The sequence below is a fragment of the Hydrogenophaga sp. PML113 genome (genome assembly GCF_001777155.1).
GTDB classification, from domain to species: Bacteria; Pseudomonadota; Gammaproteobacteria; order Burkholderiales; family Burkholderiaceae_C; genus Hydrogenophaga; species Hydrogenophaga borbori.
The window spans coordinates 1-57,065 of record NZ_MIYM01000004.1; the positions used below are offsets into that span (position 1 = coordinate 1).

46 protein-coding genes (1 of these 46 running past the window's edge) are annotated in these 57,065 nt (G+C 70.3%); 24 read left to right on the plus strand and 22 right to left on the minus strand.

The genetic code is table 11. The features are described from left to right. Window positions 1-745, minus strand: a 745-nt coding sequence (locus tag BHU06_RS08525; RefSeq protein ID WP_070398760.1) for an electron transfer flavoprotein subunit beta/FixA family protein, incomplete at its 3' end; no start/stop codon positions are given. A gap of 333 nt (window positions 746-1,078) precedes the next feature. Here BHU06_RS08525 and BHU06_RS08530 point away from each other — a divergent pair. From BHU06_RS08530 to BHU06_RS08540, 3 genes are all read left to right on the plus strand, one after another. Beyond that, window positions 1,079-2,083, plus strand: a complete 1,005-nt coding sequence (locus BHU06_RS08530; RefSeq protein WP_070398761.1) for a TRAP transporter substrate-binding protein — start codon at window positions 1,079-1,081, stop codon at window positions 2,081-2,083. An 81-nt stretch (window positions 2,084-2,164) separates the two neighbouring features. Continuing rightward, window positions 2,165-2,674, plus strand: coding sequence for a TRAP transporter small permease (locus BHU06_RS08535; protein ID WP_070398762.1), 510 nt, complete (start codon window positions 2,165-2,167; stop codon window positions 2,672-2,674). After that, entirely contained in the window at window positions 2,671-3,966 is a 1,296-nt protein-coding gene (locus tag BHU06_RS08540) for a TRAP transporter large permease (RefSeq protein WP_070398763.1), read from the plus strand. The genes BHU06_RS08535 and BHU06_RS08540 overlap by 4 nt, the downstream gene beginning before the upstream one ends. Here the strand turns inward: BHU06_RS08540 and BHU06_RS08545 are convergent. Continuing rightward, window positions 3,953-5,266: a mechanosensitive ion channel family protein gene (locus BHU06_RS08545; RefSeq protein ID WP_070398764.1), complete on the minus strand. Its 1,314-nt coding sequence runs from the start codon at window positions 5,264-5,266 to the stop codon at window positions 3,953-3,955. The genes BHU06_RS08540 and BHU06_RS08545 overlap by 14 nt on opposite strands. Window positions 5,267-5,302: 36 nt before the next feature. After that, a complete protein-coding gene (locus BHU06_RS08550) occupies window positions 5,303-6,256 on the minus strand; it encodes a histone deacetylase family protein (protein ID WP_070398765.1) in 954 nt (317 codons plus the stop codon). Window positions 6,257-6,286: 30 nt separating this feature from the next. Between BHU06_RS08550 and BHU06_RS08555 the strand changes: the two genes are divergently transcribed. From BHU06_RS08555 to BHU06_RS08580, 6 genes are all read left to right on the plus strand, one after another. Then, window positions 6,287-7,219 (plus strand): MoxR family ATPase, encoded by a 933-nt coding sequence (locus BHU06_RS08555; protein WP_175442826.1) that lies wholly within the window; start codon window positions 6,287-6,289, stop codon window positions 7,217-7,219. Then, window positions 7,219-8,289 (plus strand): DUF58 domain-containing protein, encoded by a 1,071-nt coding sequence (locus BHU06_RS08560; RefSeq protein ID WP_083293127.1) that lies wholly within the window; start codon window positions 7,219-7,221, stop codon window positions 8,287-8,289. The genes BHU06_RS08555 and BHU06_RS08560 overlap by 1 nt, the downstream gene beginning before the upstream one ends. After that, on the plus strand, window positions 8,283-10,340 hold the full coding sequence (locus BHU06_RS08565) for a DUF3488 and transglutaminase-like domain-containing protein (protein WP_070398767.1): 2,058 nt from the start codon (window positions 8,283-8,285) through the stop codon (window positions 10,338-10,340). Before BHU06_RS08560 ends, BHU06_RS08565 begins: the two co-directional genes overlap by 7 nt. Window positions 10,341-10,516: 176 nt before the next feature. After that, window positions 10,517-11,449: a lytic murein transglycosylase B gene (mltB, locus tag BHU06_RS08570; protein ID WP_254668152.1), complete on the plus strand. Its 933-nt coding sequence runs from the start codon at window positions 10,517-10,519 to the stop codon at window positions 11,447-11,449. Window positions 11,450-11,890: 441 nt separating this feature from the next. Continuing rightward, on the plus strand, window positions 11,891-12,304 hold the full coding sequence (locus BHU06_RS08575) for a type III secretion system chaperone (RefSeq protein WP_070398769.1): 414 nt from the start codon (window positions 11,891-11,893) through the stop codon (window positions 12,302-12,304). A 73-nt stretch (window positions 12,305-12,377) separates the two neighbouring features. After that, complete coding sequence (locus BHU06_RS08580) at window positions 12,378-14,174, plus strand: hypothetical protein (protein WP_139147019.1); 1,797 nt, start codon at window positions 12,378-12,380, stop codon at window positions 14,172-14,174. 28 nt (window positions 14,175-14,202) lie between these two features. Here BHU06_RS08580 and BHU06_RS08585 read toward each other — a convergent pair whose 3' ends face one another. The 4 genes from BHU06_RS08585 to BHU06_RS08600 form a co-directional block, all read right to left on the minus strand. Beyond that, entirely contained in the window at window positions 14,203-15,162 is a 960-nt protein-coding gene (locus tag BHU06_RS08585) for an alpha-E domain-containing protein (RefSeq protein ID WP_070398771.1), read from the minus strand. Between the two features lie 123 nt (window positions 15,163-15,285). Beyond that, window positions 15,286-16,725, minus strand: a complete 1,440-nt coding sequence (locus tag BHU06_RS08590) for a circularly permuted type 2 ATP-grasp protein (protein ID WP_070398772.1) — start codon at window positions 16,723-16,725, stop codon at window positions 15,286-15,288. An 87-nt stretch (window positions 16,726-16,812) separates the two neighbouring features. Further along, a complete protein-coding gene (locus BHU06_RS08595; protein ID WP_070398773.1) occupies window positions 16,813-17,238 on the minus strand; it encodes a hypothetical protein in 426 nt (141 codons plus the stop codon). Window positions 17,239-17,370: 132 nt separating this feature from the next. Continuing rightward, the gene (locus BHU06_RS08600) at window positions 17,371-19,812 is read right to left on the minus strand and encodes a ComEC/Rec2 family competence protein (protein ID WP_254668140.1); all 2,442 of its coding nucleotides are present in this window, start codon (window positions 19,810-19,812) and stop codon (window positions 17,371-17,373) included. A gap of 86 nt (window positions 19,813-19,898) precedes the next feature. Between BHU06_RS08600 and BHU06_RS08605 the strand changes: the two genes are divergently transcribed. From BHU06_RS08605 to BHU06_RS08625, 5 genes are all read left to right on the plus strand, one after another. After that, a complete protein-coding gene (locus BHU06_RS08605; protein WP_070398774.1) occupies window positions 19,899-23,321 on the plus strand; it encodes a DUF2126 domain-containing protein in 3,423 nt (1,140 codons plus the stop codon). A gap of 46 nt (window positions 23,322-23,367) precedes the next feature. Beyond that, a complete protein-coding gene (locus BHU06_RS08610) occupies window positions 23,368-25,956 on the plus strand; it encodes a circularly permuted type 2 ATP-grasp protein (RefSeq protein ID WP_070398775.1) in 2,589 nt (862 codons plus the stop codon). A gap of 6 nt (window positions 25,957-25,962) precedes the next feature. After that, on the plus strand, window positions 25,963-26,940 hold the full coding sequence (locus tag BHU06_RS08615; RefSeq protein WP_070398776.1) for a transglutaminase family protein: 978 nt from the start codon (window positions 25,963-25,965) through the stop codon (window positions 26,938-26,940). Between the two features lie 175 nt (window positions 26,941-27,115). Continuing rightward, on the plus strand, window positions 27,116-29,029 hold the full coding sequence (locus tag BHU06_RS08620; protein ID WP_070398777.1) for an RHS repeat domain-containing protein: 1,914 nt from the start codon (window positions 27,116-27,118) through the stop codon (window positions 29,027-29,029). Between the two features lie 129 nt (window positions 29,030-29,158). Further along, a complete protein-coding gene (locus BHU06_RS08625; RefSeq protein WP_070398778.1) occupies window positions 29,159-29,626 on the plus strand; it encodes a RidA family protein in 468 nt (155 codons plus the stop codon). Between the two features lie 17 nt (window positions 29,627-29,643). Here the strand turns inward: BHU06_RS08625 and BHU06_RS08630 are convergent, their stop codons facing one another. The 4 genes from BHU06_RS08630 to BHU06_RS08645 are packed head-to-tail and all read right to left on the minus strand — an operon-like array spanning window position 29,644 to window position 35,304. After that, window positions 29,644-29,823, minus strand: a complete 180-nt coding sequence (locus BHU06_RS08630) for a hypothetical protein (protein ID WP_139147020.1) — start codon at window positions 29,821-29,823, stop codon at window positions 29,644-29,646. A gap of 4 nt (window positions 29,824-29,827) precedes the next feature. Continuing rightward, window positions 29,828-30,958: a crosslink repair DNA glycosylase YcaQ family protein gene (locus BHU06_RS08635; protein WP_070398780.1), complete on the minus strand. Its 1,131-nt coding sequence runs from the start codon at window positions 30,956-30,958 to the stop codon at window positions 29,828-29,830. A 33-nt stretch (window positions 30,959-30,991) separates the two neighbouring features. Then, on the minus strand, window positions 30,992-33,337 hold the full coding sequence (gene parC / locus BHU06_RS08640; RefSeq protein ID WP_070398781.1) for a DNA topoisomerase IV subunit A: 2,346 nt from the start codon (window positions 33,335-33,337) through the stop codon (window positions 30,992-30,994). Next, window positions 33,337-35,304, minus strand: a complete 1,968-nt coding sequence (locus BHU06_RS08645; RefSeq protein ID WP_070398782.1) for a DNA topoisomerase IV subunit B — start codon at window positions 35,302-35,304, stop codon at window positions 33,337-33,339. Before BHU06_RS08645 ends, parC begins: the two co-directional genes overlap by 1 nt. 168 nt (window positions 35,305-35,472) lie before the next feature. On the opposite strand from BHU06_RS08645, the gene BHU06_RS08650 reads away from it, so the two are divergent. From BHU06_RS08650 to bamC, 5 genes are all read left to right on the plus strand, one after another. Continuing rightward, on the plus strand, window positions 35,473-36,708 hold the full coding sequence (locus BHU06_RS08650; RefSeq protein ID WP_070398783.1) for an MFS transporter: 1,236 nt from the start codon (window positions 35,473-35,475) through the stop codon (window positions 36,706-36,708). Then, window positions 36,705-36,914 (plus strand): hypothetical protein, encoded by a 210-nt coding sequence (locus BHU06_RS08655; protein WP_139147021.1) that lies wholly within the window; start codon window positions 36,705-36,707, stop codon window positions 36,912-36,914. Before BHU06_RS08650 ends, BHU06_RS08655 begins: the two co-directional genes overlap by 4 nt. Next, a complete protein-coding gene (locus BHU06_RS08660; RefSeq protein ID WP_070398785.1) occupies window positions 36,914-37,468 on the plus strand; it encodes a bifunctional 2-polyprenyl-6-hydroxyphenol methylase/3-demethylubiquinol 3-O-methyltransferase UbiG in 555 nt (184 codons plus the stop codon). The genes BHU06_RS08655 and BHU06_RS08660 overlap by 1 nt, the downstream gene beginning before the upstream one ends. Window positions 37,469-37,537: 69 nt before the next feature. Continuing rightward, window positions 37,538-38,425: a 4-hydroxy-tetrahydrodipicolinate synthase gene (gene dapA / locus BHU06_RS08665; RefSeq protein ID WP_070398786.1), complete on the plus strand. Its 888-nt coding sequence runs from the start codon at window positions 37,538-37,540 to the stop codon at window positions 38,423-38,425. A 31-nt stretch (window positions 38,426-38,456) separates the two neighbouring features. Next, window positions 38,457-39,575, plus strand: a complete 1,119-nt coding sequence (bamC, locus tag BHU06_RS08670) for an outer membrane protein assembly factor BamC (RefSeq protein ID WP_070398787.1) — start codon at window positions 38,457-38,459, stop codon at window positions 39,573-39,575. Between the two features lie 28 nt (window positions 39,576-39,603). On the opposite strand, the gene BHU06_RS08675 is transcribed toward bamC, so the two are convergent. Both BHU06_RS08675 and BHU06_RS08680 read right to left on the minus strand, forming a co-directional pair. Continuing rightward, window positions 39,604-40,128, minus strand: coding sequence for a hypothetical protein (locus BHU06_RS08675; RefSeq protein ID WP_070398788.1), 525 nt, complete (start codon window positions 40,126-40,128; stop codon window positions 39,604-39,606). A gap of 13 nt (window positions 40,129-40,141) precedes the next feature. Then, the gene (locus BHU06_RS08680; RefSeq protein WP_070398789.1) at window positions 40,142-41,290 is read right to left on the minus strand and encodes a cupin domain-containing protein; all 1,149 of its coding nucleotides are present in this window, start codon (window positions 41,288-41,290) and stop codon (window positions 40,142-40,144) included. 38 nt (window positions 41,291-41,328) lie between these two features. Between BHU06_RS08680 and BHU06_RS08685 the strand changes: the two genes are divergently transcribed. Then, a complete protein-coding gene (locus BHU06_RS08685) occupies window positions 41,329-41,868 on the plus strand; it encodes a peptidylprolyl isomerase (protein WP_070398790.1) in 540 nt (179 codons plus the stop codon). 114 nt (window positions 41,869-41,982) lie between these two features. On the opposite strand, the gene dut is transcribed toward BHU06_RS08685, so the two are convergent. The 7 genes from dut to xseB all read right to left on the minus strand — a co-directional run bounded on the left by dut (window position 41,983) and on the right by xseB (window position 49,422). Beyond that, window positions 41,983-42,432, minus strand: coding sequence for a dUTP diphosphatase (dut, locus tag BHU06_RS08690; protein ID WP_070398791.1), 450 nt, complete (start codon window positions 42,430-42,432; stop codon window positions 41,983-41,985). A gap of 10 nt (window positions 42,433-42,442) precedes the next feature. Then, on the minus strand, window positions 42,443-44,242 hold the full coding sequence (locus BHU06_RS08695) for a TRAP transporter large permease subunit (RefSeq protein ID WP_070399200.1): 1,800 nt from the start codon (window positions 44,240-44,242) through the stop codon (window positions 42,443-42,445). Window positions 44,243-44,253: 11 nt separating this feature from the next. Then, on the minus strand, window positions 44,254-44,850 hold the full coding sequence (locus BHU06_RS08700) for a TRAP transporter small permease subunit (protein ID WP_070398792.1): 597 nt from the start codon (window positions 44,848-44,850) through the stop codon (window positions 44,254-44,256). 149 nt (window positions 44,851-44,999) lie between these two features. Next, complete coding sequence (locus BHU06_RS08705; protein ID WP_070398793.1) at window positions 45,000-46,079, minus strand: TRAP transporter substrate-binding protein; 1,080 nt, start codon at window positions 46,077-46,079, stop codon at window positions 45,000-45,002. 170 nt (window positions 46,080-46,249) lie between these two features. After that, window positions 46,250-48,157: a 1-deoxy-D-xylulose-5-phosphate synthase gene (dxs, locus tag BHU06_RS08710; RefSeq protein WP_070398794.1), complete on the minus strand. Its 1,908-nt coding sequence runs from the start codon at window positions 48,155-48,157 to the stop codon at window positions 46,250-46,252. Between the two features lie 33 nt (window positions 48,158-48,190). Then, a complete protein-coding gene (locus BHU06_RS08715; RefSeq protein ID WP_239478268.1) occupies window positions 48,191-49,174 on the minus strand; it encodes a polyprenyl synthetase family protein in 984 nt (327 codons plus the stop codon). Beyond that, window positions 49,171-49,422, minus strand: a complete 252-nt coding sequence (gene xseB / locus BHU06_RS08720; RefSeq protein WP_070398796.1) for an exodeoxyribonuclease VII small subunit — start codon at window positions 49,420-49,422, stop codon at window positions 49,171-49,173. The genes BHU06_RS08715 and xseB overlap by 4 nt, the downstream gene beginning before the upstream one ends. A gap of 242 nt (window positions 49,423-49,664) precedes the next feature. Here xseB and BHU06_RS08725 point away from each other — a divergent pair, with 242 nt between their 5' ends. From BHU06_RS08725 to BHU06_RS08740, 4 genes are all read left to right on the plus strand, one after another. Beyond that, window positions 49,665-50,825, plus strand: a complete 1,161-nt coding sequence (locus tag BHU06_RS08725; RefSeq protein ID WP_070398797.1) for an aromatic ring-hydroxylating dioxygenase subunit alpha — start codon at window positions 49,665-49,667, stop codon at window positions 50,823-50,825. A gap of 106 nt (window positions 50,826-50,931) precedes the next feature. Next, a complete protein-coding gene (locus BHU06_RS08730) occupies window positions 50,932-51,822 on the plus strand; it encodes a DMT family transporter (RefSeq protein WP_070398798.1) in 891 nt (296 codons plus the stop codon). A gap of 45 nt (window positions 51,823-51,867) precedes the next feature. Next, window positions 51,868-52,719 (plus strand): sulfurtransferase, encoded by an 852-nt coding sequence (locus BHU06_RS08735; RefSeq protein WP_070398799.1) that lies wholly within the window; start codon window positions 51,868-51,870, stop codon window positions 52,717-52,719. Continuing rightward, window positions 52,719-55,316, plus strand: coding sequence for a PAS domain S-box protein (locus BHU06_RS08740; protein ID WP_070398800.1), 2,598 nt, complete (start codon window positions 52,719-52,721; stop codon window positions 55,314-55,316). The genes BHU06_RS08735 and BHU06_RS08740 overlap by 1 nt, the downstream gene beginning before the upstream one ends. A gap of 22 nt (window positions 55,317-55,338) precedes the next feature. Here BHU06_RS08740 and BHU06_RS08745 read toward each other — a convergent pair whose 3' ends face one another. Together BHU06_RS08745 and BHU06_RS08750 are read right to left on the minus strand one after the other, a co-directional pair. After that, window positions 55,339-56,148, minus strand: a complete 810-nt coding sequence (locus BHU06_RS08745; RefSeq protein ID WP_070398801.1) for a ZIP family metal transporter — start codon at window positions 56,146-56,148, stop codon at window positions 55,339-55,341. 140 nt (window positions 56,149-56,288) lie between these two features. Further along, window positions 56,289-57,065, minus strand: the 3' portion of a protein-coding gene (locus tag BHU06_RS08750; RefSeq protein WP_070398802.1) for a dienelactone hydrolase family protein. 123 nt of this gene lie beyond the right edge of the window; only the last 777 of its 900 coding nucleotides appear in the window; its start codon lies beyond the right edge, outside the window; its stop codon occupies window positions 56,289-56,291.

Genomic DNA, 57,065 nt, shown 5'->3' on the forward strand with positions numbered 1-57,065 from the left:
TCACCTTGGCTTCGGTCTTGAGCTTGGCCACCAGCGTGGCCACGTCGGGCACCTTCACCCCGGCACCGCGCTTGGGCGGCTCGCTCACCTTCAGCGTCTTGATGCGCGGCGTCACGTCCACGCCCAGGTCCTCGGGCTTGACCGTCTCCAGCGGCTTCTTCTTGGCCTTCATGATGTTGGGCAGCGTCACGTAGCGCGGCTCGTTCAGCCGCAGGTCCGTGGTGATGACGGCGGGCGTGCTGATCGACAGGGTTTCAAGACCACCGTCCACTTCACGGGTGACCTTGGCCTTGTCACCGTCGATCTCGACCTTCGAAGCAAACGTGGCCTGCGGCAGGCCGGCCAGCGCGGCCAGCATCTGGCCGGTCTGGTTGCAGTCGTCATCGATCGCCTGCTTGCCCAGGATCACGAGACCGGGCTGTTCCTTGTCCACCAGGGCCTTCAAGAGCTTGGCCACCGCCAGGGGTTGCAGTTCCTCAGACGTCTCCACCAGGATCGCGCGGTCCGCGCCAATGGCCATGGCCGTGCGCAGCGTCTCCTGGCACTGGCTCACGCCGCAGGAAACCACCACCACCTCCGTGGCCGCGCCTTTCTCCTTCAGGCGCACCGCCTCTTCCACCGCGATCTCGTCGAACGGGTTCATCGACATCTTCACGTTGGCAATGTCGACGCCGCTGCCATCGCTTTTCACGCGGACCTTGACGTTGTAGTCGACCACGCGCTTGACGGGGACGAGAACCTTCATGCTGAGCTGCTCCTGTGGTTTGGGGTTCGGGGTGCAATTGACGTGCACGTCAATTGGGCATTGTAGGTGGGCGCTGGGAGCGACCAAAGCGATGGCCAGAAAATCGAACGACCGTGCTTTTTTCGAATTATATCGATCGCCACGCGGGTGCCACGATGCCCGCGACGCACGGCGGGATGTCGTTGGGGCGTCATTTCGCCGACCGCTTGGTCGGCGAACTCGGGTAAGTCTGGAGGGCGTCGCGCAATGCGTTCACCTATAGTGAATTTGCGCCCTTTACTTATGTTGAGTAACGATGGCGCGCCCCTTCACCCCGTCGTTGGAGCACCCCGCATGAAGCTGATTCCCCTCCTGGCCACCGCCGCCCTGCTGAGCGCCGGCGCGGCCTCGGCGCAGACCGTGTTCACCGCCTCATCGTGGGTCCCCCCCACGCACACGTTGAGCATGGCGCAGAAATCGTGGTGCGATCTGCTGGAGAAGGAAAGCGCGGGTCGCATGAAGTGCAACATCCTGCCCAAGTCCGTGGCGGCGGCGCCCGGCACCTTCGACGCCGTGCGCGACGGCCTGGCCGACATTTCCTACACGGTGGACGGCTACACGCCGGGGCGCTTCGTCTTCACGCAGCTGGCCGAGTTCCCCTTCCTGGGCGACAGCGCGCTGGCCACCTCGGTGGCCTACCAGCACCTCTACGCCAAGCACTTCGCGCCGCTGGGCGAGCACCGCGGCGTGAAGGTGCTGGCCGTGTTCACGCACGGGCCCGGCATCATCTTCAACAGCAAGCAGCCAGTGAAGACACTGGACGACGCCACCAAGCTCAAGTTCCGCATCGGCGGTGGCAACATCAACGAGCTGTCCAAGCTCATGGGCTTCAACACCACGCTCAAGCCCGCGCCCGACTCCTTCGAGCTGCTGTCCACCGGCGTCATGGACGGCACCTTCTTCCCCGACGAGTCGATCGCCTCGTTCAAGCTGAACATGATCAAGCACGCCACCACCTTCCCTGGTGGCCTCTACAACACCAGCTTCGTGTTCATGATGAACCCGGCCAAGTACAACGCCCTGTCCGCGCAGGACAAGGCCGTGGTCGACAAGATCTCGGGCGAGGTCGCCACGCGCATCTTCGGCGAAGGCTGGGACAAGGTCGACGCCGCCAGCCGCGAGCTGCAGAAGGCCCAAGGCGTGGCGCGCATCCAGGCCGACGACTCCTTCATCAAGGCCGTCGCCGCCAAGCAGGCCGAGCTGGAGGACAAATGGGCCGCCGCCGCCGCGGCCAAGGGCCTGAAGGACCCCAAGGCCGTGCTGGCCGAGTTCCGCGCCGAGATCAAGAAGGTCAAGTAAGGCATCGAGCCGCCACCCACCCCGCACGGCGGGCAGTCGCCAACCCGGCTGCCCGCCGTTGCTTTTGAACGCTCCCCCGACATGCTCACCGTCCTGGATCGCGCGCTGCGCTGGTCGACCGGCCTCATGGCCGCGATGGCCTTGTTCTCCATCATGCTGCTCACGCTCGTCGACGTGACGGGCCGCAAGTTCTTCAGCCACTCGGTGCCCGGCGGGCTCGAGGTCACCGAGATCCTGATGGTGATCGTGATCTTCGGCGCGCTGCCCTTGGTCTCCTGGCGCGGCGAGCACGTGGTCTTCGACTCGCTGGACGCCTTCATTCCCAGTGGCCTGCGGCGCATCCAGCAGCGCGTGGTGCACCTGTTCTGCGCCATTGCCTTCGCCTGGATGGCGCGCCTGATGCTGCTGCGCGCCGACCGCTTTCTCGACTACGGCGACATCACGGTCCACCTGCAGCTGCCCATGGCGCCGGTGGCCTGGATGATGGCGCTCTTCCTGTTCGTGACCGCTCTGGTGCACCTGGTCTTCGTCTTCTTCCGTCCTCCCGAGCCCGCTTTCCACGGCGCGGCCCAGCCGGGAGACGCCGCATGACCGCCGCGCTGCTGGGTTTTCTGGGCGTCTTCGCCATGGCCTTCCTGCGCGTGCCGCTGGCCGTGTCCATGGCCACCGCGGGCTTTGTGGGCATGGGTGTGCTGCGGGGCTGGCAGCCGGCCCTGGCCAGCACCAGCCAGGTGATCTTCGAAACCGGTTTCGCCTATGTGCTGTCGGTCATCCCGCTGTTCGTGCTGATGGGCAATTTCGTCGCCCGCGCCGGCATGGCGCGCGAGTTGTTCAACGCGGCCAATGCCTTCGTGGGCCACCGCCCGGGCGGCCTGGCCATGGCCAGCATCATTGCCTCGGGCGGTTTTGGCTCCATCTGCGGCTCGTCGATCGCCACCGCGGCCACCATGACCCGCGTGGCCTTTCCGGAGATGAAGGCGCACGGCTACAAGGAGACCCTGGCCACCGGCGCCATTGCCTCGGGCGGCACGCTGGGCATCCTGATCCCGCCGTCCACCATCCTGGTGATCTACGGGATCATCACCGAGACCGACATCGGCAAGCTGTTCATCGCCGGCATCCTGCCCGGCATCGTCGCCATCACCTGCCTGTGCCTGGCCGTGGTGTTCGTCACCTGGCGCGACCCCCAGGCCGGCCCGCCCGCCGAGCGCTTCACCTGGCGCCAGCGCCTGGCCGCCATCCGCGGCATCTGGGGGGTGGCGCTGCTGTTCGCGCTGGTGATCGGCGGCATCTACGGCGGCGTGTTCACCGCCACCGAAGGCGCGGGCATGGGCGCGGCGGGCGCATTTTTCTTCGCGCTGGCGCGCCGCACGCTCACGCCGCGGCTGCTGCTGGAGGTGCTGATCGAAAGCTCGCGCACCACGGCCATGCTGTTCACCATCCTGATCGCCGCGATGATCTTCACCAATTTCATCAACTTCACGTCCATGCCGGCCGATCTGCGCGACTTCGTGCTGCAGTTCAGCCCCGAGCCGATCATGGTGGTGGTGGTGATGATGGTGATCTACCTGGCTCTGGGCATGGTGATGGAGGAACTGGCGATCGTGCTGCTCACGATCCCGGTGTTTTTCCCCGTGGTCACCGGCTTGGGCTTTGACCCCATCTGGTTCGGCATCCTCATCGTGACCATCGTGGAGATCGGCATGATCTCGCCGCCCGTGGGCCTGAACCTGTTCGTCATCAACTCGCTGCTGCCTGGGGTCAAGCTGACCACCATCTACCGCGGCGTGTGGCCCTTCGTGACGGCCGATGTGGTGCGGCTGGGCATTCTCATCGCCTTCCCGGTGATCTCGCTCTGGCTGCCCGGTTTCATGAACCGCTAGCGGCCACCGCGCCGTCTCCCTCGCGCAGCACGTGCACCACGCGCTGCGGGAAGGGGATCTCGATGCCGTTGGCGCGCAGCGAGGAGAGGATGGCCATGTTGATCGCCGAGCGCAGCGCGAGCTGCCCGTTCTCGGGATCGCCGATCCAGTAGCCGAGCGTGAACTCCAGGCCGTCGGCGCCGAAGTTGGACAGGGCCACCGAGGGCCCGGGGTTCTTGAGCACGCGGGCCTGCGCGGTGGCGGCCTCCAGCAGCAGGCGCGACACCAGGTCGACGTCGCTGTCGTAACCCACCGACACCACGGTCGACTGCCAGACATTGGGATCGGCCAGCGACAGGTTCTCCACGCGGTTGGTGATGAGCATCTCGTTGGGCACGATGGACTCGCGCCCACTGAGGTTGCGGATCAGCGTGTAGCGCGCGTTGATGTCGGTGATGCGGCCCTCGAAGTTGTCCACGCGCACGTTGTCGCCGATGCGCATGCTGCGCTCGGCCAGGATCACGAAGCCGCTGACGTAGTTGGACGCGAGCTTTTGCAGGCCCAGGCCGATGCCCACGCCCACGGCGCCGCCCAGCACCGAGAGGGCGGTCAGGTCGATGCCCACCGCCGAGAGCGCGACGATGAGGCCCACGAACAGGAGCAGGGCCCGCGTGGCGTTGCTCACCGCCTGGCGCAGCGAACGGTCCCGGCCCACGACGTTGCGCAGCAGCCGGGCCTCGATGGCCGACGAGATCCACAGCGTGATGATCAGCACCGCCGACGCGGTGACGATGCCTTCGATGAGGGTGCGCAGGCTCAGCGTGGTGGCGCCCACCTTCCAGCGGATGTCCTCGGCCTCGGCCAGCATCACCGGCAGCAGCCCGCTGACCCACAGCACCATGCCCAGCCAGGCGGCCCAGGAGATGGTGCGCTCCAGCACCTTCACCCAGGGGCTGTCGTCGAAGGCCGCCTGCAGCACCTTCACCCCCAGGCGGATCACCGCCAGCGACACCAGCACGGGGATGGCGACGTGAAAGACCGCCAGCGGCACGAAGTTCATCAACAGCCCGCGCGCCACGAAGCCCAGCACCAGCAGCACGATGGGAAACAGCGCGCCATCGACGATGCGCCGGCCGAACAGCACCGACTGGGGTTCGTTCTGCATGGACAGGGCGCGGCGCAGGCCGGCCACCAGGGACCAGGCCAGCAGGGCCACGGCCGCCAGCGCGGCCAGTTCGGCCAGCGCCGCCGGCTGCAGAAAGCTGTTGAGCCAGGCGGACAGGTCGTCCACCGGCCGCAGCGAAGCGGAGGAAGGATTCATCGTCAAAACAGGTGACAGGAAAAAAACGGCATCAGCTCAGACGCCCGCAAGCGCGCGCAGGTGCGCTTCCACGCTGCGCGCCAGCGCGTCCAGCGCGTAGCCGCCCTCCAGGCAACTCACGACGCGGCCCTGGGCGTGGCGATCGGCCACCGCCTGGATGCGCTCGCTCAGCCAGGCGTAGTCCTGCTCGACCAGGCCCAGCTGGCCCATGTCGTCCTCGCGGTGCGCGTCGAAACCCGCGCTCACGAACAGCATCTGCGGGCGGTGGTCGTCCAGGCGCGGGATCCAGCAGGTCTCGACCAGCTCGCGGATGTCCATGCCGCGCGTATAGGCCGGCACGGGCAGGTTGACCATGTTCTTCGCCGTGGAGTGCGTCCACGCCGGGTAGAACGGGTGCTGGTAGAAGCTGCACATGAGGATGCGCTCATCGCCCTCGATGATGTCCTCGGTGCCATTGCCGTGGTGCACGTCGAAGTCGATGATGGCCACGCGTTTCAGGCCGTGGCGCTCCAGCGCGTACTTGGCGGCCACCGCCACGTTGTTGACGAAGCAAAAGCCCATGGCCTGGCGGCGCGTGGCGTGGTGGCCCGGCGGTCGCACCGCGCAGAAGGCGTTGCGCAGCTCGCCGGCCAGCACGGCGTCGGTGGCGTCGATGGCCGCGCCCGCGGCCATGAGGATCGCCTCCCAGCTGTGCACGTTCATCGAGGTGTCGGGGTCGACCTGCGCGCGCTGTGGCCCGCCGGCGGCGATGTCTTCCTTGAGGGTGTCGGCCAGGCCACGCAGCGCGGCCAGGTGCAGGCGGTCGTGCGCGAGCTCCAGGTCGGCCAGGGCGGCGGGCGTGGCCTCGCGGCGCTCGAGCGCGGCGTCCAGGCCGGTCAACAGCAACCGGTCCTCGATCGCATCGAGCCGTTCGGGGCATTCGGGGTGGCCGGCGCCCATGTCGTGCTGCCAGCATGCCCGGTGCGTGAAATAACCAGTGGCGTGGGCCATCTCTGAACTGCGGTGAGAATCGCGGCCAATATGCAAGCCCAGATGCAACAAGACTCCAAGATCCAGCGCCTGCTGAGCCAGCTTAACACGGTGATCGTGGGCAAACCGCAGCAGGTCAGCGACTGCGTGGCCTGCCTGCTCGCGGGCGGCCACCTGCTGATCGAGGACGTGCCCGGCGTGGGCAAGACCACCCTGGCCCATGCCCTGGCGCGCTGCTTTGGGCTGCAGTTCGCGCGCGTGCAGTTCACCGCCGACCTCATGCCCACCGACCTGATCGGCGTCTCCATCTACGAGCGCGGGCGCGAGGCCTTCGTCTTCCACCCGGGCCCGGTGTTCGCCCAGGTGCTGCTGGCCGACGAGATCAACCGCGCCAGCCCCAAGACCCAAAGCGCGCTGCTGGAGGCCATGGAAGAGAAGCAGGTGACGGTGGAGGGCGAGACGCGCGCCCTGCCCCAGCCCTTCTTCGTCATCGCCACGCAGAACCCGCACGACCAGCTGGGCACCTACGCCCTGCCCGAATCGCAGCTCGACCGCTTCCACATGCGCCTGTCGCTGGGCTACCCCGACCGCGCCGCCGAGCGCGAGCTGCTGCGCGGCCAGGACCGGCGCGAGCTGATCGATTCGATGCCACCGGCCCTGGACGCCGACGAGCTCGCCCGCCTACAGCGCGCCGTGGCCGAGGTGCACACCGCCGAACCGGTGCTCGATTACCTGCAGGACCTGGTCAACGCCACGCGCAGCGGCCGCTGGTTCCTGCAGGGCCTGTCGCCGCGCGCCGCGCTGGCCGTGGTGCGCGCGGCCAAGGCCCAGGCCTTCCTGCAAGGCCGCGACTACGTGGCGCCCGACGACATCGCCGCCATCCTGCCGCAGACCACGGCGCACCGGCTGATCCCCGTGCGCGACGCCGGGCGCGGTCCGCTGGAGCAGGTGCGCGCGATGCTGGACGCCGTCCCCCTGCCGTAATGAGCCCCCCCAGAAGCGCCTTCGGCGCCTCCCCCCAGGGGGCGGCGCCAGCGGCCCGGCAACGCCGGTTCCGCGGCGCCCTGGGTGCAATACCCGCGGGGCTGAACCTCAGGGCGCGCGCGCGGGCCTGGTTCCACAACCGGCTCAGGCGCAGCGACACGCTCACGCTCACCCAGCGCAACGTCTACATCCTGCCCACGCGCGCCGGCTGGATGCTGGCCCTCACCCTGCTCCTGCTGCTGGTGGCCAGCATCAACTACCAGCTCAACCTGGGCTACCTGCTGACCTTCCTGCTGGCCGGCAGCGCCCTGGTGGGCATGCACGTGTGCCACAACAACCTACGGGGTCTCACGCTGCACCTGCACCCGCCCGAGCCGGTGCACGCGCACCAGGCGGTGGTGCTGGAGGTGCGTCTGTCCAGCGAGCGGCGGCGCGCGCGCCACGGCATCGGCCTCGGCGTGCTCCCCGAGGACGGCGGCGCGCCGGCCCTGGCCTGGGCCGACGTGCCCGCCCAAGGCAGCGCCGAGCTGCAGCTGGCCTGGCAACCGCCCGCGCGCGGCCTGCACAAGCTGCCGGCACTCAGCGCCATGACCCTGTTCCCGCTCGGCACCTTTCGCGTGTGGACGGTGTGGCGCCCGGCCGCCCAGGCCCTGGTCTACCCCACGCCGGAAGAGCACCCACCGCCACTGCCGCCCGGCGAACCGCTGTCGGGCGGTGCCGGCAGCGCGCGCGTGCAGGCCACGGGCGAATACGACGGCGTGCGCGCCTACCGGCGCGGCGACCCGATGAAGGCCGTGGTCTGGAAGAAAGCCGCCCAGGCCTTCGCGAGCGGGCGCGACGAGCTGGTCAGCCGCGACGCCCTGTCCAGCCAGCGCCAGCGGCTCTGGCTGGACCTGAACCAGTGCGGCGGCACGGGGCTGGAAGGACGCGTGTCGCGCCTGACCGCCTGGGTGCTGATGGCCGACCGGCTCGAACTCGACTATGGCCTGCGCCTGCCGGGCCGCGAGATCGCCCCCGACCAAGGCCCGGTGCACCGCAACCAGTGCCTGGAGGCGCTCGCGCTGTGCTGAACGCGCTTCGACCGTCCCGCGCCGCCGGTGCGCCACCCTCGCTGCCCCGCGAGACGCGCGACACCCTGTTCGTGCTCGCGGTCATCGCCTGGGTGGTGGCCCTGCAGGCCGCGCACATTCCCTGGTGGACCACGGCGCTCACCGCCGGCGTGCTGGCCTGGCGCGCCCGGCTGGCGCTGCGCGCCGCCCCCCTGCCCGGCTGGCCCTGGCGCCTGGGGCTGTTGCTGCTCACGCTGGGCACCACCTTCGCCAGCCATGGCACGCTGCTTGGCCAGGAGGCCGGCGTCACGCTGGTGGTGGTGCTGCTGGCGCTCAAGACCCTGGAACTGCGCGCGCGTCGCGACGCCTTCGTGGTGTTCTTCCTCGCCTTCTTCACCCTGCTCACGCACTTCTTCTACTCGCAGTCGCTGCTCACGGCGGCCGGCATCCTGGTCGCGCTGCTGGGCCTGCTCACGGCCCTGGTGAACGCGCACATGCCCGTGGGCCAGCCGCCGCTGTCGCAGGCCGCGCGCTACGCCGCCGGCATGGCGCTGATGGGCGCGCCCATCATGCTGGTGCTGTTCCTGCTGTTCCCGCGCCTGGCGCCCTTGTGGGGCACGCCGAACACCGACCCGAGCGGGCGCAGCGGCCTGTCGGACGAGATGCGTGTGGGCGAGATCGCCCAGCTCGCGCTGGACGACAGCATCGCGCTGCGCGTGCGCTTCGACGACCCGCGCCCACCGCCGGCCGGCCTGCTGTACTTCCGCGGCCCGGTGTTCGGCAGCTTCGACGGCCGGCAGTGGCGCCCGCTCGAATCGGGTTTCCCGCGCGAGCAGCGCCTCACGGCCCAGCTGCGCCCGCGCGGCGAGCCCGTGGGCTACGAGGTCACGCTGGAGCCCAACCGGCGCCCCTGGGTCTTCGTGCTGGAAGCCGCCACCGCCGCGCCCGAACTGCCCGGCGGCAACCGCGTGCGCATGAGCGAAGCGCTGCAATGGACCGCCCAGCGCCCCATCAACAGCCTGGTGCGTTACCGGGCGCAAAGCCACCTGGACTTCGGCCACGGCCCGCTGCAGGCACAGATCGGCCTGCAGGACTACCTGCAACTGCCGCCCGGCTTCAACCCGCGCACCCTGCAGCTGGCGCAGGAGATGCGCCGACAGCACGGCCCCGGCCCCGCCGCCGCGCCGGCGCTGGTGAACGCCGCGCTCGAACGCCTGCGCACCGGCGGCTACCGCTACACGCTGGAGCCCGGCGTTTACGGCCGGCACACCGCCGACGAGTTCTGGTTCGACCGCAAGGCGGGCTTCTGCGAGCACATCGCCAGCGGCTTCGCCGTGCTCATGCGCGCCATGGACATCCCGGCGCGCGTGGTCACGGGCTACCAGGGCGGGGAAACCAACACCGTCGACGGCTACTGGACCGTGCGCCAGCGCGACGCCCACGCCTGGACGGAGGTCTGGCTGCAGGGCCAGGGCTGGGTGCGCGTGGACCCCACGGGCGCGGTCTTCCCTGGCCGCATCGGCTCCATGCAGCGCCTGCAGGCGCCCGCCGCCGGTTTCGCGGGGGCCTTCGCCGGCGCGCTCGGCAACCTCAACCCCACGCTCACGGCGCAGCTGCGCGCCACCTGGGAGGCCGTCAACAATGCCTGGAACCAGTGGGTGCTGGACTACACGCAGGGCAGCCAGCTCGAGCTGCTGCGCGCGCTGGGTTTCGCCTCGCCGAGCTGGCAGGACCTGGCCACCGTGCTGCTGGGCGTGGTGGTCGGCGTGAGCCTGCTGGGCGCGCTCTGGGCCCTGTGGGAACGCCAGCGGCACGATCCCTGGCTGCGCCTGCTGCGGCGCGCGCGCCAGCGGCTGGAGCGCCTGGGCGTGGCCTCGGACGAGCGCACGCCCCCGCGCGAACTGGCTCAACGCATGAAAGCGCAGTTGGGCGATGGCCCGGCCGTTCAAGGTCTGGCCGACTGGCTGTTGCGCCTCGAAGCCCAACGCTACGGGCGCGACAGCGGCAGCACCCTCGCCCAGCTGAGGCGGGAATTCCGCCGGCTGGCCTGGCCGGTCCGCCGCCGCGCGTGATCCAATCGCGGGCAATGCAACGCCGATCGATCGCCCTGGCCGCCCTGGCCACCCTCTCGCTGTCCACCCTGCCGCTGCCGGTCGCCCTGGCCCAGGCCACCCCCCTCGCCAAGCAGCGCCCCACGAGCCGCCCGTCCGCGCGAGCGCCCTTCTTCTACCGCGACCACCCGGCCGCCATGGCCTTCGCCGAAGACCTGGCCGCGCGCCGCCAGCTCGACCCGGCCTGGGTGCTGGCGCAGATCGGCCAGGCGCAGCGGCTGGAGGCCGCCATCCGCGGCGTCACGCCGCCGCCGCGCGGCGTGCCCAAGAACTGGGCCGCCTACCGCGCGCGCTTCATCGAGCCCACGCGCATCGCCGCCGGGCAAGCCTTCTGGCAGGACAACCGCGAGGCCCTGGCGCGCGCCGAGGCCGAGTTCGGCGTACCGGCCTCGCTCATCGTCGGCGTCATCGGCGTGGAGACGCTCTACGGCCGCCACACCGGCACCCACAAGGTCATCGACGCGATCACCACGCTCGCCTTCGACTTCCCCGCCAGCCACCCACGCGCCGCCGCGCGCAGCGCCTTCTTCCGCGACGAGCTGGAGCAATTGCTGAGCCTGTGCCAGCGCAACGGCAGCGACCCGCAAGGCCTGCTGGGCAGCTTCGCCGGCGCCATGGGCCTGCCGCAGTTCATGCCGAGCAGCTGGGCGCGCTACGCCATCGACTTCGACGGCAACGGCAAGGTCGACCTGTTCGACAGCCCGGCCGACGTGATCGGCTCGGTGGCGAACTACTTCAAGGCCTTCGGCTGGACACCCGGCATGCCCACGCACTACCCGGTGCGCTTCGACCCGGCCACGCTGGACCTGGAGACCCTGCTCGCGCCCGACATCCTGCCCAGCTTCACGGTGGAGGCCTTCCAGGCCAAGGGCGCCGTGCTCGAGGGCGCGGCGCTGCAGCACCCTGGCCCGCTGGCGCTGGTCGAGCTGCAGAACGCGGGCGCGCCGTCCAGCTACGTGGCCGGCACGCAGAACTTCTACGTGGTGACCCGCTACAACTGGAGCAGCTACTACGCGCTGGCGGTGATCGAGCTGGGCGAGGCGGTGAAGGCGGCGCTGCCCGAGCGCTGAGCGGCTGGGGCGGCCGAGCCATCGGCCATTCGATGGGGGCGGTTCCCCGCTGGTCGGCGCCAGCACCGCCATGCGGCCGAGGCCGGCGCAGACCACGGAACCCTCACGACAGAGCGGGGCACGGATCGGGCAAGACCGGCTTCGAGGCCCCCACATGATCCGCAGCAAAGCAGTCCAACCCCGGCATCACACAGTCGCCCCGTCACCCGGCCCCAAGCGCACCTCCCGCGAGAAGCCCACCAAGGCAGGCCTTCAGCTTCTTCCACCTCAAGCCCCCCGCTTGAAGCGCCAGAGGTCCTTGCTGGAGAAAATTCAGCACCGATGGGCCAAGCTGATGGCCCCCGCTGCCGCGCGCACCCAGCGGACACAAGAGAAGGCCAGCCAGAAAACCCATGAAGCCACGCGACTGTTGCTGGCCCACCTGCTTGTCGATCTGCCGTCATGGGTGTGCCCGAACTGCGGCTGGACGAACACGGCTGCGCGCGACTGCGGGTCGACGACCGCATCGACGTCAACTTCGAGGCCAGCGGCAGCAGCCACTTGCTGCACATCTATTGCACGCTGGGCCCCGTGCCCACGAGCGATCGCGAACGCACCTTCGAGCAACTGCTCAGCGCCAACCTCTTCGGCGCCGACACCGGCGGCGCCGCGCTGGCCATCGACGTCGAGTTCAACGAGATCGTGCTGTGCTCGGACATCGGCAACCACGGCTGGACGGCCGAACTGATCATGTCGCGCCTGCAGCGCTTCATCGATGCGGCGGAGACGTGGCAGGAACGCTTCGCTGCCCTGCAGTCCACCGCGGCCAGCGCCGATCCGCGCCCCCCGGCCGCCCCCTCCTTTCTTTCAGTCTGAAGCCGGCCGCGCCGCGCCTGGCGCCCGGCGTCGACCAAACCCTCCGCGCATTCACGTTCAGCGAGAGACAACCATGCCAGTTGGAAACACCACCACCGCTCACCTGCCCCTGCCGATCAACCATGTGTTCCACGACAGCCCTGTCGGAAAGTTCCATGGGAGGTCGCGGGCTGCAACCGTGCTGCCCTCCCAAGCGAAACGCACCGGATGGAACAAGGTGGCCCATGGCATGGTGCGTGGATGGAGCCGCCTCCTCAACGCCATGACCCCTGGCGGTGTGCGGGTCGACCCCAAGTACCGTCATGCGCTGAAAGACACCAGCCGGGCCGTTGGTGATCTGCTGGGCAACCTGATCCATCCTCAGGGAAACCTCAGTTCGAAGACACTGAAGAAGGCATTCGGCACCATCGAAAACACCGCCGCGCCCGTGACGCAGCGCGGCGTGCCGCTGGATCAGCTGCTGACCCAGCGCTTCGAGGTTCACCTGGCTCAGTTCACGCCCGCCGAACTCAAGACCTTGCGCACCCAACTCCAGATCTTGTTCGCGGACGGAACCGATGCCGCGGTGGCGCTGCCTCTCAAGCGCTTGAGCCAGGCGTTGAGCGCGGAAGTCGAGCGTCGCGTCTTCGCCGATGGAAGAACCCAACTCTTGCCCAGGCTCAAGGAAGCCATCGCGGAGGCCCAGCAACAGTCGCCTCGCGCCGCTGACACGTACAACGGTCTGTCGGGCGTGGTCAAAAACATCATGGGCCAATACGGCATGAACCATGCCGCGAAATACGGGGATGAGACCCAACTGGCGCTGAGCGTGCTGGGCGCGGCCCTCAACGGGTTCCTCAGCAAGGGCGATGTCTCCGCCAGCGACATCAAGACCTTGCTGGACGCCCTGCCCAGCGAAGACCAAGCCGCGCTGCAAGCGGCCGACAGCGCCCATTGGGTCGCCAGAAGCACCGACCTGATCGACACCCTCATCGCGGACGTCGCGGTGCAACGCCAGCGACACACGCAGGAGCGCTTCCTGGCCGCCGCCCAAGGTGCGCTGTTGTCGCTCTCACCCCCCGGTCAGGTGGACCCGCAGGGTCTGCGCCGCATCATCGACGCCGCCGGACAATGGAAGGCGCTGCAGAAGCACCATGGCGCGCATGGCCTGAGCACCGACCCGCAGGTCACGCAGGCATTCGAGGCGATCGTCCATCACGTCCCTCGGCTGGTGCTCCATCAGGCGGCCCTCGATGAGCTGAGCGCGGCCGAGCTGCCCGCGCTGTCCAAGGCCCTGGCCATCTTCGGCAACACCCAGGCCGAGCCCACCCTTGCCCAGGCCATCGACGAGCGACTCGATTGGGGTGTACGGGAATGCCATGAGGCCTTGCTACCCGTACTGGACCAGTTGAACCAGGGCGACCTGCACGCGACCTTGAACGCCCTGGCGGCGACCCAGAAGGTTCTGGCCAAGGTGAAAACCCAGCAGGAGCTGCTCAAGGGCTTGCATCAGACGGGCGCCGACGATGTCCGAGACTTCGAGTACAGCGTCTATGAGCCCTTGTTCGCGAACATGGGCCCAGACCAGCTGCCAAGGCACGCCCACGCGCTCGCCAGCCCCGCCACACAGCGGCTGGTCGAGACCCTTCGAGGCATGGGCCAGGACCTGTGGAATGCCTCGGGCGGTGACGCAACCGATCCACGCTTTGCGACGGCCGAGCAGTTGCTCGGCATCAGCCAGACCCTGATGCAATTGGCCGATTCGGCGAACCGGGCCCAGGCCACCCGCACAGGGGTTGAGGCGCCGGCCGCACCGGAGTACGACCCCAGCCAGCAGGACCCGGACGTCCGCAACGCGGTGAACGGGGTGTTCCAGATCCCCGTGAACTGAGCCATCGGGGCCGCGTCCGGCCGGCGATTCAGCCCGCCGGCACCAGGAAGTCCTGGCTGATGCGCCAGCCCAGCTCGTTCACGCGGTCCAGGAACTGCGTGAGGTAGGCGTGCAGGCCGGTGGCCAGAATTTCATCGATGCGGCCGTACTGCAGCTCGGCCTTGAGCTTGCCGGCGCGGCGCAGGGTCTCGCCGCTGTGGTCGCTGGCGACCACGGCCAGGTTGTTGACCACCTCGTTCAGGCTGGCGGCCAGGCTGCGCGGCATGTCGGCGCGCAGGATCAGCAGCTCGGCCACGCGCTCGGGCGTGATCACGTCGCGGTAGACCTTGCGGTAGACCTCGAAGCCGCTGACGCTGCGCAGGATCGCGCTCCAGTGGTAGAAGTCGTATTCCTGGTCGAGCTCGCTGGCGGCGCCGAAGAAGTCGCTGTGCACCGCATGGAACTTCACGTCCAGCAGGCGCGCGGTGTTGTCGGCGCGCTCCAGAAAAGTGCCCATGCGGTAGAAATGGAAAGCCTCGTCCTGCAGCATGGTGCCGATGGCCACGCCGCGCGACAGGTGCGAGCGGAACTTCACCCACTCGAAAAACTGCCCCGGGTCGCGCTCGAAGGCCTTGCCCTGCAGCGCGCGGTTGAGTTCCAGCCAGGTCTGGTTCTGCATCTCCCACAGCTCGGTGGTGAGCGCGCCGCGCACCGCGCGCGCGTTCTCGCGCGCCGCGCGCAGGCAGGACACGATGCTCGACGGGTTGTTCTCGTCGCGCACCATGAAGTCGAGCACGTTGCGCGGCGTGATGGCCTGGCCGTACTGCGCGCGGTAGGCCGGCAGCAGCTCGCTGATGGTGAGCAGGCCCTCCCAGCCCACCTGGGCCACCGCGGCCGACTGCGGCAGCAGCGAGGTCTGGTAGTTGACGTCGAGCATGCGCGCGGTGTTTTCCGCGCGCTCGGTGTAGCGCGACATCCAGAAGAGGTGGTCGGCGGTGCGGGACAGCATGTCTAGGACTCCATCAAACCGGCATGAGGCGGCAGCACAACCCAGAGGTACCACGGAACCGGCTTTGCCGGGCCGTTGGTGCCGCCCCCTTGAGGGGGTGACGCGAAGCGGCGCGGGGGGGCATCAATCCTCCAGCACCCAGGTGTCCTTGGTGCCGCCGCCCTGCGACGAATTCACCACCAGGGAGCCTTCCTTGAGCGCCACGCGCGTGAGGCCGCCGGGCACCATCTGCACCTCCTTGCCCGAGAGCACGAAGGGCCGCAGGTCGATGTGGCGCGGCGCGACGCCGCTCTTGACGTAGGTGGGGCAGGTCGACAAGGACAGGGTGGGCTGCGCGATGTAGCCCTCGGGGTGGGCGGCCACCGCCTGGCGGAAGGCCTCGATCTCGGCCTTGGTGGACGCGGGCCCGACCAGCATGCCGTAGCCGCCCGCGCCGTGCACCTCCTTCACTACCAGGTCCTGCATGTGGGCGAGCATGTACTTGAGGTCTTCCGGGTTGCGCCCCATGAAGGTGGGCACGTTGCTCAGGATGGGCTTCTGTCCCAGGTAGAACTCGATCATCTTGGGCACATAGGGGTAGATCGACTTGTCGTCGGCCACGCCGGTGCCCACGCCGTTGCAGATGCTCACGTTGCCGCTGCGGTAGACGTCCAGCAGGCCCGCGCAGCCCAGCGTGGACGTGGGCCGGAACACCAGCGGGTCCAGGAAGTCGTCGTCGACGCGGCGGTAGATCACGTCCACCCGCTTGGGGCCGCGCGTGGTGCGCATGTAGACGAAGTTGTCCTTGACGAACAGGTCCTGGCCTTCGACCAGTTCCACGCCCATCTGTTGCGCCAGAAAGGCGTGTTCGAAGTAGGCGCTGTTGTACATGCCGGGCGTGAGCACCACCACCGTGGGCTCGGCCGTGGTGGCCGGGCTCACCGCGCGCAGGGTCTCCAGCAGCAGGTCGGGGTAGTGCGCCACCGGCGCCACGCGGTTCTCGCCGAACAGTTCGGGGAACAGCCGCATCATCATCTTGCGGTCTTCGAGCATGTAGCTCACGCCGCTGGGCACGCGCAGGTTGTCCTCCAGCACGTAGTACTCGCCCTCGCCGTCGGCGTTGGGGGCGCGCACGATGTCGATGCCGGCGATGTGCGAGTAGATCTGGTGCGGCACGTCCACGCCCATCATCTCGGGACGGAACTGCGCGTTCTGGAAGATCTGCTCGGCCGGGATGACGCCGGCCTTGATGATCTCCTGCCCGTGGTAGACGTCGTGGATGAAGCGGTTGAGCGCGGTCACGCGCTGCACCAGGCCTTCTTCCATGGTGCGCCACTCGTGCGCGGGGATGATGCGCGGGATCAGATCGAAGGGAATGAGCCGCTCGGTACCGGCGCCTTCCTCGTCCTTGGCGCCGTAGACGGCGAAGGTGATGCCGACGCGGCGAAAGATCATCTCCGCCTCTTCGCGCCGCGCCGCCATGGACTCGTCGGCTTGTTCGGCCAGCCAGCGGGCGTAGTGCCGGTAGTGCTCCCGCACAACCCCGTTCGGGGCGTGCATCTCGTCGAACATGGGTCGGCTCATGGTGCTGCTCTCCTGCCGAGGGAGCATAGCAAGGAGCGGGCCAGGGGAAACCCCTGGTGCAGCGGCCGACGCGCCGGCGCGGCCGACTTACTCGTCGGCGCTGGCGAGGACCAGATCGAGGTTCAGTTGCCGGAGCTGGCGGCCGTAGGCGATCGCAGCCGCCGGGTCGGTGGGCCGGTGCTGCACGGCCTCGCCCAGTTGGTTCGCGCGGCTGGCTGCGCTGGGGTTACCGCGGCTGCGAAACTGGCTGGCGATCGCGCCCACCAGCTTTCGGTAGCGGCTGGACGCCTTGCCCGCATCGCCGAAAGACGGCGGGTTGCGCGAGACGTAGAGGCCACCGCCCCGCACGTACAACGCGTCAACGATCTTGCCCTGCTTGCTGTAGTACCTGCGCAGCCTGGCGTCGGCCCCTGGATGGGCCTTGGGGTTCATGGCCTGCCGCTTGAGCTGGAAGCCGTCGAACTGGGTCTGCAGGCGCGCGGCGAAATAGGAGAGAGAGGAGGACTTGGACATGGTGCTCGACACGGAATGCGGGTGAGCCCCGCAACGAATGCCGGGCGAACTTGTGTGGCCGCGCGCGCGCCGAAGTTCGCCGGGTCGGCACTGAAATGGCCTAGGCCATTGGGGTCGGGCGCTCGCCCCGACTCAATCGGCCGCGGGCGGCGCCGGCGCGAGCGGGACGTCCTGGTGCCAGTACCGCCGCCCCGCCACCCGCTCGCACCGCAGTTCGTCGGGCCGGTCGCTGCGCCAGGTCGCCGCGCCGCAGCGCGGCGATTCCACCCAGGGGATGCCCCTGGCCTCGTAGCGCTCCACCACCACCCGCGCCGGGTGGCCGAAGCGGTTGCGGTAGCCCGACTGCACCACCACCCAGCGCGGCCGCAGCGTATTGAGCAGCACCGGGCTGGAGGAACTGGCGCTGCCGTGGTGCGGCGCCAGCAGCAGAGTGGCGCGCTCGCTCGGCCGCTCCAGCGCCAGGCGCACCTCCTGCGCGGCGGGCAGGTCGCCCGTGAGCCAGGCGCTGGCGCCCTGGCGGGTCGCCACGCGCAGTACACAGGACATGGCGTTGGTGGACAGGCCACGGTTGGCCCAGGCTTCGGGGCCGGGATGCAGGATCTCGAAGTCGACGCCGTCCCAGGTCCAGCGCTGGCCGGCCAGGCAGTGGTTCGCCGGCGCTTCGTCGTAGGACGACAGCCAGCGCGCCTGCGCAAACGCCGCGCGCACGGCCTTGGCGCCGCCCGAGTGGTCGCTGTCGCGGTGGCTCACCACCACGGTGTCGGGCCGCTCGCCCAGCGCCCGCAGCAAGGGCAGCACGATGCGCTCGCCCGCGTCGGCCTCGGGGCTCCAGGCCGGGCCGGTGTCGTACAGCAGCGCGTGGCGCGCGGTGCGCACCAGCACGGCACCGCCCTGCCCCACATCCAGCGCCAGCAGTTCGAACGCCCCCTCGGGCGGGCGCGGCGGCGCCCACAGCAGCACGGGCAGCACCAGCCAGGCCCCGGCCGCGCGCACGACCGCCGGCAAGCGCATGGCCAGCAACACACCGCCCGCCACGGCGGCCAAGGCCAGCGGCAAGGGCGGCACCGGCCGGTGCAGCACCGCGCCGGGCCAGGCCGCCAGCCATTGCAGCAGCGGCACCAGCGCGTCCACCGCCCCCGCCGCCGCCGTCCACAGCGGCGGGGCCAGCAGGCCCAGCAGGGCCAGCGGCGTCACCACCAGCGTGACCCAGGGAATGGCGATCAGGTTGGCGGCCAGGCCCACCAGCGACACCTGGCCGAACAGCAGCAGCGTCAGCGGAGCGAGGGCAACCGTCATCAGCGCCTGTTCGCGCAGCAGGCGCTTGAGCGCCTGGGCGCCGCGCCAGGCCAGGCCGCTGGCCGGCGCCTCGCGCGCCGGGTCGCTCGCGAACAGCAGGCCCACCGCCACGAAGCTGAGCCAGAAACCCGCCGACAGCAAGGCCCAGGGGTCCAGCGCCAGCACGGCGGCCATCGCCAGCAGCCACACCGCCGGCCAGGGCCAGCGCCGACCCGACAAGCGCAGGCCCACCACCAGCGCCAGCGTCAGCACCGTGCGCTGCGAGGGCACGCCCCAGCCGGAGAACACCGCGTAGCCGGCGGCGCAGGCCACGCCGCCCCAGCCGGCCACCCAGGGCAAGGGCCAGCGCCGGGCCACGGCCGGCCAGCGCGGCGCGGCGCGCCGCCAGGCCCAGCCGATGAGCGCCGTCGCAAGCCAGGCGAACAAGGTCACGTGCAAACCGCTGATGGCCATGAGGTGGGCCACGCCGGTGTCGCGGAACAGCGCCCAGTCCTCGCGCTCGATGGCCGACTGGTCGCCCACCGCGAGCGCCGCCAGCACGCCCGCCGCGCGCGAGTGGCCCAGGCGCTCGCCCATGGCGTCGGCCACGCGCTGGCGCGCCAGGTCCACCGGGTGCAGCCAGGTCTGTCCCAGGCGCTGGGGCACCGGGTCGCGCGGGCCGGCGCGCACGTAGCCGGTGGCCAGGATGCCGCGCTCCCACAGCCAGCGCTCGCGGTCGAAGCCGTGCGGGTTGAGGCTGCCGTGCGCGCGCTTGAGCCGCACCTCGAAAGCCCAGCGCTCGCCGGCCACCAGGCCCGGGTTGGGGTGCGCCACCGCCCAGGCCCCCGGGCGGCCGGGACGATCGCCCCCGGCGGGGGGTCCACCGGTCCAGCCCAGCAGCAGGCGCGGCGGCAGCGGCACGGGCCGGCCGTCCAGGCTGGCGCGCTCGACGATGAATTCGACGCGCTCCCCCTGCGGGTCTTTCACCGGCAGGGACGCCACGCGCCCGACCACCGCGATGTCGCGTCCCTCCAGCGCGCCCGCCAGGGCCTGCTCGGACAGCGACAGGGCGCGCAAGCCCGCGCCGCCAAAGGCCAGCGCCGCGCCCGCCAGCAACCAGGCCAGGCGTCCCCGCAAGGCCAGCGCCAGCAGGCCCGCCACGGTGATGCCGATACAGACCCCCCACCCCCACAGGTCCGGCTGCTGCAGCTGCGCGGCCGTGCCCAGCACCCCGCCGGCCAGGGCCCAGCCCGGGCGCCAGGCGCGCGGTGGCGCCGGCGCGCAAACGTCATCGCGCAATGGCGCAAGACTTGCTAGCATGATTTTTCAACCGCGTGGAGGCGCTCGCGCGATCCCGCGTCATCCCTTTCCCTGAAAGCCTTTTCATGGCCATCCACGTCGCCCTGAGCCACATCACCCACTACCGGTACGACCGCCTGGTGCGCCTGGGGCCTCAGGTGGTGCGCCTGCGGCCGGCCCCGCACAGCCGGACCAAGGTGCTCTCGTATTCGCAGCGCGTCGAGCCCGCCACCCATTTCGTCAACTGGCAGCAGGACCCGTTCGCCAACCACCAGGCCCGCCTGGTGTTTCCCGAGCCCACCACCGAGTTCAAGATCACCATCGATCTCGTGGTCGAGATGGCGGTGCACAACCCGTTCGACTTCTTCCTGGAGCCGCAGGCCGAGCAGTTCCCGTTCGAGTATGCCGAGGCGCAGCGGCGCGAACTGGCACCGTATCTGGCGGCCGAGCCGCTCACGCCGCGGCTGGCGGCCTACCTCGCGGGCATCGCCCGCGACCGGCGCCGCACCATCGATTGCCTGGTCGACATCAACCAGCGCCTGCGGCGCGACATCGACTACACCATCCGCATGGAGCCCGGCGTGCAGACGCCGGAGGAAACGCTGCAGCGGCAGCGCGGCTCCTGCCGCGACAGCGGCTGGCTGCTGGTGCAGCTGCTGCGCCACCTGGGGCTGGCGGCGCGCTTCGTCTCGGGCTACCTCATCCAGCTCGCGCCCGACGTGAAATCCATCGACGGCCCCAGCGGCCCCGAGCGCGACTTCACCGACCTGCACGCCTGGTGCGAGGTCTTCCTGCCCGGCGCGGGCTGGATCGGCCTGGACCCGACCTCCGGCCTGCTCGCGGGCGAGGGCCACATTCCCCTGGCCTGCACGCCGCAGCCCGGCAGCGCCGCGCCCGTGGAAGGCGCAGTGGACGAGTGCGAGGTGGCCTTCGAGCACCACATGGCCGTGCGCCGCGTGCACGAATCGCCGCGCGTCACCCGGCCCTACACCGACGAGCAATGGGCCGCCGTGCTCGCGCTGGGCGACCAGGTCGACGCGGACCTGACGCGGCACGACGTGCGCCTCACCCAGGGCGGCGAGCCCACCTACGTGGCCACCAGCGACCGCGACGCCGCCGAGTGGAACACCGAGGCCCTGGGCCCCACCAAGCGCGGCTACGCCACCGAGCTGCTGGGCCGCCTGCGCGAGCGCTACGGCCAGGGCGGCTTCGTGCACATGGGTCAGGGCAAGTGGTACCCGGGCGAGCAGCTGCCGCGCTGGGCGCTCTCGGTGTTCTGGCGCGCCGACGGCGAGCCGTGCTGGAACAATCCCGCGCTGCTGGCCGACGAGCGCGACGAGGCCCACTGCACCAGCGACGACGCTCGCCGCTTCGCGCAGGCGCTGGCGCGCCGGCTGGGCCTGAGCACGCAATACATCACCGCGGGCCACGAAGACACCTGGTACTACCTCTGGCGCGAACGCCGCCTGCCCGTGAACGTGGACCCCTTCGACAGCCGGCTCGACGACGAGCTGGAGCGCCTGCGCCTGCGCCGCGTGTTCGAGCAGGGCCTGTCCAGCGTGGTGGGCTACGTGCTGCCGCTGCAGGCCAACGCCGGCCACCCGGCCCTGGGCGGCACGGTGTGGTCCACCGGCCCCTGGTTCTTCCGCGACGAGCGCCTGTACCTGGTGCCGGGCGACTCCCCCATGGGCTACCGGCTGCCGCTGGACTCGCTGCCCTGGGCGGCGGCCGGCGACCGGCCCCAGACCATCGAACAAGACCCGTTCGCGCCGCGCGCGCCGCTGCCGCGCGGCGCCCCCGTGCGCGCGCAATGGCAGGCGCACGCGGCGGCCGGCGCGCCGCCGGACGTGGCGGCGGCGCGCGGCTGGCCCGGCAGCGGCCCCTCGGCCCAGGCCCAGGGCCTGTCCTCGCACCACCCGCGACGCGGCGAATCGGCCGGCTGGCTCACGCGCACCGCGCTGTGCGTGGAGGCGCGCGACCCGCAGCGCGCCAACGGCCCCAAGGCCGAGAAGGACAAAGGCGGCCAAGGGCAGCACCTCTATGTCTTCATGCCGCCGCTGGCGCGGCTGGAGGACTACCTCGACCTGCTCGCCGCCGTCGAGGCCACGGCCGATCGGCTGGGCGTGAAGGTGGTGCTCGAGGGCTACCCGCCGCCGCGCGACCCGCGCCTGAAAACGCTGCAGGTGACGCCCGACCCCGGCGTGATCGAGGTCAACATCCACCCGGCGCACAACTGGAGCGAACTGGTGGAGCACACCGAATTTCTTTACGAGGCCGCGCACCAGACGCGCCTGTGCGCCGAGAAGTTCATGACCGATGGCCGCCACACCGGCACCGGCGGTGGCAACCACATCGTGCTCGGTGGCGCCACGCCAGCCGACTCGCCCTTCCTGCGCCGGCCCGAGCTGCTGGGCAGCCTGGTGGCCTACTGGCACAACCACCCCGCGCTGAGCTACCTGTTCAGCGGCCTGTTCATCGGCCCCACCAGCCAGGCCCCACGCGTGGACGAGGCGCGCAACGACCAGCTGCACGAACTGGAGATCGCGCTGGCGCAGATCGAGCGGGCGCGCCAGGTGCATGGCGAACACATGCCGCCCTGGCTGGTGGACCGCACGCTGCGCAACATCCTCATCGACGTCACTGGCAACACGCACCGCAGCGAGTTCTGCATCGACAAGCTCTACTCACCCGACGGCCCCGCCGGCCGCCTGGGCCTGCTGGAGCTGCGCGCCTTCGAGATGCCACCGCATGCGCGCATGAGCGTGGCCCAGCAGCTGCTGCTGCGCGCGCTGGTCGCGCGCTTCTGGCAACAGCCTTACCGTGCGCCGCTGGCGCGCTGGGGCACCGAACTGCACGACCGCTGGATGCTGCCCACCTACCTGCGCCTGGACTTCGAGGACGTGCTGGCCGAGCTGAGCGAGGCCGGCTATGCCTTCGACATGGCCTGGTTCGAACCGCACTTCGAATTCCGCTTCCCGCTCATCGGCGAGCTCGCGGTGCGCGGCATCGAACTCACGCTGCGCGGCGCGCTGGAGCCCTGGCACGTGATGGGCGAAGAAGGCGCCATCGGCGGCACCGTGCGCTACGTCGACTCCTCGCTCGAACGCCTGGAGGTGCGCGTGCGCGGCTGGACCGACCGGCGCTACGCCGTTACCTGCAACGGCCGCGCGCTGCCACTGCACCACACCGGCACGGCCGGCGACTATGTGGCCGGCGTGCGCTACAAGGCCTGGGCGCCGCCCTCGGCCCTGCACCCCGGCATCGGCGTGCACGCGCCGCTCACCTTCGACATCGTCGACACCTGGATGCAGCGCTCCCTGGGCGGTGGCCAGTACCACGTGAGCCACCCCGGCGGACGCAGCTACGACAGCTTCCCGGTCAACGCCTACGAGGCCGAAAGCCGCCGCCTGTCGCGCTTCTTCCCGATGGGCCACACGCCCGGCCGACTGCGCGTGGCGCCCGCCGCCGTGAACCGCGAATTCCCCTGCACGCTGGACCTGAGAACGTGAGCCTCGCCCGGCCGCCCGCCAGGGGCGCGCAGGCATACTGCGCGCCGTGAACGCCGATCCTGACGATTCCCTTTTCGGCCCCCTGGCCCCCGAGCGGCCGGGCGAATGGGCCCTGTCTCTGGCCGTGCCGGCCGACCCGGGACACCTCGACGAGCTGCTGGGCGATGGCCCGCACGGCCTGGCCCCCAGCTGGTCCGCCTTCTTCGACCACACCGGCACCGAAGGCCTGGCCGACCTGAACCGCCGCGCCGAGAACCTGCGGCGCCAGATCCGCGACAACGGCGTCACCTACAACGTCTACGCCGACGACAGTGGCCTGCAGCGGCCCTGGGCGCTGGACCTCTTTCCCATGATCCTGGGCCCGGGCGACTGGGCGCAGATCGAAGCCGGCGTGCTGCAGCGCGCGCGCCTGCTCAACGCCGTGATGGCCGACCTCTACGGCCCGCGCGAACTGCTGCAGCGCGGCCTGCTGCCCGCCGCCCTGGTGCAGGGCCACCCGGGCTACCTGCGCGCCATGCAGGGCGTGCGCCCGCGCGGCGGCACCTGGCTGCACATCGTCGGCTTCGACCTGGCCCACGGCCCCGACGGACGCTGGTGGGTGGTGGGCCAGCGCACCCAGGCGCCCTCCGGCCTGGGCTACCTGCTCGAGAACCGCATCGCCATCGGCCGCCAGTTCCCCAAGGCCTTCGCCGGCCTGCGGGTGCAGCGCCTGGCCGCCAGCTACCGCGCGCTCATGGACGGCATCAAGTCCCTGGCGCCCGAAGGCGAGAACGCGCGCATCGCCCTGCTCACGCCCGGTCCGTACAACGAAACCTATTTCGAGCACGCCTACCTGGCGCGCTACCTGGGCCTCACGCTGGTGGAAGGCAACGACCTCACCGTGCGCGACGAGCGCCTGTTCCTCAAGACCCTGGCGGGCCTGGAGCCGGTGCACGCCCTCATCAAGCGCGTGGACGACCCGTGGCTGGACCCGCTGGAGCTGCGCCCCGACTCCACCCTCGGCGTGCCCGGCCTGCTGCAGGTGCTGCGCGCCGGCCACCTGGTGCTGGCCAACGCGCCGGGCTCGGCGCCGCTGGAGTCCAGCGCGCTGCTCGGTTTCCTGCCCGCCATCAGCGAGCACCTGCTGGGCGAGCCGCTGGCCCTGCCCTCGCTGGCCACCTGGTGGTGCGGCGAAGACGCCGCGCTGCGCGGCGTGCTGCCCCTGCTCAGGGACGGCGTGATCAAGGCCACCTACCCCGGCGGCGGGTCCGACACCGTGATCGGCCAGGGCCTGACGCCGCGCGAGATCGACGAATGGACCGGCCGCCTGGTGCGCCAACCCGAGCAGCACACCGTGCAGTCCTGGCTGCCGCTCTCGCAGACCCCCACCTGGACGGGCGACCGGCTCATGCCACGCTCGGCCATGCTGCGCGTGTTCGCGCTGGCCGATGGCGCCGGTTCCTGGCGCGTGCTGCCCGGTGGCCTGGTGCGCCTGGCGCCGCGCGGCCAGCTGGTGGCCGCCATGCAGCGCGGCGGCAGCAGCGCCGACTGCTGGGTGCTCACCGACGGCGCGGTGGACCCCACCAGCCTGCTGAGCGGCCAGCCCAGCTCCTTCGCCATCGCGCAACAGAAGCAGCCCGTCACCAGCCGCGCGGCCGAAAACCTGTTCTGGCTGGGCCGCTACACCGAACGCGCCGAAAACACCGTGCGCCTGGCCGAAACCGTGCTCGACCAGCTCGACGGCGAGGAACCCGGCACGCAGGCCCTGCTGGCCTGGCTGACCGAGGTCTCGCGGGAGAACGCACTGGTGCTGGCCGACGTGCCCGACGCCCTGCACTCCTCGCGCGTGTTCGCGCGCTCCCTGATGGCCAACCTGGCGCCCCACCCGCAGGACCCGGCCGCCGCCAGCTCCTTCAGCGTGGGCTTCAACCTCGGCGCCCTGGCCAACGCCGCCGCGCAGGTGCGCGAGCGGCTGTCGCGCGAGCACTGGAACCTGATCGAGCGCCTGCGGACCGGCTTCGCGGCCGGCGCCGCGCGGCTGCTCGACAACGGCGACTTCAACACCGGCGGCGCGCAGCTGCTGCTGCAGGAGGCGAGCCAGCAGCTGGCCGCCATCACCGGCTCGCAGACCGACCGCATGGTGCGCGACGACGGCTGGCGCCTGCTGTCCATCGGCCGCCACATCGAGCGCCTGGCCACGCTGTCGCGCGCGCTGGCGCTGGGCCTGCAAACCGGCAGCGTGCATGAACCCGCCGGCTTCGAGGCCATGGTGGCGCTGTTCGACAGCACCATCACCTTCCACGCCCAGTACCAGCAGCGCCGCGACATGGTGGCGCTGATCGACCTGCTGGTGCTCGACCGCGACAACCCGCGCTCGCTGGCCTGGGTGGTGCAAACCCTGCGCGCGCGCCTGGCCCGTCTGGGTCAGAGCGTGGCGCCGCAGGACGCCGAACTTGCGCGCGGTCTGCCCGACCCGGCCGGCTGGCAGCTCGCCGAGCTGAGCAACTGGCAGCGCGACGCCGACGGCCGCCGCGTCTGGGGCGCGCTGCTGCGCGTGCTGGAAGACTGCGAGGCCGCGGCGGTCGAGCTCTCCGACGAGATCACGCGCCTGCACTTCAGCCACGCCGACCGGCGCAGCCAGACGCTGTCCATCTGAACGGCCATGAAACTGCGCGTCCTGCACCGCACCACCTACCGCTACCAAAGCGCGGTGGACATGGCGCAGCACATGCTGCACCTGAGCCCGCGCGCCAGCGCGCTGCAGCGCGTGCTGGCGCACCGCATCGCGATCGAGCCCGAGCCGGCCACGATGCACCAGAGCACCGACGCCTTCGGCAACCAGCGCCGCTTCTTCGCCCAGCAGGCGCCGCACGACACCTTGAGCGTGCTGGCCGACAGCACGGTGATGACCGCCGCGCCGCGCCCCCTGCCCGAAGACGCGCCCTGGCGTGGCATGACCTGGGAGCGCGTGCGCGAGCACTTCCGCTACCGCGTCAATGCGCCCTACGAGGCCGCGGCCGAGTTCCTGTTCGCTTCGCCCCTGGTGGAACGCGACGAGGCCTTCGTCCAGTGGGCGCGCCCGGCCTTCGCGACCGGCGCGCCGGTGCTGCAGGCGGCGCGCGCGCTCATGGAGCGCATCCACGGCGAACTGCAGTACGACAGCGCCAGCACCGAGGTCAGCACGCCGCCGCTGGAGGCCCTGGCCCAGGGCCGGGGCGTGTGCCAGGACTTCGCCCACATCATGATCGGCTGCCTGCGCAGCCTGGGGCTGCCCGCGCGCTACGTCAGCGGCTACCTGCTCACCCAGCCGCCGCCCGGCCAGCCGCGCCTCATCGGCGCCGACGCCTCGCACGCCTGGGCCGCCGTCTACGTACCGCGCGAGGACGGCGGCGACGGTGAGTGGTTCGACTTCGACCCCACCAACAACCGCTGCGGCTGGGGCAGCCCGGGCGAGGACTACGTGACCCTGGCCATCGGCCGCGATTTCAGCGACGTCTCGCCCATGCGCGGCGTCATCCAGGGCGGCGCCCAGCACACGCTGGACGTGGCCGTGACCGTGGCCCCGCCGGGCGAGCTGGAAGGCCGTGACCTGGATACACCCACACAAGCGATGCCCGGCGCAACAGCGCCGCCTCCCTGATCCCTTCCGCCACGCGCGGGCCAACCCGTCGCGCAGGTGGGCACGCGGCCTGGCGATTCGTGAATTTTGGTTAAAGCCCCCGCCGACAGTCCGGACGCCCTGGGCCCTCGCCTGATGTGATCGCGCGCTCGTGCCGCCGGCACGGGCGTTTCGGATCGCATCGGGGGGACGGGGCATGCACAGACATCACCTGTGGGAGGGGCTCAAGGCCGCGCGCAGCCGCGCCCAACATGGGCTGGGCCTGCTCGCCCTTGTGCTGCTCTTCGGCCAGCCGCCGACGGCCCAAGCCGCCTGCGACCCCAGCGTGAGCTGCTGCGCCGGTGCCCCCAGCACCGGCAGCCCCTGCGGCGGGGCGGGCGCGGCCACCCTGGGCAACACCTCGGGCGTGGACAGCGGTGCGGGCAACCCCCTCAATGTGCTGGGCGGCAACAAGTTCCAGCGCGAGGTGGACATGCCCGCGCTGCCCGGCGTGCTCGGCCTGGAACTCATCCGCTACTACAACAGCGCCGACACCGAGCGCCACATGCTGGGGCGCGGCTGGCGCCTGAGCTACGAGACCACGCTGCGCGTGGGCACCGGTGCGCTGGCGGGCACGCTGGAAGTCGTGCAGGCCGATGGCACGCGCATCGCCTTCGCCCTGCCTCCAGACGAACGCCAAGGCCCAGGCCAGGACCAAGGCGATCTCTACCGTGGCCTGAACCCGCTGCAAGGCCTGGTGCACCGACTGCACACGCCGCGCGGCAGCGAGTACCTCTGGCGCTGGGCCGACGGGCGCCAGCTGCGCTTCAACACCCGGGGCCAGCTGGAGCAGATCCGCGCGCCCAGCGGCGAATTCCTCAGCCTGCGCTACGACGGGCGCGGCTGGCTCAGCGAAGTGATCGACCCCGCCGGGCGGCGCCTGCGCCTGCATGTGCTGGACAAGGCCAGCGCCCAGGACCCGCAGCGCTACCGCGGCGTGCAGGGCATCGACACGCCCGTGGGGCGCTTCGGCTACGAACACGGAGGCTCCTTACCCGAAGGCTCCAGCGCCAAACCCGGTGAGCCCATCGCCAACCTCACGCGGGTGATCTACCCCAGGCCACAGCCCAGCGATGGCGCCACCCCGCCACCCACGCTCGGTCGCCTGTACCACTACGAGGACCCGCGCTTTCCGACGCTGCTCACCGGCATCAGCGCACAGCGACTGAGCCGCCATGGCCAAGCCCGCAACGAGCGCCTAAACACCTGGGCCTACGACGAAGAGCGCCGCGCCATCCTCAGCTTCAAGGGCGAACGCCCTTCGAGCACGACTGGCGCGGCGGTCGCCACAGGGCAGGAACAAGTCAGCCTGCAACACGGAGACGTGATGACGCGAACTGATTGGATGTCGATCGCGATGGTGATGCTGGTGATTGCCCTCCCTACCCACGGACAGGAGGTGCCAATCAGCGCGAGCGCCTCAAACGTCGAAGCTACATCATTGACGATTGATCTGCCGACGTGTAAGCGTGACATGAAGGCTTGGAAGGCGTTTTCTCCTTGGGCATATCTGCGTAAGGAAGGTGACTCGGAGGCAACGGTCGCGAGATTGACTCGGCACTGGAAAAGAGAAGACGCCGTCGATGTAACCTGGGTGGACATCGACGGCGACGGCTGGTGCGATGCGATTACATCGGGCGACATAGAGCCCTACAAAAACGCCAAGGGCAAGCCCGTGTTGCTGTTCGAGCCCCGGGCAATCTTTCTGCGAACGAGTCAAGGCTTCAAGCCCTTCCAGGAAAATATGATCACCGGAGAGTACGAAGGCAGCTCTTTCACGGTTTACTGGGACACCGAATCCCACTCCGCCGCCATCTACTCGCGCATATGGCAAGGCAATCTCATTGCGGGGCTGGGGCCCGGCGACGACGCCTTTCATTTCCGCCAGATGATGCGCGCCTCGTTCGCCGCTCACAAAGCCGGCAACGTCGATGAAGAGAGTCAGTACGCCACCGAGGTCGAGCCCTTCCTCTATACCTCCAGGTACCTGCCCCGCGCGGTGGTCAAGCGCATCTGGGCCGAAGAGGCCCAACGTGCAGGCGTGGATTTGGCGTTTCCTTACGCCGATTGAGCGTCGAGGTGTTGGGCCCAGCCAAAGAAGCCGCGGCGTGTCCCTCGCACGCAGCCATCCATCACGCCCATGGGGCGCCACTAGAATGGCCCGCTCTTTTTCGCCATTCCCATTCCCTAGGAGCGACCGATGAGCGCACTCGCCAAGCTCAAGCAACTGGGCATCACCCTGCCCCCCGTGGCCACCCCGGCCGCCGCCTACGTGCCCTTCGTGCAGACCGGCCAGTTGGTGTTCATCAGCGGCAACATCGCCCGCAAGGACAACAAGGCCTGGGTCGGGCAGCTGGGCCTGACCATGGAAACCGACGAGGGCAAGGAGGCCGCGCGCAGCGTCGCCATCGCCCTCATGGGCACGCTGCAGGCCGCCTGCCAGGCCTCGGGCAAGACGCTGGACGACGTCAAGCGCATCGTCAAGGTCATGAGCCTGGTCAACAGCGCCCCCACCTTCACCGAACAACACCTGGTCACCAACGGCTGCAGCGAGCTGCTGGGCGAGGTCTTCGGCGACGCCGGCCTGCACGCGCGCAGCGCCTTCGGCGTGGCGCAGCTCCCCATGGGGGCCTGCGTGGAGATCGAGTTGATCGCGGAGCTGAACTGAGGCTCGGCGTCTGAGGTTCAGCGTTGGCGGCGCGCGTTCGCGCGCCGCACCTGCCGGCTCTGGCCGGCGGCTTGCTTCGCCTTCTCCCGTTCCGCGCGCCGCTGGGTGAAGTACCTCGTGGCGTAGCGGGACACGGCGAACGCCAGCACCCCAACCGCGACCGCAATCACCACGCCGGTGAGTTCGCCAGATGGCATCGTTTCACTCCTGGGGCCCGCCCACGGCGCGCCCATAACCCGACAGAAATGCCTCGAAGCGCGCCAGCTCCTCGTCGAGCGCGCGCTTGAAGGCGGCGTCGCGCGGCGCCCGGCCCGACACGAAGCCCAGCTCGCGCACCAGGCGCCCGCGCTCCAGGCGCAGATTGGCCCAGCCCAGCACCTGTTCTCCCCACAGCAGCGGCAGCGCGTAGTGGCCCATGGTGCGCCGGGGCGCGGGCAGGTAGGCCTCGAAGCGGTAAGCCCAGCCCCACAACATTTCGAAGCGGCGGCGGTCCCACACCACGGGGTCGAAGGGCGCGAGCAGTCGCAGGCCTGTCCCATCCGGCTGGTGGCGGCGCGAGGCGGGGTTTTCGTCGGCCGGCCAGAACCAGGTGGTGCCGTCGACCACCGCGTGGCCGTAGCGCGTGCGCGCGGCCGTGGCCACGGCGCGGGCCTCGGCCGCGAGCTGCGGCGCGCCGTAGCGCAGCAGCGTGACCAGGTAGCCGAGGCTGGGCGCGGGCAGCGGCGCGTAGAGGTTCACGATGGTGTCGACCAGCGCCTCGGCGCGCGCCCGCCGCGCGGCGGGACTGTCGTCCTGCGCGGCGTGCTCCATGGCCTGGTACAGCCGCGTGCCGCCTTCGCGCCGGCGCACGCGCAGCCAGCCGTGGTAGTGCATGTGGTCCAGCAGGCGCGTGCTGGCGTTCAGGTCGCCGCCCCAGTAGCCGGCCACGCGGCCGTGGTGGGCGAAGGCCTCGCCCACCTCGCGCGGGTGCGCCAGGCCGCGCTCGCGCACGAAATCGAGCACGGCCCGCGCGCGCTGGGTGGTGTCGGCGTCCCAGGCCTGGCGCGGCGTGCGCGGGTGCAGCAGGGCCAGCATGCCGCGCGGCACGAAGCCGTAGTTGACGAAGGCGTCTTCCTCCAGGCCCAGGCGCTCGTAGCGGCGCTCCAGGTCGCCCGCACGGTAGTCGCGCACGCGCTGGAACAGGATGAGGTCCTGCGCGCGCGCCGGCGCGCGCATGGGGTCGGCCTGCACGAAGCCCAGCCGGCGCACCGCGGCCGGCAGCGCCAGCGGCCTGAACAGGCTGCGCGCGATCGCGTGGCGGCGCAGCGCGTCGAGGGTCAGGGGCTTGGCCATCGGCAACGGAAGGAACCGGTGTGGCCGCGCGGCTTACTCGACCCGCGTGACCCGCGAAGGTTTGAAGCCCAGGTCCGCCGCCTTGCCCTTGCGGCCGCGCGCGGCGCGGGCGTTGTTCAGGCTGCGGATCTCCAGCGTTTCCTCGCGCTCCTTGCCGCCGCGGCCAACGCCTTCGATCTTCACGCTGCGGATGTAGGCGGCGGCGCCGGCCAAGGTGTCCTTGGGCTCCAGGTCGATCAGCATGAGGCCGCGGCCGCCCTTGTCCATCTGCTTGAGTTCGGTGATCTCGAAGGTGAGGATGCGCCCGCCCGTGGAGGCGCAGCACACGTGCGTGGCCGGCACCAGCGGCTGACCGCCCGAGGAGAAGGCCGCGTGCGAGGGCGCGCAGGGCGTCTCGCCCTCGCCCAGGCTGATGAAGGTCTTGCCGCCGCGCTGGCGCGACACCATGGACTCCACCGTGGCGATGAAGCCGTAGCCGCCGCTGCTGGACAGCAGCAGCGCCGCGTTCGCCGGTCCCGCGAAGTAGTGCAGCGGCTGGGTGCCGCTTTCCAGGTCGATCAGCGTGGTGACGGGCTGGCCGTCGCCGCGCGCGCCGGGCAGGCTGGCCACGGGCACCGAATAGACGCGGCCGTTGCTGCCGATCACGATGAGCACGTCCACCGTGCGGCATTCGAAGGTGCCGTACAGGCCGTCGCCGGCTTTGAAGGCGAAGGCCGAGGCCTCGTGGCCGTGGCCGGTGCGCGCGCGCACCCAGCCCTTGCTGGACACCACCACGGTGACCGGCTCGTCCACCACCTTGATCTCGGCCACGGCCTTCTTCTCGGCCTGGATCAGCGTGCGGCGCTCGTCGGCGAAGGCCTTGGTGTCGGCCTCGATCTCCCTGACCATCAGGCGCTTGAGGCTCGCGGGGTTGGCGAGGATGTCCTCCAGCTTGGCCTGTTCCTCGCGCAGGTTCTTGAGTTCCTGCTCGATCTTGATCGCCTCCAGCCGCGCGAGCTGGCGCAGGCGGATTTCGAGGATGTCCTCGGCCTGGCGGTCGCTGAGCCGGAAGGCCTCGATCAGCGCGGCCTTGGGCTCGTCGCTGTGGCGGATGATGCGGATCACCTCGTCGATGTTGAGCAGCACGAGCTGCCGGCCTTCGAGGATGTGGATGCGGTCCAGCACCTTGTCGAGGCGGTGCTGGGAGCGGCGCGTGATGGTGGCCTGGCGGAATTCGATCCACTCCACCAGCATCTGCCGCAGCGATTTTTGCACCGGCCGGCCGTCGAGCCCGATCACCGTGAGGTTGATCGGCGCCGAGGTTTCCAGGCTGGTGTGCGCCAGCAGTTGCGTGATGAGCTCCTGCTGCTCGATGCGGCTGCTCTTGGGCTCGAACACCAGGCGCACCGGCGCGTCCTTGCTGGACTCGTCGCGCACGCCGTCGAGCACCGCGAGGATGCTGGCCTTGAGCTGGTTCTGCTCCTGCGTGATCGCCTTCTTGCCGGTCTTGAGCTTGGGGTTGGTGAGCTCTTCGATCTCTTCCAGCACCTTCTGCGTGCTGGTGCCCGGCGGCAGCTCGGTCACCACCATCTGCCACTGGCCGCGCGCCAGGTCCTCGATCTTCCAGCGCGCGCGCACCTTGAGGCTGCCGCGGCCGCTGCGGTAGGCGTCGGCGATGTCGCCGGCCGGGCTGATGATCTGGCCGCCGCCCGGGTAGTCGGGGCCGGGCACCAGGGCGAACAGCTCTTCGTCGCTGAGCCTGGGACTCTTGATCAGCGCCACGCAGGCCTCGGCGACCTCGCGCAGGTTGTGGCTGGGCACCTCGGTGGCCAGGCCCACGGCGATGCCGCTGGCGCCGTTGAGCAGGTTGAAGGGCAGACGCGCGGGCAGCTGCCGCGGCTCGGTGGTGGAGCCGTCGTAGTTGGGCACGAAGTCCACCGTGCCCTCGTCGATCTCGTCGAGCAGCAGGCCGCTGATCTTGGCCAGGCGGGCCTCGGTGTAGCGCATGGCCGCGGCGCCGTCGCCGTCGCGCGAGCCGAAGTTGCCCTGGCCATCGATGAGGGGGTAGCGCTGCGCGAAGTCCTGCGCCATGCGCACCAGGGCGTCGTAGGCGGCCTGGTCGCCGTGCGGGTGGAAGCGGCCGAGCACGTCGCCGACCACGCGCGCGCTCTTGACCGGGCGCGCGGCCGCGTTGCCGCTGTAGCCCAGGCCCATGCGCTCCATGCTGTAGAGGATGCGCCGCTGCACCGGCTTCTGGCCGTCGCACACGTCGGGCAGCGCGCGGCCCTTGACGACGGACAGCGCGTACTCGAGGTAGGCGCGCTGGGCGTAGGCCGCCAGGCTGTCGTCGGGTTCGGCCGCGGGCGCCAGCGGCAGTTCGGGGGTGTTCACATCAGACATCAGATATCCACCTCCACGGCGTCACCGTGAAGTTCCATGAGTTCGCGCCGCGCCGCGGCTTCGCCCTTGCCCATCAGCTGGGTGATGCGCGCCTCGGTGGTGGCGAAGTCGTGCGCGCCCAGGGTGACGGGCAGCAGGCGGCGGGTGTCGGGGTTGAGCGTGGTGTCCCAGAGCTGCTCGGCGCTCATCTCGCCCAGGCCCTTGAAGCGGCTGACCTGGCACTTCTCGGCCGGCACGCCTTCCTTGGCGGCCTTGTCGAGCGCGGCGTGCAGCTCGCCATCGTCCAGCGCGTACACCTTGGCCGCGGGCTTCTTGCCGCGTGCGGGAATGTCCACGCGGAACAGCGGCGGGCGCGCCACGTAGACGTTGCCCGATTCGATCAGCTTGGGGAAATGGCGGAAGAACAGCGTCAGCAGCAGCACCTGGATGTGCGAGCCGTCGACGTCGGCGTCGGACAGGATGCAGACCTTGCCGTAGCGCAGGCCGCTCAGGTCGGGCGAGTCGTTGGGGCCGTGCGGGTCGACGCCGATGGCGACCGCGATGTCGTGGATCTCGTTGTTGGCGAACAGGCGGTCGCGCTCCACCTCCCAGGTGTTGAGCACCTTGCCGCGCAGCGGCAGGATGGCCTGGCATTCCTTGTCGCGGCCCATCTTGGCGCTGCCGCCGGCCGAGTCGCCCTCGACCAGGAAGATTTCGTTGTGGCTGAGGTCGCGGCTTTCGCAGTCGGTGAGCTTGCCGGGCAGCACGGCCACGCCGCTGCCCTTGCGCTTCTCCACCTTCTGGCCCGCGCGCTGGCGCGTCTGCGCCGCCTTGATGGCCAGTTCGGCCAGCTTCTTGCCGTGTTCCACGTGCTGGTTGAGCCAGAGCTCCAGCGCCGGCCGCACGAAGCTGGACACCAGGCGCACCGCGTCGCGCGAGTTCAGGCGCTCCTTGATCTGGCCCTGGAACTGCGGGTCGAGCACCTTGGCCGAGAGCACGTAGCTGGCGCGCGCGAACACGTCCTCGGGCAGCAGCTTCACGCCCTTGGGCAGCAGGGCGTGCAGCTCGATGAAGCTCTTGACCGCCTGGAACAGGCCGTCGCGCAGGCCGCTGTCGTGCGTGCCGCCGGCGCTGGTGGGGATGAGGTTGACGTAGCTCTCGCGCACGGGCGCGCCGTCCTCGGTGAAGGCCACGCACCAGGCGGCGCCCTCGCCCTCGGCGAAGCTGTCGTGGCCGGCCTCGGCGAAGCCCTCGCCTTCGAACATGGGGATCACCGGATCGGCGGTGAGCGTCTGCTGCAGGTAGTCGCGCAGGCCGCCCTTGTACTGCCAGGTCTGCGTCTCCTTCGTCTTCTCGACCACCAGCTGCATGGTCACGCCGGGCATGAGCACGGCCTTGCTGCGCAGCAGGTGCACCAGCTCGTTCATGGGCAGCGTGGCCGATTCGAAGTACTTCGCATCGGGCCAGGCGCGCACCGAGGTGCCCTGCTTGCGGTCGCCCTCGCCGCGCGGCGCCACGGCCAGCGGCTCGATCACGTCGCCGCCGGAGAAGGCCAGGCGCGCCACCTGGCCGTCGCGAAAGCTGGTGACCTCCAGCCGTTTGGACAGCGCGTTGGTCACGCTCACGCCCACGCCGTGCAGGCCGCCCGAAAAGCTGTAGGCGCCGCCCTTGCCCTTGTCGAACTTGCCGCCCGCGTGCAGGCGGGTGAACACCAGCTCGACCACCGGGGCCTGTTCCTCGGGGTGCAGGCCGAAGGGAATGCCCCGGCCCTCGTCTTCCACGCCAACCGAACCGTCGGCGTGCAGCGTGACCTTGATCTTCTTGCCGAACCCCGCCAGCGCCTCGTCGGCCGCGTTGTCCAGCACTTCCTGAATGATGTGCAGCGGGTTGTCGGTGCGGGTGTACATGCCCGGCCGCTGCTTGACCGGCTCCAGCCCCTTGAGGACGCGGATGGAGCCTTCCGAATAGGTGGAGGGGGTGCTTGCCATGGGCGCGGATTGTAGGGGCGGACGGCGAAAACCACTGGATGGATTCCCAGCCCTTCTGTCGGCGCGGGCCGGCGATGCCCTGCGCGCAACAAAAACGCGCAGAAATTTCAATCGCCCCTGCCTCCCCCGCGACGCCCGGGGCGAATGGCCCTTGGGCACAATCCGCCGATGACCACCGCCACCCCGGGCGCGCCGCGCCTCTCCGCCACCCAGGTCCTGCTCTGCGGGGCCCTGATCGTCACCTTGTCCATGGGCATCCGTCACGGCTTCGGCCTGTGGCTGCAGCCCATCACCCAGGCCCAGGGCTGGACGCGCGAGACCTTCGCCTTCGCGCTGGCGGTGCAGAACCTGGCCTGGGGGGTGTTCGGCATCTTCGCCGGCATGGCGGCCGACCGCTTCGGCGCCTTCCGCGTGCTGCTGGTGTGCGCCGGCCTGTATGCCCTGGGCCTGGCGGGCATGGCGCTGTCCACGTCCACCCTGTCGTTCGCGCTCACCACGGGGGTGCTGATCGGCGCGGCCCAGGCCGGCACCACCTACGCCGTCATCTACGGCGTGATCGGCCGCCAGATCGCGGCCGAGCGCCGCTCCTGGGCCATGGGTGTGGCCGCGGCCGCCGGCTCCTTCGGCCAGTTCCTCATGGTGCCGGTGGAAGGCTGGCTGATCGCGGGGCTGGGCTGGCAGAACGCGCTGCTGGTGCTGGCGGTGGCGGTGCTGCTGATCGCGCCGCTGGCCATGGGCCTGCGCGAGCCCGGTTTCGCGGGCAGCGCGCCGGCCAGGCGCGAGCAGACCATCGCCCAGGCCCTGCGCGAGGCCTTCCAGTACCGCAGCTTCCAGCTGCTGATGGCGGGCTATTTCGTCTGCGGCTTCCAGGTGGTGTTCATCGGCGTGCACATGCCCAGCTACCTCAAGGACAACGGGCTGTCGCCCCAGGTGGCCAGCTACGCGCTCGCGCTCATCGGCCTGTTCAACGTCATCGGCACCTACGCCGCTGGCGCGCTGGGCCAGCGCATCGCCAAGCGCCACATCCTGGCCTTCATTTACCTGGCGCGCGCGCTCGCCATCGCCGGCTTCCTGTGGGCGCCGCTCACGCCCCTGAGCGTGTACGTGTTCTCCTCGGTGATGGGCCTGCTGTGGCTGTCCACCATCCCGCCCACCAACGCCACCGTGGCGCAGATCTTCGGCGTGGCCCACCTGTCCATGCTGGGCGGCTTCGTCTTCTTCAGCCACCAGATCGGCAGCTTCCTGGGCGTGTGGCTGGGCGGCTACCTCTACGACCGGACCGGCAGCTACGACATCGTCTGGTACATCGCCATCGCCCTGGGCGTGTTCGCGGCCATCGTGAACCTGCCGGTGCGCGAGGCGCCGATCCTGCGCGGGCCGCGGCGCGTGGGAGCCAGCGCATGAACATGGACCCCCACGCTCCGCCGCTGTGCGGGTCGCTGCCCCCCGGGGGGGCTGAGCCGCCTTCGGGCGGCCGGGCGGCGGCTCGGCTGTGGCAGCGCGGCCTGGTCTGGACCGCGGCGCTCGCGGGCCTGCTGGCCACGTTCGCCCTGTACCAGCGGCCCGACTTCCTCGTGGACCTCGCCGACCGGCTCTGGAGCTGCTTCTGATGCACGGCACGCCAGTGCCATCGGCCTGGGTACGGCGCTGGTCCCACCTGGTGCCGGCGGGCGGTGCGGTGCTGGACGTGGCGTGTGGCCACGGACGCCACCTGCGCTGGTTCGCGCAGCGCGGCCACCCGGTGACGGGCGTGGACCGGGACCCCGAGGCCATCGCCGCCATCCAGGGACTGGGCCGCGCCGTGCAGGCCGACATCGAGAACGGCCCCTGGCCTTTCGAGGGCCAGCGATTCGCCGGCGTGGTGGTCACCAACTACCTGTGGCGCTCGCTGATGCCCCGCCTCCTGGACAGCGTGGCCGAGGGCGGCGTGCTGATCTACGAGACCTTCGCCATCGACCACGCCAGCGTCGGCAAGCCCTCGCGGCCCGACTTCCTGCTGCGCCCCGGGGAACTGCTCACGGCCGCCAGCGGTCTTCGCATCGTGGCCTATGAAGACGGTTTCTGCGCGGCCCCCGACCGCTTCGTGCAGCGCCTGGCGGCGGTGCGCGAAACCCGTTCCCGCGAGGCAGCACCCGCTCGGTACCCCCTGGATGCCGCTGGGTAGAATGCTCCGCTTATCCGCCCCTCGAGGGCGTCCAGCGCGCGCCCGGCCGCGCTGACACACCGATCCGCCATGCAAATGATCACCGGCAGCATCGTGGCCCTGGCCACCCCGTTCAACCCCGACGGCAGCGTCGACTACCCCGGCCTTCGCAAGCTGGTCGACTGGCACATCGCCGAAGGCACCGACTGCATCGGCGTGGTCGGCACCACGGGCGAATCGCCCACGGTCACGGTGGAAGAGCACTGCGAAATCATCCGCGTCGCGGTGGAGCAGGCCAACAAGCGCGTGCCCATCATGGCCGGCTGCGGCGCCAACTCCACGGCCGAGGCCATCAACCTCGCCAAGTTCGCGCGCGGCGTGGGGGCCGACTGCCAGCTGCAGGTGGTGCCTTACTACAACAAGCCCACGCAGGAAGGCCAGTTCCAGCATTTCAAGGCCATCGCCGAGGCCACGGGCGACCTGCCCATCGTGCTCTACAACGTGCCCGGCCGCACCGTGGCCGACATGCAGCTCGACACCGTGCTGCGCCTGAGCCAGGTCAAGGGCATCGTCGGCATCAAGGAAGCCACCGGCAACATCGAGCGCGCCCAGTGGCTCATCCGCGAGGCGCCGGCGAACTTCGCCATCTACTCGGGCGACGACCCCACCGCCGTCGCCCTCATGCTCTGCGGCGGCCACGGCAACGTGAGCGTCACCGCCAACATCGCGCCGCGCGCCATGCACGAGCTCTGCGTGGCCGCCGTCGCGGGCGACGCGAAGCAGGCCATGGCCATCCAGAAGCGCCTGCTGCCCCTGCACAAGCAGCTCTTCTGCGAATCCAACCCCATTCCGCTCAAGTGGGCCATGGCCCGCCTGGGCCTGTGCGGCGAGACCATGCGCCTGCCGCTCACGCCCATGTCGCGCCAATACGTGCCGCAGGTCGAAGCCGCGCTGCGCGAGTCCGGCCTGCTGAGCTGATTCCCCCCATCCACCGATGCCCCGCCCTTCCATGCCTTCGTCCGCCGTCCGCACCGTGAGCCAACTCCATCGCCTGGGCCTGATCGCGTGCGCCGCGCTGCTCGCCACGGGTTGTTCCATCCTCAAAGAGGACAAGATCGACTACAAGACCGCGCAGGAAGGCAAACGGCTGGACGTGCCGCCCGACCTGACGCAGCTCAGCCGCGAGTCGCGCTACGTGGTGCCGGGCTCGGCCGTCACGGCCAGCGGCTTCCAGGCCGGCCAGGCCAATGCCGCCGCCGCGCAGGGCAGCGGCACCGCCACCGTGGAGGTGGGCGACGTGCGCATCGAACGCGCCGGTTCGCAGCGCTGGCTGGTGGTCAACCGCCCGGCCGGCCAGCTGTGGGGGCCCATCCGCGACTTCTGGCAGGAGAACGGCTTCCTGCTCGAAACCGACCAGGAAACCCTGGGCATCATGGAAACCGACTGGGCCGAGAACCGCGCCAAGCTGCCGCAGGACATCATCCGGCGCACCATCGGCCGCCTGTTCGACAGCCTCTATTCCACCGGCGAGTACGACAAGTTCCGCACCCGCCTGGAGCGCAACGCCAGCGGCGGCACCGAGATCTACATCACCCACCGCGGCATGGTCGAGGTCTACACCAACCAGCGCGAGAACCAGACCGCGTGGCAGCCCCGCCCGGCCGACCCGGAGCTCGAAGCCGAGTTCCTGCGACGCCTGATGGTCAAGCTCGGCGTGAGCGAGACCCAGGCCCAGGCCGTGGCCGCCACCGCGCCCGCGAAGTCACAGGCCGCGCGCGTGACCACGGTGAACAACCGGCCCGCGCTGCAATTCGACGACAACTTCGACCGCGCCTGGCGCCGCGTGGGCCTGTCGCTGGACCGCAGCGGCTTCACGGTGGAAGACCGCAACCGCAGCGAAGGCACCTACTTCGTTCGCTACGTGGAACCGGCCAAGCCGGGTGAGAAGCCCGGCTTCTTCGCCCGCATGTTCGGCGCCGACGACAAGCAGCCCACGCCGCAGCGCTACCGCATCGTCGTCAAGAGCGAGGCCGAGCTGACCACGGTGTCGGTGCTCGACGCGCAGGGCCAGCCCGACGCGTCGGCGAACGCGCAGCGCATCGTTCAGCTGCTCGCCGCGGATCTGTAAACACCCCCGCCGCGCGTCGCGCGCGGCCTTACAGGCCCAAGGTAGTCGGCGCGAAGGCTGGCCGCCCCTTCATCCACCACTCGTCCAGGCGCTCGTGCAGCGCCACGCGGCGCTCGGGCGCGCGGCTGGCCACCAGGCTGCAGCGCACCGGGTCCAGTCGTTCCAGCGTCCAGTCCGCGGTCCAGATCACGCCGGGCAGTTCGTGCGGCGAGGCCTGGGGCACGGCGTGGGCCTCGATCAGGTGGGACCAGGTGGTGCGCCAGGCCGTGAAGCGCGGGTGCAGCGTGCGCAAGGCGCTGAAGTCGCGCGCCAGCAGGCGCATGCGGCGCCCCCGCTGGGCCCAGGCGTTCAGCCCCGCGATGACCGAGCGCTCCCCGAGCGGCCAGTCGGCGAAGTCATCGTCCACCAGCCAGAGCATCGGCCAGGCCTGCGAGGCCGCCACGCCAATGGCCTGGCGCACCGCGTCGGCGAAGGCCACGCGGCCGACCAAGCGGCCCTCGGGCAGTTCCACCGGATCGGGCGCGGGGCTGTCGCGGGCTTCGGTGTCGGGCATGGGCCTCCCTCGCTCACTCGGGTTCGTGGTGCAGCCAGCCGGCCGCGAACCAGTCGGCCAGCACGGCCAGGGCTTCGGCGCTGGCGCTCCGGGTATCGCCCGCGCTCAAGCGTCGCTGGTCGGCCAGGCGGCGCATGAGGCGCGCGTCGGCGCCACCGGCGCGCAGGCCTTCCCCATTGATGAACACGTGGCGGTCGTCGTACATCATGCGCGTGCGCCGATCCAGCCGCAAGGCGCCGGGCGTCCAGGCGCCGGCGGGCTCGTCGAACCAGGTGTGGGGCTTGGGCTCGGTCATCACCTCGCCCAGGGCCAGCGCCAGCGCATCGCGCTCGCCCAGCAGGCGCTGCAGCGCGTCGGCCGCGAAGGCCTGCAGGCCCTCGGGCAGCCGGGCGGGCTGCGCGGTGGCGGCCTGCGCCGGGTCGCGGTAGAGGGTGTCGTCCTCCAAGGCATCGGCCATGCGCTGCAGCAGTTCGCCGGCCAGACCGCCGCGCTGCGGCGCGCGAAAGCCGATCGAGCAGGTCATGCAATCACCGCCCACGGCCTCGCCGTCGTGCGCCCAGCGCGGGGGCAGGTAGAGCATGTCGCCGGGCTCCAACACGAACTCTTCTTCGGGCTCGAAGTGCTGGAGGATCTTGAGCGGCACGCCGGGCCGCAGGCTCAGGTCCTTCTGGCGGCCGATGCGCCAGCGCCGCCGGCCCGTGGCCTGCAAGAGGAAGACGTCGTAGCTGTCGAAATGCGGGCCCACGCCGCCGCCCTCGCTGGCCCAGGACACCATGAGGTCGTCCAGCCGCGCGTCGGGCACGAAGCGGAAGCGCTGCAGCAGCGCGTGCGCGGCGTCGCTGTGCAGGTCCACGCCCTGCACCAGCAGCGTCCAGCGCGGCCGGTTCTGCGGCGGCAGCGCGCGCCGCGCGAACGGGCCGTGGCGCAAGCCCCAGCCGGCGCGGGCGTGCTCGACGAGCCGCGACTCGACACCCTCCCGCCCGGCCAGCTCGAACAGGGCGGCGCGCGCCAGCGGCGGCTGGAAGCCGGGGATGGCCTGGCGGATCAGCAGGGGCTTCTTCTGCCAGTGGCGGCGCATGAAGCGCTCGGGGCTCAGGCCGCCGAGCAGGGCCAGCGGTTCGTCGGACAGGGGGGCGGGCCTCGGGCCGGTGTTGGGGCTCATGGGAGAATTGTCCGATGAAATCCGACGCCGCTTCCCCGATGGCCGTGACGCCCCAGTGCGTCGTGGCGCTCTCCTGGACCCTGAAGGACACGCTGGGCGAGGAACTCGACGTGCTGGAGGAGCCGGTCGAATTCCTCGTCGGCGGCAACGACCTGCTCGGCAAGATCGAAGAGGCCCTGCAGGGCCACGTGGCCGGCGACACGCTGGACCTGCACCTGGAGCCGCTCGACGCCTTCGGCGACTACGACGACCAGCTGCTGTTCCTGGAGCCGCGCGACCGCTTCCCCAAGCAACTGGAAGAGGGCATGGGCTTCGAGGGCCTGCCGCCCGGTTGCAACCCCGCCGCGCCGCGCGACCGCCTCTTCTTCGTGAGCGACATCTACCCCGACCACGTGGTGCTCGACGGCAACCACCCGCTCGCGGGCATCGCCATCCGCATCCACCTCAAGCTGCACGCGGTGCGTGAGGCCACGGAGGAAGAGATCGGCCAGGGCACGCTGGGCGCGGGCTTCTTCCGCACCCAGCTGGACGTGACGGACCCGGCGCAGTCGCCGCCGGTCCCGCCCACCCTGCACTGACAAGAAACACCCCCGCCGCGCTTCGCGCGCCCCCTCAAGGGGGCGGCGCCTGCGGCCCGGCAAAGCCGGTTCCGCGGCGCTTCTTGGTGGCGTGGCTGGTGCGGCGGAGGTTCTTCAGCCTCGTCCTGTCGAGCCGTAGCCGCCCGCCCCGCGCGCGCTCTCGGCCGCGAAGTCGTCGACCACGTTGAAGCGCGCCTGCACCACGGGCACGATGACCATCTGCGCCAGGCGCTCCATGGGCTCGATGGTGAAGGCCACGTCGCTGCGGTTCCAGGCGCTCACCATGAGCTGGCCCTGGTAGTCGCTGTCGATCAGGCCGACCAGGTTGCCCAGCACGATGCCGTGTTTGTGGCCCAGGCCCGAGCGCGGCAGGATCAGCGCCGCGTAGCCCGGGTCGGCCAGGTGGATGGCCAGGCCCGTGGGCACCAGCTGCCAGGCGTTGGGCGCCAGGTGCAGCGGGGCGTCCAGGCAGGCGCGCAGGTCCAGCCCGGCGCTGCCCGGTGTGGCGTAGGCCGGCAGCTGGCCCGCCATGCGCGGGTCGAGGATCTTGACGTCGATCTGCATGCGCTCGGCCTCAGTTGCCTTTGGGTTTCAGCGCGTCTTCCAGCGCCTTGTTCGGGTCGACCTCCGCCGGCGCCGCTTCTTCGGGCTCGGGCTTGAGCCCGTCGGCGGACGGCTCTGCCGACGGCGTCTCTTCCTCCGTGCCGTAGCCGCTGTCCTCGGACGGTGGCGCCATGTCGCGCAGCAGCTCCTGCACGGCCTGGTTGTCCACCTTGACGGGCGCGCCCAGGCTGCCGACCACGATGCCCGGGTTGAGCATGACCACCGCGACCATGATCAGTTGAAGGACGATGAAGGCGATCGAGCCCTTGTAGATCTGCGCCGTGGTGACGGCCGGGATCAGCTGGCCGGTGACCTTGTCGGTGTAGTCCTGCCGCGCGGCCACGCTGCGCAGGTAGAACAGCGCGAAGCCGAAGGGCGGCGTGAGGAAGGAGGTCTGCATGTTCATCGCCAGGATCACGCCGAACCAGATCAGGTTGATGTCCAGGCTCTGGGCCACGGGCACCAGCAGCGGCACCACGATGAAGGCGATCTCGAAGAAGTCGATGAACATGCCCAGCACGAACACCAGGAAGTTCACGACGATCAGGAAGCCCATCTGCCCGCCGGGCAGCTTGTCGAACAGGTGCTCGACCCAGATGTGGCCGTCGGCCGCGTTGAAGGTGAAGCTGAACACCGTGGAGCCGATCAGGATGAACAGCACGAAGATGGACAGCTTGGTGGTGCTCTCCAGCGCCTCGCGCAGCAACTTGAGGCTCAGCGTTCGCCGGCCCGCGGCCATGATGAGCGCGCCCAGCGCGCCCATGGCGCCGCCCTCGGTGGGCGTGGCCACGCCCAGGAAGATGGTGCCCAGCACGAGGAAGATCAGCACCAGCGGCGGGATCAGCACAAAGGTCACCTGCTCGGCCAGGCGCGAGAGCAGGCCCAGGCGGAACAGGCGGTTGAGCAGCGCCAGCACCAGCGCCAGTACCGACGCGACGCTGATGGACATGATCACCACCTCGTCGCCACCGGGCGCCATCTGGCGACCGATCAGGGGATTGATGATGGCCTCGTGGTTGCGGGCCCAGAACCAGCCGGCCACCGCGCAGATCACCAGCAGCACCAGCAGCGAGCGGTGGCCCGAGGCGCCGCTGGGCTCCGAGTAGATGCGCGCTTCCTTGGGCAGCGCCGGCACCCACTTGGGCAGCACGATGGCCACCACGGCGATGAACAGCAGGTACAGGCCCACGAGCATCAGACCCGGGACCAACGCGCCGGCGTACATGTCGCCCACCGAGCGGCCCATCTGGTCGGCCAGCACGATCAGCACCAGCGAGGGCGGGATGGCCTGCGCCAAGGTGCCCGAGGCCGTGATGGTGCCCATGGCGATGGTGCGGTTGTAGCCGTAGCGCAGCATGATGGGCAGCGAGATCAGGCCCATGGAGATGACTGCGGCGGCGACCACGCCGGTGGTGGCCGCGAGCAGCGCGCCCACGAGAATCACCGCCACGGCCAGGCCACCGCGCACCGGGCCGAACACCTGGGCCACGGTCGACAGCAGCGCCTCGGCCATGCGGCTGCGCTCCAGGATGATGCCCATGAGTGTGAAGAACGGGATGGCCAGCAGCGTCTCGTTCTGCATGATCCCGAACACGCGCAGCGGCAGGGCCTGGAACAGGCCGGGCGGAAAGAGCCCGATCTCCATGCCGACGTAGCCGAAGAACAGGCCAGTGGCCGCGAGGGCGAAGGCAACCGGGAAGCCCGACAGCAGGAAGGCCAGCAGGCCGCCGAACAGCAAGGGCACGAAGTTGTGGGTAAGGAATTCGACCATGGCGCGCTCGCTCAAGCCTTCTTATGGGAGGCGGTGTCGGCCTCGGACATTTCTCGCACCAGGAAATCGGCCTCTTCGGGCTCCTTGTGGGCCAGCACGTCGGGGCCTTGGCCGCTCAGAAACGCCGCGCGCTTGACGATCTCGGAGCAGCCCTGCAACAGCAGGATGGCAAAACCCAGCGGAATCAGCAGGTACACCGGCCAGCGGATGAGGCCGCCGGCGTTGGACGACATCTCGCCCGACGCCCAGGCGCGCGCGAACACGGGCCAGCCTTCGTACATCATGAGCAGGCACAGGGGCGCGAGGAAGATGACGATGCCGGCGATGTCCACCCAGTTGCGTTGGCGCGCGCTGAACTTGGACGACAGGAAGTCGATGCGCACGTGCGCGTTGCGCAGGAAGGCGTAGCCGCCGCCCAGCAGGAACACCGCGGCGAACAGGTACCACTGCACCTCCAGCCAGGCGTTGGAGCTGGTGCCGAACACCTTGCGGACGATGGCGTTGACCGCGCTGATGAGCGTGGCCGCGAGAACGAACCACATCATCAGGCGGCCGATGCGGTCGTTGATGGCGTCGATGAGTCGAGAGATCGAAAGTAAGGCTTGCATGTGAACCCCATGGGTATGGGCGTGGGCCGCGCGGCGGTGGCCGCTTGGCCGGGGCGCCCCGCGGGCGTGTCACCCGCGGGACAGGGGCCACGAAGGCCCGAGAAAAAAACCCCGCCGTGGCGGGGTGCCGGCCCGGGGGCCGGCGAGGCTCAGAGCTTAGCCGATTGCATGTAGCGGTCGAACTGGGCCTCGGTGAAGCGGAACCACAGGTTCTGGTCCCGGCGGAAGTTCGAATAGTCGGCGTAGATCTTCTTCCAGTGGGGGTTGGAGGCGTTGAGCTCCTCGTACAGGCCCATGGACTCCTTGAAGGCCAGGTCCATGATCGGCTTGGGAAAGGCCAGCACCTTCGCACCGCCGGCCACCAGGCGCTTGAGGGCCGCGGGGTTGCGCGCGTCGTAGCGGGCCTGCATCACCGTGTGGGCGTGCGAGGCCGCGTTCTCGACCATGGCCTTGTGTTCGGCCGACAGGCCGTTGTAGGCGGCCTTGTTGACGTAGAACTCGAGCTGCGCGCCACCTTCCCACCAGCCCGGGTAGTAGTAGTTCTTGGCAACCTTCTGGAAGCCCAGCTTCTCGTCGTCGTACGGGCCCACCCATTCGGTGGCGTCGATGGTGCCCTTCTCCAGCGCCTGGTAGATCTCGCCGCCGGGGATGTTCTGCGGCACGCCGCCCATGCGCGTGAGCACCTGGCCGGCGAAGCCGCCAATGCGCATCTTCAGGCCCTTGATGTCGGCCGCGGTCTTGATTTCCTTGCGGTACCAGCCGCCCATTTGCGCGCCGGTGTTGCCGCCGGGGAAGTTGACGATGTTGTACTGGTCGTAGAACTCGCGGAACAGCTTGAGGCCGTTGCCGTCGTACATCCAGGCCGTGAGCTGGCGGCTGTTCAGGCCGAAAGGAATGGCCGTGGCCATGGCGAAGGTCGGGTCCTTGCCGAAGAAGTAGTAGGGCGCCGTGTGGCCCATCTCCACCGTGCCGGCCTGCACCGCGTCGACGACGCCGAGCGCCGGCACCAGTTCGCCCGGCGCGTGCACGCTGACCTCGAACTTGCCGCCCGACATCGCCTTGATGCTGGTGGCGAAGACGTCGGCGGCGCCGTGGATGGTGTCCAGTGCCTTGGGAAAGCTGGATGTCAGGCGCCAGCGGATGGTGGCCTGGGCGTGCACCGCAGGCGCGATGCCGGCGGCGAGCACGCCGGCGACTCCGGCATGCCGGATAAGAGAACGACGGTCCATGTGTTTCAACTCCGTGGTGGTTATGTCGGCCCGCCACTGCGTGCGGGCGCCCCAGAGGGCCACGGAATTCTAGAAATCGGCCCCGCGCTCACCTCGGGGGTTTTCCCTCGAAGCGAGGGCTTGTCCGGGGGGAAGCGTTCAGCCTGGCGTCAGGCTGAGTCCGGCCTGGGTCAGGCCACGACCTTCAGGCCCGACGCACCGTCCAGGAGCGCGCCGAAGCGCTCGCGCACGCTGCGCTCGATGCCGGCGGCGTCCAGGCCCTGCAGGGACAGCAGCTTGGCCGGATCGCCGTGTTCGATGAAGCTGTCGGGCAGGCCCAGCGCCAGCACCGGCAGCGCCAGGCCCTCGGCCTGCAGCGCCTCCATCACGGCGCTGCCGGCGCCGCCCATGACGCTGCCCTCTTCCACCGTGACGATGGCCTCGTGCGTGCGCGCGATCTCGCGCAGCAGGTCGGTGTCGAGCGGCTTGGCCCAGCGCATGTTCGCCACCGTGGCGCCCAGCCGCTCGGCCGCGCCGAGCGCCGGGTAGAGCAGCGTGCCGAAGGCCAGGATGGCCACGCGGCGGCCCTTGCGGCGCAGTTCGCCCTTGCCGAAAGGCAGGCCGTCCAGGCCCTCGGGCTGGGCCGCGCCCACGCCCGCGCCGCGCGGGTAGCGCACGGCCACCGGATGGTTCTGCGCGAAAGCGGTGGACAGCAGCTGGCGGCACTCGGCCTCGTCGGCCGGGCAGGCCACCGACACCTGGGGAACGCAGCGCAGGTAGGCAATGTCGTAGGCGCCCGCGTGCGTGGCACCGTCGGCGCCCACCAGGCCCGCGCGGTCGAGCGCGAAGACGACCGGCAGGTTCTGCAGCGCCACGTCGTGGATGAGCTGGTCGTAGGCGCGCTGCAGGAAGGTGGAGTAGATCGCCACCACCGGCTTGAGGCCTTCGCAGGCCAGGCCGGCCGCGAAGGTCACGGCGTGTTGCTCGGCGATGCCGACGTCGAAGTAACGGTCGGGGAAGCGGCGCTGGAACTCGACCATGCCCGAGCCCTCGCGCATGGCCGGCGTGATGCCGACCAGGCGCGAATCGGCCGCGGCCATATCGCACAGCCACTGGCCGAAGACCTGCGTGAAGGTGGTCTTGGGCGGCGTGGCGGGCTTGGTCAGGCCCACGGCGGGGTCGAACTTGCCGGGGCCGTGGTAGGCCACCGGATCGGCCTCGGCGAGCTTGTAGCCCTGGCCCTTCTTGGTGACCACGTGCAGGAACTGCGGGCCCTCGTGGGCGTCCATGAGCTGGCGGATGTTCTCCAGCGTGGGGATCAGCGAGTCGAGGTCGTGGCCGTCGATGGGGCCGATGTAGTTGAAGCCGAATTTCTCGAACAGCGTGGCCGGCACCACCATGCCCTTGGCCTGCTGCTCGAACCGCTTGGCCAGCTCGAACAGCGGCGGCGCTCCCTTGAGCACCTGCTTGCCCACGTGCTTGGCGGCGGCGTAGAACTGCCCGCTCATGAGCTGCGCGAGGTAGCGGTTGAGCGCGCCCACGGGCGGCGAGATCGACATGTCGTTGTCGTTGAGCACGACCAACAGCTTGCCGTCGGCCACGCCTGCGTTGTTCAGTGCCTCGAAGGCCATGCCGGCGGTCATGGCGCCGTCGCCGATGATGGCCACCGCGCGGCGGTCCTCGCCCTTGGCCTTGGCCGCCAGGGCCATGCCCAGCGCGGCCGAGATGCTGGTGGACGAGTGGGCGGTGCCGAAGGTGTCGTACTCGCTCTCGTCGCGGCGCGGGAAGCCGCTGATGCCGCCGAGCTGGCGCAGCGTGTCCATGCGGTCGCGCCGGCCGGTGAGGATCTTGTGCGGGTAGGTCTGGTGGCCCACGTCCCACACCAGCCGGTCCTCGGGTGTGTTGAAGACGTAGTGCAGCGCGATGGTGAGCTCGACCGTGCCGAGGTTGGAGCTCAGGTGCCCGCCGGTGCGCGCCACGCTGTTGAGCAGGAACTGCCGCAGCTCGTCCGCCAGCGGCTTGAGCTGCGGGCGCGTGAGCTGGCGCAGCTGCGCCGGCGATGAGATGGTGTCGAGCAAGGCGGTGATCGGTGCGTTCATGGAGCGTCGTCGTTCACGGACGGTTCTCGGGCCTCAGCTGGCGCGGTGGGCCACCCAGTCGGCCAGGGCATGCAGCGTGCCAGGCCGCTCGAGGCCGCTGCGGTCCAGCGCGGCGTGGGCGCGCGCCAGCACATTGTCGGCATAGGCCTGGGCCGGCCCCAGCCCCATGAGCGACACGAAGGTGGGCTTGTCGGCCGCGGCGTCCTTGCCCGCGGTCTTGCCCAGCGTGGCCGAATCGGCGGTGACGTCGAGGATGTCGTCCACCACCTGGAAGGCCAGGCCGACGCAGGCGCCGTAGTCGGCGAGTGCGGCCAGGGTGTCGCGCGCCACGGCGCCGGTGGCCGCGCCCATGGTGACGCTGGCCTGCAGCAAGGCGCCGGTCTTGCGCCGGTGCATGGCCTCCAGCTGGCGCTGGTCCAGGGCGATGCCCACGCTGGCCAGGTCCACCGCCTGGCCGCCGGCCATGCCGTCGGCCCCGGCGGCCAGCGCCAGCAGGCGGCACAGGCGCGCGCTCATGGCGTCGCCCAGGCTGCCGTCGCCGGGCACCAGCAGCTCGAAGGCCAGGGCCTGCAGGGCATCGCCCGCGAGCAGGGCCTGGGCCTCGCCGAACTTCACGTGCACCGTGGGCTTGCCCCGGCGCAGCACGTCGTTGTCCATGCAGGGCATGTCGTCGTGCACCAGGGAGTAGGCGTGGATGAGTTCCACCGCGCAGGCCGCGCGCATCGCGGCGTCGGCCTGGCCGCCCACGGCCTCGCAGGTGGCCAGCACCAGCAGCGGGCGCAGGCGCTTGCCGCCGTCGAGCACCGCGTAGCGCATGGCCTCGCCCAGGCCGGCGGGGGCGTCCAGGGGCACCCAGCCCGACAGCGCCTGCTCCACCGCGGCCTGCTGCGCGCTGCGCCACTGCACGAAGGTCTGGTCCAGCACCGCGCGAGCCGCCGCCGGGCCGCCCCAAGACGGCTCAGCCCCCTGGGGGGGCCGCGACTCGCGCAGCGAGGGAGCGTGGGGGGCCCCGTTCATTCGGCCTCCCAGGGCTTGCTCTGCCCGGCCTCGAACACCTGGATCTGCTGCTCCACCGCCTGCAGACGGTCGCGGCAGAAGGCCAGCAGCTCGGCGCCGCGCTGGTAGCGCGAGAGCAGTTGGTCAAGGGGCAACTGGCCGGCGTCGAGCTGGGCAACGAGTTGCTCGAGTTCCTGCAGCGCGGCCTCGTAGCTGGGGGCCACGGGCGGTGTCTCGGCGGGGGCCTTGCGGGCGGGCGGTGGCGTCATGGGCCTCGTGGGAAAGAAACCCCTGGGGGGCATTCGAGACAAAGCGGCCATTTTAGCGAGGGGGCATTTCCGCCGCCCCACGCCCGATGCACCCCAGGGGTACAATCCGCGCTCTTTTTTTCCGAAACGACGGGCCCTGCGGGCCCGGAGGGACGCACCCACACCCATCCCGCGCGAATTCGTCTGACGAGCACAGCGCTTCCCTGCCCCTTCATAGGGGGAGTCTTTAGGTCAGGACAAGCATGTCTGATTTGAGTCTTCAACTTCAGCAGGCCAAAAGCCAATTCCCGGTGTCGAGTTACTTCGACCAGGCGCTGTTCCAGCGCGAGCTGGAGACGATCTTTCAGCGCGGGCCCCGCTACGTGGGGCACGCTCTCTCCGTTCCGAACATCGGCGACTACCACGCCCTGCCGCAAGAGGGCGGAGGCCGCGCACTGGTGCGCACGCCCTCGGGCGTCGAGCTGATCTCCAACGTCTGCCGCCACCGCCAGGCCATCATGCTCAAGGGCCGCGGCAACCTGCAGGGCCACCAGCCCGGCCACGCGGGAGGCAACATCGTCTGCCCCCTGCACCGCTGGACCTACAGCGGCACCCACACGCCCGCCGGCGCCGGCCCCGCCGGCCAGCTGCTGGGCGCGCCCCACTTCGCGCACGACCCCTGCCTGAACCTCAACAACTACCGGCTGCGCGAGTGGAACGGCCTGCTGTTCGAGGACAACGGCCGCGACATCGAGGCCGACCTGGCCGGCATGGGCCCGCGCGAGACGCTGAGCTTCGAGGGCATGGTGCTCGACCACGTCGAACTGCACGAGTGCAACTACAACTGGAAGACCTTCATCGAGGTCTATCTTGAGGACTACCACGTGGGGCCCTTCCATCCGGGCCTGGGCAACTTCGTCACCTGCGAGGACCTGCGCTGGGAGTTCCGGCGCGAGTACTCGGTGCAGACGGTGGGCGCGCAGAACCTGCTCGGCCAAGCTGGCAGCCCCACCTACCAGCGCTGGCACGATGTGCTGATGAACTACCGCCAGGGCCAGCTGCCCGAGCAAGGCGCGATCTGGCTCACCTACTACCCGCACATCATGGTGGAGTGGTACCCGCACGTGCTGACCGTCTCCACGTTGCACCCTATCGGCGTGGACAAGACGCTCAACATGGTGGAGTTCTACTACCCCGAGGAAATCGCCGCCTTCGAGCGGGAATTCGTCGAGGCGCAGCGCGCGGCCTACATGGAGACCTGCATCGAGGACGACGAGATCGCCGAGCGCATGGACGCGGGCCGCAAGGCCCTGCTGGCGCGCGGCGACAACGAGGTCGGCCCCTACCAGAGCCCCATGGAAGACGGCATGCAGCACTTCCACGAGTGGTACCGCGAGAAGATGGGCACGGCCTTCGCCGGCTGATATGCGCATCTACGCGAACAGGTTTCGCCGCCGGGCCGCCCCAAGGCGCAACGCCCCCCCTCGGGGGGCAGCGAGCCGCGCAGCGGCGGAGCGTGGGGGCTGACGCATGCAGGCGCTCTGGATGCTGCTCGCATCCCTCTTCTTCGCGAGCATGGGCGTGTGCATCAAGTTCGCCGCCGCGCACTTCAACAGCTTCGAGACCGTGTTCTACCGCGGCCTCGTGGGCATGGCCTTCCTGTGGGGCCTGACGCGCTGGCAGGGCGTGTCGCTGGCCACCCGCGTGCCCATGATGCACGCCTGGCGCAGCCTGGTCGGCACCATCTCGCTCACGGCCTGGTTCTACGCCATCGCCCTGCTGCCGCTGGCCACGGCCATGACGCTCAATTACATGAGCAGCGTGTGGATCGCCACCTTCCTGCTCGGCGGCGCGGTGCTCACGCAGGCGCGCGGCTCGCCGGTGCGCGAACAGGCGCCGCTGTTCTTCACGGTGATCGCGGGCTTCGTGGGCGTGGGCCTCATGCTGCGGCCCAGCTTCCACCATGACCAGGCCTTCGCCGGCCTGGTGGGCCTGCTGTCGGGCGTGTTCGCCGCCCTGGCCTACCTGCAGGTGGCCGCGCTGTCCAAGGTGGGCGAGCCGGAGAGCCGCACGGTCTTCTACTTTTCGCTCGGCTCGGCGCTGGCGGGACTCCTCGGCATGATGTTCGTCGGCGCCACCCCCTGGCACTGGCCCGGCGCGCTGTGGCTGCTGCCCATCGGCCTGCTCGCGGTGTTCGGGCAGCTGTGCCTGACGCGCGCCTACGCGCAAGGCGCCACCATGGTGGTCGCCAACCTGCAGTACTCAGGCATCGTGTTCGCGGCGCTGTTCGGCATCACCGTGTTCGGCGACCGCCTGCCGCTGATCGGCTGGCTCGGCATGGCGCTGATCGTCGTCAGCGGCATCGCGGCCACCGTGCTGCGCTCGCGCACCGTGCCGCCCGTGCCTGCGGAAGAACCCTAGCCCCGGGCCACGGGAAACGCATGCGATCTGCATCACAATGTGCGCATGCTTAACTTGTTGATACAAGTCCGCGAGCTGCGGGCCCTGCTCGACACCGGCGCCCCCGTGCTGGTGATGGACTGCAGCTTCGACCTGATGAACCCGGCCGCGGGCCGCGCGCAGTTCGAGGCCGAGCACCTGCCCGGTGCGATCTACGTGGACCTGGACCGCGACCTCAGCGACAAGGGCCGCCCGGCCAGCGAGGGCCGACACCCCCTGCCCAGCCGCGAGCGCTTCGCGGCCCGGCTGGCCGAGCTGGGCCTGAACCCGGGCGTGCAAGTGGTGGCCATGGACCGCCAGGGCCTCAACTACTGCGGCCGGCTGTGGTGGATGCTGCGCTGGTGCGGCCACGAGGCCGTGGCCGTGCTCGATGGCGGCCTGGCCGCCTGGAAAGCCGCCGGCGGCGCGTTGGACAGCGGCCCGGCGCAGGCCCGTCCGGCGGGCGACTTTCGCCTGGGGCCTTCGCTGGCGCCCACGGTGGACACGGCGGGCCTGCAGGCCCGCCTGGGCCGGGCCGACACCACCGTCATCGACGCGCGCGCGGGCGCGCGCTTTCGCGGCGAGGTCGAGCCACTGGACCCGGTGGCGGGCCATGTGCCGGGCGCACTCAACCGCCCCTTCGGCGAGAACCTGCAGGCCGATGGCCGCCTCAAGCCCGCCGACCAGCTGCGCCGCGAATTCGACGCCCTGCTCGGCGGCCGCGACCCCGCCGGCGTGGTGCACCAGTGCGGCAGCGGCGTGAGCGCCGTGCCCAATCTGCTGGCCATGGCCGTCGCCGGCCTGGGCACCACCACCCTGTACCCGGGCAGCTGGAGCGCCTGGTGCAACACCGAGGGAACGCCGCGTGCGAGAGGCTGATGCAAGGGCCTGACTCGGTCGGCGTATCGGCGCGGGCCGAAACGCCCGACGCGGCCGACCTGCGCAAGACCCTGCTGTGGGTCTGCATGGTGGTCGGCATCGCGGCGCTGGGCATCGCCGCGATGGACCTGCTGCTGTCGCCCCCCGAGCAGAGCGAGGCCTCCCTCGCCGGCGCCCTGTCGGCCGTGGCCTGGGCCTGCTGGCTGGCGCTGCGCACGCGCCGGCTCTCGCCGGAACCGGTGGCCGCGCTGGTCATCCTGGGCGTGCTGACCACCGCCACGTTCTCGGTGGTCGTCTATGGCTCGGTGCGCACGGCGGTCAACTTCCTGTTCGTGGCCGCGGTGGTCGGGGCGGGCATCTTCCTCGGACGGCGCGCGCTGCTGGCCTCGGTGGTGGTCACGGCCGCGCTGCTGGGCCTGCTGGGCTGGATCGAAGCCCAGGGCGGCTTCGCGCACACGCCCAACTTCTCGATGAACCTGCGCGTGTGGCTCACGCAGGCCACCACCCTGGTGGTCGTGGGCCTGGTCGTCATGCACGGCCGCGCCGTCAGCCACCGCGCGCTGCAGCGCCTGCGGCACGAGCTCGAGCGGCGCCACCAGACCGAGCAGGAGCGCGACCGCAGCCTGGAACGCTTCACGCGCATCTTCCGCTCCAGCCCGAGCCCCATGATCGCGCAGTCCGCGCGCACGGGCGCCATCCTCGACGTCAACCCCGCCTTCGAGCGCTGCTACGGCCACCGGCGCAGCCAGGTACTGGGCCGCCAGGACACCTTCCTCTGGGCCGACCCCATGGAGCGCGAGCGCTACATGGAGCGCCTGATCGCCGAGCGCCACATCGCCCAGCACCGCGCCCGCGGCCGCCGCGCCGACGGCAGCGAGTTCGACGCCATGGTCTCCAGCGAGATGGGCAACGACGACGAGGACCGGCTCATCATCACCACGGTGAGCGACATGACCGGCCGCGAAGAGCTCATCCGCCGCCTGCAGCGCTCCGAGGCGCTGTTCTCCAAGGCCTTCCACTTCGCGCCGCTCAACCTCACCATCACGCGCCTGTCCGACGGCCGCTTCCTGGAAGTGAACCGCGCCAAGGACAAGGCGCAGGGCCTGGAACCCGAGGAGTTGCTGGGGCGCACCTCGGTCGAGGTCGGTGCCTGGCTCACGCCAGAGGACCGCGAGCGCTTCATCGAGCGCCTGCGCCGCGATGGCCACGTGGACGGCTACGACACGCAGATGCGGCACAAGGACGGCACGCTGGTCGACTCGCGCGTCTGGGCCGAGATCGTCGACATCGACGGCGAGCCCTGCATCCTGTCCTCCAGCGTCAACGTCAGCGAAGAGAAGCGCCGCGAGGCCCTGCTGCTCGAAGTGGCCAAGGGCGTGGCCGCCGAGACCGGCGAGGCCTTCTTCGGCGCGCTGGCGGAAACCCTGAGCAACGCCATCGGCGCCAACCTCGTGGCCCTGGCCGAGACCACCGACGACGGCGAGCTGCAGACCCTGGGCGTGTGGCGCGACGGCCGCGCCGCACGCAACTTCCGCTTCAACGTGGCCGGCACGCCCTGCGCCGACACCCTGCGCCAGACCGGCCTGATGACCTGCACCGCCCAACTGGCCGAGAACTACCCCAACGCGCCGCAGCTGCGCGCCCAGGGCTTCCAGGCCTACCTGGGCCAGGCGCTGCGCGACGCCGATGGCCAGGCCACCGGCATGCTGATCGCCATGTGGCGCACGCCGGTGACGGTGAAGGCCGACGTCCAGGCCCTCATCTCCATCTTCGCCAGCCGCGCCAACGCCGAGCTGCTGCGCCTGCGCCGCGAGCGCGAGATCGTGAGCCTGAACGAAACGCTGGAGCAGCGCGTGCGCGAGCGCACGGCCGAGCTGCAGAAGCTCAACGCCGAACTCGACGCCTTCGCCTACTCCGTCTCGCACGACCTCAAATCGCCGCTGCGCGCCATCGACGGCTTCACGCGCCTCATGCAGGAGCAGCTCGACGGCAAGCTCGACGAGGACACGCAGCAGCTGTTCGACCGCGTGCTGCAGTCCTCGCAGCGCATGGGCGCCATCATCAACGACCTCCTGGCGCTGGCGCGCGTGAGCCAGGGTGTGCTGCAGCGCAGCCCGATCGACCTGAGCGAGCTCGCGCGCAGCGTGCTCGACCACGAACTGGCGCGCGCGCCGCAGCGCCGCGTGCGCGCCGAGCTGGCGCAAGACCTGGAGGCCGACTGCGACCCGCGCCTGGCCCGCATCGTGCTGGAAAACCTCATCGGCAACGCGCTGAAGTACACGCGCGACCGCGAGGAGGCCCACATCGAGTTCGGCCTGGACGGCATTGCCGAGGACGGCACGCCCAGCTTCTTCGTGCGCGACAACGGCGTGGGCTTCGACATGAAGTACGTCGACCAGCTCTTCAAACCCTTCCAGCGCCTGCACCGGCCCAGCGAGTTCGAAGGCACCGGCATCGGCCTGGCCACGGTGCGCCGCATCATCGAGCGGCACGACGGCCGGCTCTCGGCCGAAGGCGCCGTCGGCCAGGGCGCCACCTTCCGCTTCTGCTTCGGCAACCCGCCACGCTGGAGCGAGAGCGAGTCGCAGAAACTGTGAGCGGGCGCCCGGCCCGGCGCGCTCAGTGCCCGCCGTGCGCCAGGCCGCTCACCAGCGTGACCATGCCGATGCCCACCGCCAGCCAGGCGATCTGCGCCACCGTCTCGCGCAGGCTCAGCCGCTTCTGCAGCTGCGGGATCAGGTCGGCCAGCGCCACGTAGACGAAGCTGCTGGACGCCGCCACCAGGAAGTACGGCAGCCAGTCGTCCAGCGAGGCCAGCAGCGCGTAGCCCACCAGGCCGCCCAGGGCCGTGACCGTGCCCGCCATCGACACCTTGAGCAGGGCCGCGCGCGGCGAGCGCGAGGTCTGGCGCAGCACCACCAGGTCGCCCATGTGGTGCGGCACCTCATGCGCCAGCACCGCCAGCGCCGCCACCACGCCCAGCCGCAGGTCGGCCACGAAGGCCGAGGCGATCAGGATGCCGTCGCCGAAGGCGTGCACGCTGTCGCCCAGCAGCACGGCCCAGCCGCCGGCGCGCCGCTCCTCGTGGTGGTGGTGCCCGTGGTGGTGGTGGTGGGCGTGCCCGTCCCCGGCCTCCTGGCCGTGTTCATGGCCATGCTCGTGGCCGTGGTGCCAGAGTTCGGCCTTGTCGAGCAGGAAGAAGAACACCAGGCCGCCCAGCAGCAGCGCGAACAGCTCGTGCGCGCCGGCCGCGCTCTCGAAGGCTTCGGGCAGCAGGTGCATGAAGGCCGTGGCCAGCAGGGCGCCGGCCGCCAGGCTGAGCATGTGCTGCGTGAAGCGCGCCAGCATGGCGTAGCCCAGCAGCGCCGCGATCCACACGCTGCCGACACCGGCCGCGACCGTTCCGATAAGAATGGCCAACAAGGTCATATCAGTATTCAGTTACTCGGTAGAACAAGACCTGCGGAGCACGGGCGGTCGAACCGAGTGACACCGCGGAACCGGCTGGGCCGGGCCGCGGGTGTCGCCCCCTTGAGGGGGTCGCGCGAAGCGCGGCGAGGTGTCTCGTTTCAGGCCACGCCGTGCTGCTTGAACCAGGCCAGGGCACGCTTCCAGCCGTCCTCGGCCGGCTCCTTGCGGAAGCTCGGCCGGTAGTCGGCGTGGAAGGCGTGCGGTGCGTCTGGGTACACCACGAAGGTCGAAGCCTTGGCCGCCGCGCTGCCGCCCGCCAAGGCCGATTTCATCTTATCAACCGTGTCAAGCGGGATGCCGGTGTCGGCCGCGCCGTAGAGCCCCAGCACCGGGCCGTGCAGCTGGCCGGCCACGTCCACCGGGTTCTTCGGGGTGAGCGCGTTCTGCTGCCCCACCAGGCGCCCATACCAGGCCACGCCCGCCTTCACCGCCGGGTTGTGCGCGCTGTACAGCCAGACCTGGCGCCCGCCCCAGCAAAAGCCGGTGATGCCCAGCTTGCTGGTGTCGCCGCCGTTGGCGGCCGCCCACTTCACGGTGGCGTCCAGGTCGCCCATCACCTGGGCGTCGGGCACCTGGCTGATCACTTCGGCGATGAGCTTGGCCATTTCGCCGTAACCCTGGGCGTCGCCCTGGCGCACGAACAGCTCGGGGGCGATGGCCAGATAGCCCGCCTTGGCGAAGCGGCGCGCGGTGTCGGCGATGTACTCGTGCACGCCGAAGATCTCGGACAGCACCAGCACCACGGGCAGGCCGGTCTTGCCGGCCGGCGCGGCGCGGTAGGCCGGCATCTTGAAACCGGCCACATCGATCATCACCTCGCCCACGGTCAAACCGTCGGACGAGGTGCGAATCGCCGTCTGGGCCATCAGCGGCGC

Bases quoted from the DNA above. Each gene is read 5' to 3' on its own strand.
- mltB (WP_254668152.1), top strand. From the start codon at position 10,517: ATGGCCTTCGCCGAAGACCTGGCCGCGCGCCGCCAGCTCGACCCGGCC.
- BHU06_RS08580 (WP_139147019.1), top strand. From the start codon at position 12,378: ATGCCAGTTGGAAACACCACCACCGCTCACCTGCCCCTGCCGATCAAC.
- BHU06_RS08680 (WP_070398789.1), bottom strand. From the start codon at position 41,290: ATGAGCCCCAACACCGGCCCGAGGCCCGCCCCCCTGTCCGACGAACCG.
- dut (WP_070398791.1), bottom strand. From the start codon at position 42,432: ATGCAGATCGACGTCAAGATCCTCGACCCGCGCATGGCGGGCCAGCTG.
- BHU06_RS08705 (WP_070398793.1), bottom strand. From the start codon at position 46,079: ATGGACCGTCGTTCTCTTATCCGGCATGCCGGAGTCGCCGGCGTGCTC.
- BHU06_RS08725 (WP_070398797.1), top strand. From the start codon at position 49,665: ATGTCTGATTTGAGTCTTCAACTTCAGCAGGCCAAAAGCCAATTCCCG.
- BHU06_RS08595 (WP_070398773.1), bottom strand. From the start codon at position 17,238: ATGTCCAAGTCCTCCTCTCTCTCCTATTTCGCCGCGCGCCTGCAGACC.
- xseB (WP_070398796.1), bottom strand. From the start codon at position 49,422: ATGACGCCACCGCCCGCCCGCAAGGCCCCCGCCGAGACACCGCCCGTG.
- BHU06_RS08585 (WP_070398771.1), bottom strand. From the start codon at position 15,162: ATGCTGTCCCGCACCGCCGACCACCTCTTCTGGATGTCGCGCTACACC.
- BHU06_RS08695 (WP_070399200.1), bottom strand. From the start codon at position 44,242: ATGGTCGAATTCCTTACCCACAACTTCGTGCCCTTGCTGTTCGGCGGC.
- dxs (WP_070398794.1), bottom strand. From the start codon at position 48,157: ATGAACGCACCGATCACCGCCTTGCTCGACACCATCTCATCGCCGGCG.
- BHU06_RS08660 (WP_070398785.1), top strand. From the start codon at position 36,914: ATGCACGGCACGCCAGTGCCATCGGCCTGGGTACGGCGCTGGTCCCAC.
- BHU06_RS08700 (WP_070398792.1), bottom strand. From the start codon at position 44,850: ATGCAAGCCTTACTTTCGATCTCTCGACTCATCGACGCCATCAACGAC.
- BHU06_RS08535 (WP_070398762.1), top strand. From the start codon at position 2,165: ATGCTCACCGTCCTGGATCGCGCGCTGCGCTGGTCGACCGGCCTCATG.
- BHU06_RS08715 (WP_239478268.1), bottom strand. From the start codon at position 49,174: ATGAACGGGGCCCCCCACGCTCCCTCGCTGCGCGAGTCGCGGCCCCCC.
- BHU06_RS08650 (WP_070398783.1), top strand. From the start codon at position 35,473: ATGACCACCGCCACCCCGGGCGCGCCGCGCCTCTCCGCCACCCAGGTC.
- BHU06_RS08540 (WP_070398763.1), top strand. From the start codon at position 2,671: ATGACCGCCGCGCTGCTGGGTTTTCTGGGCGTCTTCGCCATGGCCTTC.
- BHU06_RS08530 (WP_070398761.1), top strand. From the start codon at position 1,079: ATGAAGCTGATTCCCCTCCTGGCCACCGCCGCCCTGCTGAGCGCCGGC.
- BHU06_RS08730 (WP_070398798.1), top strand. From the start codon at position 50,932: ATGCAGGCGCTCTGGATGCTGCTCGCATCCCTCTTCTTCGCGAGCATG.
- BHU06_RS08685 (WP_070398790.1), top strand. From the start codon at position 41,329: ATGGCCGTGACGCCCCAGTGCGTCGTGGCGCTCTCCTGGACCCTGAAG.
- BHU06_RS08655 (WP_139147021.1), top strand. From the start codon at position 36,705: ATGAACATGGACCCCCACGCTCCGCCGCTGTGCGGGTCGCTGCCCCCC.
- BHU06_RS08555 (WP_175442826.1), top strand. From the start codon at position 6,287: ATGCAAGCCCAGATGCAACAAGACTCCAAGATCCAGCGCCTGCTGAGC.
- BHU06_RS08740 (WP_070398800.1), top strand. From the start codon at position 52,719: ATGCAAGGGCCTGACTCGGTCGGCGTATCGGCGCGGGCCGAAACGCCC.
- BHU06_RS08630 (WP_139147020.1), bottom strand. From the start codon at position 29,823: ATGCCATCTGGCGAACTCACCGGCGTGGTGATTGCGGTCGCGGTTGGG.
- BHU06_RS08545 (WP_070398764.1), bottom strand. From the start codon at position 5,266: ATGAATCCTTCCTCCGCTTCGCTGCGGCCGGTGGACGACCTGTCCGCC.
- BHU06_RS08625 (WP_070398778.1), top strand. From the start codon at position 29,159: ATGAGCGCACTCGCCAAGCTCAAGCAACTGGGCATCACCCTGCCCCCC.
- BHU06_RS08635 (WP_070398780.1), bottom strand. From the start codon at position 30,958: ATGGCCAAGCCCCTGACCCTCGACGCGCTGCGCCGCCACGCGATCGCG.
- BHU06_RS08575 (WP_070398769.1), top strand. From the start codon at position 11,891: ATGGGTGTGCCCGAACTGCGGCTGGACGAACACGGCTGCGCGCGACTG.
- BHU06_RS08645 (WP_070398782.1), bottom strand. From the start codon at position 35,304: ATGGCAAGCACCCCCTCCACCTATTCGGAAGGCTCCATCCGCGTCCTC.
- dapA (WP_070398786.1), top strand. From the start codon at position 37,538: ATGCAAATGATCACCGGCAGCATCGTGGCCCTGGCCACCCCGTTCAAC.
- BHU06_RS08615 (WP_070398776.1), top strand. From the start codon at position 25,963: ATGAAACTGCGCGTCCTGCACCGCACCACCTACCGCTACCAAAGCGCG.
- BHU06_RS08590 (WP_070398772.1), bottom strand. From the start codon at position 16,725: ATGAGCCGACCCATGTTCGACGAGATGCACGCCCCGAACGGGGTTGTG.
- bamC (WP_070398787.1), top strand. From the start codon at position 38,457: ATGCCTTCGTCCGCCGTCCGCACCGTGAGCCAACTCCATCGCCTGGGC.
- BHU06_RS08735 (WP_070398799.1), top strand. From the start codon at position 51,868: ATGCTTAACTTGTTGATACAAGTCCGCGAGCTGCGGGCCCTGCTCGAC.
- BHU06_RS08745 (WP_070398801.1), bottom strand. From the start codon at position 56,148: ATGACCTTGTTGGCCATTCTTATCGGAACGGTCGCGGCCGGTGTCGGC.
- BHU06_RS08620 (WP_070398777.1), top strand. From the start codon at position 27,116: ATGCACAGACATCACCTGTGGGAGGGGCTCAAGGCCGCGCGCAGCCGC.
- parC (WP_070398781.1), bottom strand. From the start codon at position 33,337: ATGTCTGATGTGAACACCCCCGAACTGCCGCTGGCGCCCGCGGCCGAA.
- BHU06_RS08560 (WP_083293127.1), top strand. From the start codon at position 7,219: ATGAGCCCCCCCAGAAGCGCCTTCGGCGCCTCCCCCCAGGGGGCGGCG.
- BHU06_RS08675 (WP_070398788.1), bottom strand. From the start codon at position 40,128: ATGCCCGACACCGAAGCCCGCGACAGCCCCGCGCCCGATCCGGTGGAA.
- BHU06_RS08605 (WP_070398774.1), top strand. From the start codon at position 19,899: ATGGCCATCCACGTCGCCCTGAGCCACATCACCCACTACCGGTACGAC.
- BHU06_RS08550 (WP_070398765.1), bottom strand. From the start codon at position 6,256: ATGGCCCACGCCACTGGTTATTTCACGCACCGGGCATGCTGGCAGCAC.